45 protein-coding genes, 3 tRNA genes and 1 pseudogene are annotated in these 41660 nt (G+C 64.1%); 24 read left to right on the forward strand and 25 right to left on the reverse strand.

The features are described 5' to 3' along the window. Window positions 1-249: 249 nt before the first annotated feature. Together dxs and ACKODO_RS01605 are read right to left on the reverse strand one after the other, a co-directional pair. The gene (gene dxs, locus ACKODO_RS01600; protein WP_408981710.1) at window positions 250-2169 is read right to left on the reverse strand and encodes a 1-deoxy-D-xylulose-5-phosphate synthase; all 1920 of its coding nucleotides are present in this window, start codon (window positions 2167-2169) and stop codon (window positions 250-252) included. Window positions 2170-2225: 56 nt separating this feature from the next. Beyond that, complete coding sequence (locus ACKODO_RS01605; protein ID WP_408981711.1) at window positions 2226-2759, reverse strand: rhodanese-like domain-containing protein; 534 nt, start codon at window positions 2757-2759, stop codon at window positions 2226-2228. A 115-nt stretch (window positions 2760-2874) separates the two neighbouring features. Between ACKODO_RS01605 and ACKODO_RS01610 the strand changes: the two genes are divergently transcribed. Further along, a complete protein-coding gene (locus tag ACKODO_RS01610) occupies window positions 2875-3225 on the forward strand; it encodes a carboxymuconolactone decarboxylase family protein (protein WP_408981712.1) in 351 nt (116 codons plus the stop codon). Window positions 3226-3334: 109 nt separating this feature from the next. Here the strand turns inward: ACKODO_RS01610 and ACKODO_RS01615 are convergent, their stop codons facing one another. From ACKODO_RS01615 to ACKODO_RS01635, 5 genes are all read right to left on the reverse strand, one after another. After that, window positions 3335-3589, reverse strand: a complete 255-nt coding sequence (locus ACKODO_RS01615; protein ID WP_408981713.1) for an exodeoxyribonuclease VII small subunit — start codon at window positions 3587-3589, stop codon at window positions 3335-3337. Between the two features lie 263 nt (window positions 3590-3852). Next, window positions 3853-4836: an NUDIX hydrolase gene (locus tag ACKODO_RS01620; RefSeq protein ID WP_408981714.1), complete on the reverse strand. Its 984-nt coding sequence runs from the start codon at window positions 4834-4836 to the stop codon at window positions 3853-3855. Next, window positions 4837-5370, reverse strand: coding sequence for a tyrosine phosphatase family protein (locus tag ACKODO_RS01625; protein ID WP_408981715.1), 534 nt, complete (start codon window positions 5368-5370; stop codon window positions 4837-4839). It abuts the gene before it with no gap. Between the two features lie 2 nt (window positions 5371-5372). Beyond that, entirely contained in the window at window positions 5373-6008 is a 636-nt protein-coding gene (locus ACKODO_RS01630; protein WP_408981716.1) for a hydrolase, read from the reverse strand. 48 nt (window positions 6009-6056) lie between these two features. Continuing rightward, a complete protein-coding gene (locus ACKODO_RS01635; protein WP_408981717.1) occupies window positions 6057-6944 on the reverse strand; it encodes a YgfZ/GcvT domain-containing protein in 888 nt (295 codons plus the stop codon). 77 nt (window positions 6945-7021) lie between these two features. Here ACKODO_RS01635 and ACKODO_RS01640 point away from each other — a divergent pair, with 77 nt between their 5' ends. Genes ACKODO_RS01640 through ACKODO_RS01655 form a run of 4 tightly spaced genes read left to right on the forward strand, consistent with a single transcriptional unit; the run spans window position 7022 to window position 10339 of the window. Then, a complete protein-coding gene (locus ACKODO_RS01640; protein ID WP_408981718.1) occupies window positions 7022-8359 on the forward strand; it encodes a dihydroorotase in 1338 nt (445 codons plus the stop codon). A 32-nt stretch (window positions 8360-8391) separates the two neighbouring features. Next, window positions 8392-9315: an alpha/beta hydrolase family esterase gene (locus ACKODO_RS01645; RefSeq protein WP_408981719.1), complete on the forward strand. Its 924-nt coding sequence runs from the start codon at window positions 8392-8394 to the stop codon at window positions 9313-9315. Between the two features lie 2 nt (window positions 9316-9317). Beyond that, the gene (locus ACKODO_RS01650; RefSeq protein ID WP_408981720.1) at window positions 9318-10040 is read left to right on the forward strand and encodes an AzlC family ABC transporter permease; all 723 of its coding nucleotides are present in this window, start codon (window positions 9318-9320) and stop codon (window positions 10038-10040) included. Then, the gene (locus ACKODO_RS01655) at window positions 10037-10339 is read left to right on the forward strand and encodes an AzlD family protein (RefSeq protein ID WP_408981721.1); all 303 of its coding nucleotides are present in this window, start codon (window positions 10037-10039) and stop codon (window positions 10337-10339) included. The genes ACKODO_RS01650 and ACKODO_RS01655 overlap by 4 nt, the downstream gene beginning before the upstream one ends. Window positions 10340-10401: 62 nt before the next feature. Here the strand turns inward: ACKODO_RS01655 and ACKODO_RS01660 are convergent, their stop codons facing one another. The 5 genes from ACKODO_RS01660 to pdxH form a co-directional block, all read right to left on the reverse strand. Beyond that, window positions 10402-10644, reverse strand: a complete 243-nt coding sequence (locus tag ACKODO_RS01660; protein ID WP_408981754.1) for a hypothetical protein — start codon at window positions 10642-10644, stop codon at window positions 10402-10404. Between the two features lie 222 nt (window positions 10645-10866). Next, the gene (locus ACKODO_RS01665) at window positions 10867-11316 is read right to left on the reverse strand and encodes a TIGR02301 family protein (RefSeq protein ID WP_408981722.1); all 450 of its coding nucleotides are present in this window, start codon (window positions 11314-11316) and stop codon (window positions 10867-10869) included. Further along, window positions 11313-11747: an NUDIX hydrolase gene (locus ACKODO_RS01670; RefSeq protein WP_408981723.1), complete on the reverse strand. Its 435-nt coding sequence runs from the start codon at window positions 11745-11747 to the stop codon at window positions 11313-11315. The genes ACKODO_RS01665 and ACKODO_RS01670 overlap by 4 nt, the downstream gene beginning before the upstream one ends. Beyond that, entirely contained in the window at window positions 11740-12501 is a 762-nt protein-coding gene (locus ACKODO_RS01675; protein ID WP_408981724.1) for an SDR family NAD(P)-dependent oxidoreductase, read from the reverse strand. The genes ACKODO_RS01670 and ACKODO_RS01675 overlap by 8 nt, the downstream gene beginning before the upstream one ends. 20 nt (window positions 12502-12521) lie before the next feature. Further along, window positions 12522-13124, reverse strand: a complete 603-nt coding sequence (gene pdxH / locus ACKODO_RS01680; RefSeq protein WP_408981725.1) for a pyridoxamine 5'-phosphate oxidase — start codon at window positions 13122-13124, stop codon at window positions 12522-12524. 51 nt (window positions 13125-13175) lie between these two features. On the opposite strand from pdxH, the gene ACKODO_RS01685 reads away from it, so the two are divergent. The 9 genes from ACKODO_RS01685 to ribB all read left to right on the forward strand — a co-directional run bounded on the left by ACKODO_RS01685 (window position 13176) and on the right by ribB (window position 24080). Beyond that, window positions 13176-13787 carry a hypothetical protein gene (locus ACKODO_RS01685; RefSeq protein WP_408981726.1) on the forward strand — a complete coding sequence of 204 codons (612 nt, stop codon included), beginning with the start codon at window positions 13176-13178 and terminating at the stop codon, window positions 13785-13787. 94 nt (window positions 13788-13881) lie between these two features. After that, window positions 13882-14790 (forward strand): DnaJ C-terminal domain-containing protein, encoded by a 909-nt coding sequence (locus ACKODO_RS01690; RefSeq protein WP_408981727.1) that lies wholly within the window; start codon window positions 13882-13884, stop codon window positions 14788-14790. A gap of 152 nt (window positions 14791-14942) precedes the next feature. Further along, window positions 14943-15779 carry an enoyl-ACP reductase FabI gene (gene fabI, locus ACKODO_RS01695; RefSeq protein WP_408981728.1) on the forward strand — a complete coding sequence of 279 codons (837 nt, stop codon included), beginning with the start codon at window positions 14943-14945 and terminating at the stop codon, window positions 15777-15779. 8 nt (window positions 15780-15787) lie between these two features. Next, window positions 15788-16252 (forward strand): hypothetical protein, encoded by a 465-nt coding sequence (locus ACKODO_RS01700; RefSeq protein ID WP_408981729.1) that lies wholly within the window; start codon window positions 15788-15790, stop codon window positions 16250-16252. Window positions 16253-16269: 17 nt separating this feature from the next. After that, window positions 16270-16890 carry a histidine phosphatase family protein gene (locus ACKODO_RS01705; RefSeq protein WP_408981730.1) on the forward strand — a complete coding sequence of 207 codons (621 nt, stop codon included), beginning with the start codon at window positions 16270-16272 and terminating at the stop codon, window positions 16888-16890. 221 nt (window positions 16891-17111) lie between these two features. Continuing rightward, window positions 17112-21164, forward strand: coding sequence for a Pls/PosA family non-ribosomal peptide synthetase (locus ACKODO_RS01710; protein WP_408981731.1), 4053 nt, complete (start codon window positions 17112-17114; stop codon window positions 21162-21164). Between the two features lie 7 nt (window positions 21165-21171). After that, on the forward strand, window positions 21172-21564 hold the full coding sequence (locus ACKODO_RS01715; RefSeq protein ID WP_408981732.1) for a hypothetical protein: 393 nt from the start codon (window positions 21172-21174) through the stop codon (window positions 21562-21564). Window positions 21565-21606: 42 nt separating this feature from the next. Next, entirely contained in the window at window positions 21607-22692 is a 1086-nt protein-coding gene (gene aroC, locus ACKODO_RS01720; RefSeq protein WP_408981733.1) for a chorismate synthase, read from the forward strand. A 95-nt stretch (window positions 22693-22787) separates the two neighbouring features. Further along, entirely contained in the window at window positions 22788-24080 is a 1293-nt protein-coding gene (ribB, locus tag ACKODO_RS01725; protein WP_408981734.1) for a 3,4-dihydroxy-2-butanone-4-phosphate synthase, read from the forward strand. A 13-nt stretch (window positions 24081-24093) separates the two neighbouring features. On the opposite strand, the gene ACKODO_RS01730 is transcribed toward ribB, so the two are convergent. Then, window positions 24094-25023 (reverse strand): histone deacetylase family protein, encoded by a 930-nt coding sequence (locus tag ACKODO_RS01730; protein ID WP_408981735.1) that lies wholly within the window; start codon window positions 25021-25023, stop codon window positions 24094-24096. A 216-nt stretch (window positions 25024-25239) separates the two neighbouring features. Here ACKODO_RS01730 and ACKODO_RS01735 point away from each other — a divergent pair, with 216 nt between their 5' ends. Then, a complete protein-coding gene (locus ACKODO_RS01735; protein ID WP_408981736.1) occupies window positions 25240-25860 on the forward strand; it encodes a L,D-transpeptidase in 621 nt (206 codons plus the stop codon). 71 nt (window positions 25861-25931) lie between these two features. Here ACKODO_RS01735 and ACKODO_RS01740 read toward each other — a convergent pair whose 3' ends face one another. Further along, the gene (locus ACKODO_RS01740) at window positions 25932-26141 is read right to left on the reverse strand and encodes a hypothetical protein (protein WP_408981737.1); all 210 of its coding nucleotides are present in this window, start codon (window positions 26139-26141) and stop codon (window positions 25932-25934) included. A 140-nt stretch (window positions 26142-26281) separates the two neighbouring features. Beyond that, window positions 26282-26731 carry a MarR family winged helix-turn-helix transcriptional regulator gene (locus ACKODO_RS01745; RefSeq protein WP_408981738.1) on the reverse strand — a complete coding sequence of 150 codons (450 nt, stop codon included), beginning with the start codon at window positions 26729-26731 and terminating at the stop codon, window positions 26282-26284. 210 nt (window positions 26732-26941) lie between these two features. Between ACKODO_RS01745 and ACKODO_RS01750 the strand changes: the two genes are divergently transcribed. After that, window positions 26942-27712 carry a DUF1499 domain-containing protein gene (locus tag ACKODO_RS01750; protein ID WP_408981739.1) on the forward strand — a complete coding sequence of 257 codons (771 nt, stop codon included), beginning with the start codon at window positions 26942-26944 and terminating at the stop codon, window positions 27710-27712. A gap of 104 nt (window positions 27713-27816) precedes the next feature. Here ACKODO_RS01750 and ACKODO_RS01755 read toward each other — a convergent pair whose 3' ends face one another. Continuing rightward, window positions 27817-28722, reverse strand: a complete 906-nt coding sequence (locus ACKODO_RS01755) for an MBL fold metallo-hydrolase (protein ID WP_408981740.1) — start codon at window positions 28720-28722, stop codon at window positions 27817-27819. A 118-nt stretch (window positions 28723-28840) separates the two neighbouring features. Between ACKODO_RS01755 and ACKODO_RS01760 the strand changes: the two genes are divergently transcribed. Next, a complete protein-coding gene (locus ACKODO_RS01760) occupies window positions 28841-29431 on the forward strand; it encodes a biotin transporter BioY (RefSeq protein ID WP_408981741.1) in 591 nt (196 codons plus the stop codon). A 50-nt stretch (window positions 29432-29481) separates the two neighbouring features. Here ACKODO_RS01760 and folK read toward each other — a convergent pair whose 3' ends face one another. The 3 genes from folK to folP are packed head-to-tail and all read right to left on the reverse strand — an operon-like array spanning window position 29482 to window position 31183. Then, window positions 29482-29979 carry a 2-amino-4-hydroxy-6-hydroxymethyldihydropteridine diphosphokinase gene (folK, locus tag ACKODO_RS01765; RefSeq protein WP_408981742.1) on the reverse strand — a complete coding sequence of 166 codons (498 nt, stop codon included), beginning with the start codon at window positions 29977-29979 and terminating at the stop codon, window positions 29482-29484. Continuing rightward, window positions 29976-30356: a dihydroneopterin aldolase gene (folB, locus tag ACKODO_RS01770; protein ID WP_408981743.1), complete on the reverse strand. Its 381-nt coding sequence runs from the start codon at window positions 30354-30356 to the stop codon at window positions 29976-29978. Before folB ends, folK begins: the two co-directional genes overlap by 4 nt. Next, entirely contained in the window at window positions 30353-31183 is an 831-nt protein-coding gene (gene folP / locus ACKODO_RS01775) for a dihydropteroate synthase (protein WP_408981744.1), read from the reverse strand. The genes folB and folP overlap by 4 nt, the downstream gene beginning before the upstream one ends. A 158-nt stretch (window positions 31184-31341) precedes the next feature. Here folP and ACKODO_RS01780 point away from each other — a divergent pair, with 158 nt between their 5' ends. Next, window positions 31342-32541 (forward strand): AGE family epimerase/isomerase, encoded by a 1200-nt coding sequence (locus tag ACKODO_RS01780; RefSeq protein ID WP_408981745.1) that lies wholly within the window; start codon window positions 31342-31344, stop codon window positions 32539-32541. 43 nt (window positions 32542-32584) lie between these two features. On the opposite strand, the gene ACKODO_RS01785 is transcribed toward ACKODO_RS01780, so the two are convergent. Continuing rightward, window positions 32585-32661: transfer RNA gene (locus ACKODO_RS01785), tRNA-Pro, on the reverse strand. 207 nt (window positions 32662-32868) lie between these two features. On the opposite strand from ACKODO_RS01785, the gene ACKODO_RS01790 reads away from it, so the two are divergent. The 4 genes and pseudogenes from ACKODO_RS01790 to ACKODO_RS01805 form a co-directional block, all read left to right on the forward strand. Further along, window positions 32869-32943: transfer RNA gene (locus tag ACKODO_RS01790), tRNA-Gln, on the forward strand. Between the two features lie 244 nt (window positions 32944-33187). Beyond that, the gene (locus ACKODO_RS01795) at window positions 33188-33577 is read left to right on the forward strand and encodes a transposase (RefSeq protein ID WP_408981746.1); all 390 of its coding nucleotides are present in this window, start codon (window positions 33188-33190) and stop codon (window positions 33575-33577) included. Between the two features lie 494 nt (window positions 33578-34071). Beyond that, window positions 34072-35079, forward strand: a complete 1008-nt coding sequence (locus ACKODO_RS01800) for a sulfite oxidase (RefSeq protein WP_408981747.1) — start codon at window positions 34072-34074, stop codon at window positions 35077-35079. A 341-nt stretch (window positions 35080-35420) separates the two neighbouring features. Beyond that, window positions 35421-35658 (forward strand): annotated as a pseudogene (locus ACKODO_RS01805) (transposase); the annotation flags it as partial. A gap of 202 nt (window positions 35659-35860) precedes the next feature. On the opposite strand, the gene ACKODO_RS01810 reads toward ACKODO_RS01805, so the two are convergent. Next, window positions 35861-35934: transfer RNA gene (locus ACKODO_RS01810), tRNA-Gly, on the reverse strand. Between the two features lie 149 nt (window positions 35935-36083). Here ACKODO_RS01810 and ACKODO_RS01815 point away from each other — a divergent pair. Beyond that, entirely contained in the window at window positions 36084-36875 is a 792-nt protein-coding gene (locus tag ACKODO_RS01815; protein WP_408981748.1) for an ion transporter, read from the forward strand. 184 nt (window positions 36876-37059) lie between these two features. Here the strand turns inward: ACKODO_RS01815 and ACKODO_RS01820 are convergent, their stop codons facing one another. After that, window positions 37060-38205, reverse strand: a complete 1146-nt coding sequence (locus ACKODO_RS01820; protein WP_408981749.1) for a 2'-deoxycytidine 5'-triphosphate deaminase — start codon at window positions 38203-38205, stop codon at window positions 37060-37062. 133 nt (window positions 38206-38338) lie between these two features. Between ACKODO_RS01820 and apaG the strand changes: the two genes are divergently transcribed. Next, window positions 38339-38731 (forward strand): Co2+/Mg2+ efflux protein ApaG, encoded by a 393-nt coding sequence (apaG, locus tag ACKODO_RS01825; protein WP_408981750.1) that lies wholly within the window; start codon window positions 38339-38341, stop codon window positions 38729-38731. Between the two features lie 36 nt (window positions 38732-38767). Here apaG and ACKODO_RS01830 read toward each other — a convergent pair whose 3' ends face one another. From ACKODO_RS01830 to ACKODO_RS01840, 3 genes are all read right to left on the reverse strand, one after another. Further along, the gene (locus ACKODO_RS01830) at window positions 38768-39763 is read right to left on the reverse strand and encodes an Hsp33 family molecular chaperone (RefSeq protein ID WP_408981751.1); all 996 of its coding nucleotides are present in this window, start codon (window positions 39761-39763) and stop codon (window positions 38768-38770) included. Further along, on the reverse strand, window positions 39763-40704 hold the full coding sequence (gene argF / locus ACKODO_RS01835) for an ornithine carbamoyltransferase (protein ID WP_408981752.1): 942 nt from the start codon (window positions 40702-40704) through the stop codon (window positions 39763-39765). The genes ACKODO_RS01830 and argF overlap by 1 nt, the downstream gene beginning before the upstream one ends. A 59-nt stretch (window positions 40705-40763) precedes the next feature. Further along, window positions 40764-41660 (reverse strand): aspartate aminotransferase family protein (locus ACKODO_RS01840; protein WP_408981753.1); only part of this gene is annotated, 897 nt, incomplete at its 5' end.

Below are 41660 nucleotides of genomic sequence, written 5' to 3' on the forward strand. Positions count from 1 at the left end.
CGAATTGGCGAGCCCGCCCCCCCCGCGAAGGCCGGCACGCTCGACATCGGCGTCTCCCACCCCGCCTCGCCGGCCCGGAGGCGCACCGGGCCGGCTTCTTCAGGCCAGGGAAGCTGGCCTTCCGAGATGCGCCGGCGCGCGCGAAGCTCGCTCCCGGCCGTGATTCCTGAACGCCCGCTTTCCGGACGCCATTTTTGGCCACCGGATTTTTGGCCACCGGATTCTCGGTTAATCGTCGAAGCCGGATCTTCAGGCCCGGGCCGATTGGCGGCTCTGCTGGCGCGCGAGAACCTCGCGCACGGTCTTCACGATGCCCGCCGCATCAAGCCCGGCCTCGGCATATTGCCGCGCGGGTGTGTCATGATCCTGATAGCTGTCCGGAAGGGTCATTGTGCGCACGGCGAGCCCGCCATCGAGCAGCCCCTCTTCGGCGAGGGCGTGCAGCACCATGGCGCCGAAGCCGCCGCGCGAGCCTTCCTCGATGGTGATCAGCACCTCATGGGAGCCGGCGAGCCGGCGGATCAGATCCCTGTCCAGCGGCTTCGCAAAGCGCGCATCAGCCACAGAAGTGGAAAGCCCGAGCTTCTCAAGCTCTTCTGCTGCCTTCAGCGATTCGCCAAGGCGCGTCCCCAGCGAGAGGATCGCGATGCGATTGCCTTCACGGATGATGCGGCCCTTGCCGATGGGCAGGATTTCGCCGCGCTCGGGCATCTCGATGCCCACGCCCTCGCCGCGCGGATAGCGCAGGGCGGTGGGGCCATCATCATAGGCGGCGCAGGTGCGAACCATGTGCACGAGCTCGGCCTCGTCCGCCGCTGCCATCACCACCATGTTCGGCAGACAGCAGAGGTAGGCGAGATCGAAGGCCCCGGCATGGGTTGCGCCATCGGCACCCACGAGCCCCGCGCGATCCATCGCGAAGCGCACCGGCAGGTTCTGCAAGGCGACATCATGCACGAGTTGATCGTAGCCGCGCTGCAGGAAGGTGGAATAGATCGCGCAGAACGGCTTGTAGCCTTCCGTCGCCATGCCCGCAGCGAAAGTCACCGCATGCTGCTCCGCGATGCCGACATCGAAGGTGCGCTGCGGAAAGGCCTGCCCGAAGAGATCGAGGCCCGTGCCGGAGGGCATGGCGGCCGTGATCGCCACGATCTTGTCATCGGCCTCGGCCTCGCGCTTCAGGCTTTCCGCGAAAACCTTGGTATAGCTCGGCGCGTTCGAGGGCGGTTTCGCCTGCTTGCCCGTGATGATGTCGAATTTCTGCACGCCATGATACTTGTCGGCGCTGGCCTCGGCGGGCGCATAGCCCTTGCCCTTCTGCGTCACGACATGGATCAGCACCGGGCCGATATCCTGGTCTCGCACATTGGTCAGCACGGGCAGGAGATGATCGAGATTGTGCCCGTCGATCGGCCCGACATAGTAGAAGCCGAGTTCCTCGAACATCGTCCCGCCGGTCCAGAATCCGCGGCTGAATTCCTCGGTCTTCCGGGCCTTGTCGTAGAAGAATTTCGGCAGTTTCTTCGCAAGCTGCTTCGCCGTTTCGCGCAAGGAGCGATAGGCGCGGCCCGAAACCAGTCGCGCGAGATAGGCTGACATCGCCCCCACGGGCGGGGCGATCGACATGTCGTTGTCGTTGAGGATGACGATCAGACGCGAATGCAGCGCGCCCGCGTTGTTCATGGCCTCATAGGCCATGCCGGCAGACATCGCACCGTCGCCGATCACCGCGATGACATGGTTGTCGCGCCCCCCGAGATCCCGCGCGACCGCCATGCCGAGGCCGGCGGAAATCGAGGTGGAGGAATGCGCCGCGCCAAAGGGGTCGTATTCGCTCTCGCTGCGCCTGGTGAAGCCCGAGAGCCCTCCGCCCTGCCTCAGCGTGCGGATGCGATCACGCCGGCCCGTCAGGATCTTGTGCGGATAGGCCTGGTGGCCCACATCCCAGATCAACCGGTCATCCGGCGTGCTGAACACATAATGCAGCGCGACCGTGAGTTCGACCACGCCCAGCCCCGCGCCGAGATGGCCGCCGGTGACCGAGACGGCATCAATCATTTCCGCCCGCAATTCGTCGGCCACCTGCCGGAGGCCGGCGACCGGCATTCGCCGCAAATCGGCTGGAATTCCAATCTGGTCGAGAAGAGGCGTCGCCGGTCGCTGCGTCATCAGGCGGATATAGCCGGATCAGCAGCAAGGGCAACCGGCAATTGATCCGCAGCATTTCAGCCGGTCGGCGAAGGCGCCCCATTCCGCTGGTTCCAGGGCGCGCGAGCGAGCAGCAAGGCCATGCCGCAGAACCCCGTGAGCCCCGCCACCATCAGCCCGGCGCCAACAAAGGCGGAGAGCGCGATGAAATAGGGGTGCAACAGCAGGCTCAGGATCACGCCGGAAAGAACGAGAAACCCGGCAATCGCCAGGACCTGGCGCTCCAGCGGCAGAACCTGACGGGCACCCTCTGCAATCGCCCCGCCGGCCTGTTTCCAGGCGCCGATGCCACCCGCGAGCGAGTAGACCTCACGGCCTGGACCGGCGAGCCGCTCGCAGGCCATGCCGCTGCGGCGGCCCGAGGCGCAGACGAGCAGCAGCTTTTCGCCCTCGCTTGGCGCGATCTCGACACGATCGAGCATGCCAAGCGGGATCGAACGCGCGCCGACGATATGGGCGGAAGCAAACTCCGCCGGCTCGCGCACATCGACGATCCGGGCCGTGCCGGCTTTCGCCCAGGCAAGGGCGGTGGCGGCGTCGATCTCACGCATGTCCTTCTCCGTTTCTTGCGGCCTGGCTCTTCCAGCATCGGCCTTTACAAATTCGTTTTGTTGAATATGTAGGACCTCATTGCCATTCTGGCAAGAGCATGGGAGCGTCCCGACAATGAAAAACTATCCCGACATCACGCGTGATATCTCGGCTGGCCTGCGCGAACTGCGCAAGGATGTGCCTGACGCGCTGGCCGGTTTCTCGCAACTGACAAAGGAGGCGATGAAGGACGGTGCCCTTGACAAGAAAACGAAGGAATTCATAGCCATGGCCCTGGGCGTGGCGGCCCGCTGCGATGCTTGCCTCGGCTTCCATGCCGAAGCGCTGGTGAAGCTTGGCGCGACTCGGCAGGAACTGGCGGAGGTTCTGGCCGTCGCCGTGCAGATGGGTGGCGGACCTTCGCTGATGTATGCGGCGGATGCGATGACCGCGTTCCTGCAATTCGAGGCGCAGAAGGCGGCGTGAGGATCATGCGCCGGGCAGGGGGATGAATCCGGTCTTGCCCTGCACGCTATTGAACCGCCCGGCGGCCCAAGCGGCCTCGCATGAAAGCATCGGATGATTCGAGGCGCGCTCAGGCATCCAGCGGGGATGTGCCCGATGGCTTGCCATCCGGCCCGAACTGGATCTTCTCGATGCGCATCTCGGCTTCCCGCAGCAGCGTTTCGCATCGCTTCTTCAGGGCTTCGCCGCGCTCATAGAGGCCGATCGATTCCTCGAGGCTGACCTCGCCGCGCTCAAGCTGGCTGACGATGGTTTCGAGCTGGCGCATCGCCTCCTCGAAGGGCATCTGTGCGAGGGCGGCATCAGGGTTCGTGTCTTTGCTCATGGCCGCGAATGTAGGCGAGGGTAAACGGAAGGGGAACCCTGCCGCCTCGGTTTTCCCAAGCGGATGCGTCTAGAGCATTTTCAAGCGAAGTGGGCACCGGTTCGCGCAAAGAAAATGCGAAAAAGCAAAGAGAGAAGCATTTTCAAGCGAAGCATGCCCCCTCGAAGGCGGGGATGGGCACCGGTTCGCGTGAGGAAAATGCGATAATGCAAAGAGAAAGATAGAGCCTTCTCCGAGGTGATCCGATCAGAACGGAAAATGCTTCAGACGCGAGCGCCCACGCGCAAACCGGGAGCCGGGCGCTCCACCAGAACCTCGCGGCGGAAGCGGAAGAGGGCGGCGGGTCGCCCGCCCGTGGTGGTCTGCTCCCCCGTTGCTTCCACGAGGCCAGTCGATTCCACGAGACGACGGAAATTCTGCTTGTGCAGGTGGTTGCCGGAAATCGCCTCGACCTTCTGCTGGAGCGAGGTGAGGGTGAAGCGCTCGGGCAGCAATTCGAAGACCAGCGGGCGATATTTCAGCTTGCCCCTGAGACGGCCCAGGGCGGTCGCGAGAATGCGACGATGGTCGAACTGCATGGTGCGGCCAAGCCGCGGCCGGGCCGCCCACAGCGTTGCCGCCGCACGCCCGTCGCGCCGCGCTTCCTCGAGGAGCCCGGCCTCGTAGAGAAGCTCATAGCGTTCGAGCACCTTTTCCTCGTCGAACAGGCGGCCATCGAGCGCGAAGAGCATGGTTGCGCGGTCAAGCCGTGTCAGACCCCGCTTGCCCATGGGCTCGGCGGGGGTGGCAGCCCATTCGCCGAGTCGCGGTGCGATATCGCGGTCGATGATCGCGGGGCGACCGCCGCGCCAATCTTCCCAGGGGAAAAAGTCGTAGACGCCGTGCAAGGCGCCTGGCGGCACGCGCTCGCCATCCTGCCGCGTCAGCGCGAGATAGCCGATGGAGACGACATGCGGATTCTCGCTCACGGGGGCCGTGGCGAGGCGCTCCTCGGCCTGCCGCCCGCGATCGCCGAAGGTGTAGAGCTGTTCGACATAGCCAAGCGTGAGGCCCGCCTGCTCGCTCGCGAAGGCGCGCAAGCCCAGTTCCAGCGTGCGATGCACCATCGGCTCGAACGGGCCGGAAGGCAGGCCCGGGCTCCCTGCCACGTCGAAGGCGGAGGCATAGACCACGGGCATATCCCGCTCGATCATCAGGATGACGGCAGTGAGGTTGATCTCCAGCGCATTCCCCGCCGCTTGCAACATTCAGTCCACCCGCGGCGCGCTCGGCCCGATTTCGAGACTGAAGGGCACGCCTTCGTAGCAATCCTCGCCGCGACCGATGGCCTCGATGGCGCGGACCATGCGCCCGCCGCGGCCAAGCAACCGATCGCCGAGCCCCACGATGTGGATATTGGGCGTGGCCGTGGGCGAAACCTGCCGCAGGCGCATCGCCCATTCCTCCTCGCTCGTCTCGGGGCGCAGCACGCAGGCAGCGATGAAGGCCGAGGCGGTGGAACGGCTGACCCCCGCATAGCAATGGATGACGAGCGGGTTCTGCCGCTCCCAGCGCCGGATGAAGCCGATGATCTGCGTGACATGCACCTCGTTCGCCATCACCTCGCCCTCGGTGGGCCGCCAGATATCGGCGAAATCGAGCTTCAGATGGCGCGCCTCTTCCACGCCCGCAGGCGTTTCCACCTGCCCGATATTCTTGATGACCGTGAGCACGTCGCGCGCGCCGGTTTCGGCCACGGTGCGATGCAGGCGCTCCAGCGAGCAGACATGGATGCGGGGCATGGTCAGGCTCTCCGGTCAGGGGTGAGTTCGGTGAAGCGCGCGAGGAAACGGCTTTTCGCCTCTTCCGCATGCCACGGGGTGAGCAGGCTGTGGATAGGCGAGGCGAAGCGCGGCGGCACGCCGAAAATCGCGCCCGCTTCCTCATCCGAAAAACCGGCGAGGCGTGTCGCTTCCAGATAGGCCGCCGCCCGATCCGCCTTCTTGGCGAGGTCCTGCGCGATCTTGGTCATGGGCGCGGGCAGGTCGAAGCGGCGCATCACCGCTTCGAGGATGCGCGATTCGGTCTCGCGATAAGCCTCGCCGATGACGGATTTGAAGGGTGAGATGATGTCGCCGATCACATATTCCGCCGCATCATGCAGAAACACCGCGCGCCGCGTGGTCTGCGAGATGGAGGGCGCGAAATGCCCGGCAATCGCATCCACCAGCAAGGAATGCTGCGCGACCGAGTAGATCTGCGTGCCGAGCGTCTGGCCGTTCCAGCGCGCAACGCGCGCAAGTCCATGCGCGATATCCTCGATCTCGATATCGAGCGGAGAGGGATCAAGCAGGTTCAGACGACGGCCCGAAAGCATCCGCTGCCAGGCGCGCGGCGCGGCAGGTTTCGAGGAACGGCGGGGGCTCGCGGATCGGACCATCCTCCGGGTTATCGCGGGGGATGCCCCGCGTTTCAAGGGGCGACCGCCTCAGGGGATACCCGGGATGGCGAAGCGCACGAAACCGGGCTTCTCGAAGACGACCGGCACGCCGCCCGCCGTGAGGCTCTGGCCGGATGCCATCGCCTCTTCCAGGCGGTCGAGCCGCACCCTTGCGATGGCCCGGTCGCCATAGCATTCGCCGATCGTCCCGATCGCCCGGTCGCCGGCCATGACGGAGACGCCCCCGATCACGCCGAACCCATTGGTGAAACGCAGCGGCATGGCGCGCGTGCGCGCCGTTCCGCGATGCTCCATGCGGCTCACGACCTCCTGCCCGATGTAGCAGCCCTTCCGGAAATCGACCCCGGCGAGCTGGTCGAGCAGCACCTCATGCGGGAAGGCGTCGAGGGCAGGATAATCCTTGCCCATTTCCGGCACGCCGAGGCTGACGCGCCGCAGGTGGTAGGCTTCCGGCGAAGCCCTTTCGAAAGGCTGGCCGATGGCGGCGAGCATCGCTTCCGGCCCCACGAGCCGCAACCCCAGATCGGCATGGCGCGGATCGGCGAAGATGTAGACCTCATCGCTTGCGAAATCCGGCGCGTCGAGCAGCACGGCGACCGCCATTCCGGCCGGCGCATGGCCAAGGCTCACCTCGGCACGCAGCTTGTATTGCCCGAGCTTTTCCAGCAGCGCATCGGCGAAACCCGATGCCACATCCAGCAGGAACAGCCCTTCCGCATCGCCTTCCTCGCCGGCATTGGCGACGAGCATCTCGGCGATGATCTTCCCCTGCGGGGTGAGCAGCGCGGCCGGGCGCATCTGGCCGGGTTTCAGCGTCTCGATATTCGCGGTCAGCAGGTTATGGAGGAAATGCGCCGCATCCTTGCCAGCAACGATCAGCAATCTGCGCTCGGGCAACGGGATGAATTGCGACACGCGAGCCTCTCCGGCGCTTGTTTCAACCTTGATCGGCAGATAAGCAACCGGGGTCCGAACCGCAAGGGAGCCTCGCCATGCCGGAAACCTTCGATCTCGTTCTCAAGGGCGGCGAAGTGGTGAACCAGGATGGCAGCGGCCAGCGCGATCTCGCCATCCGCGACGGAAAAATCGCCGGCATCGGCCTGTTCTCGCCGGAGCAGGCCGCCGAGACGATCGACGCCACGGGCCTCACGATTCTCCCCGGCGTGATCGACACGCAGGTGCATTTCCGCGAGCCCGGCCTCACCCACAAGGAAGATCTCGAAACCGGCAGCCGCGCGGCCGTGATGGGCGGGGTGACGGCGGTGTTCGAGATGCCGAATACCAACCCCCTCACCACCTCGGCGGAAACGCTCGCCGCGAAGGTCGCGGCCGGGCATCACCGGATGCATTGCGATTTCGCCTTCTTCGTGGGTGGAACCGCGGAAAACGTGGACGATATTCCCACGCTTGAGCGCCTGCCGGGCGCGGCAGGCATCAAGGTCTTCATCGGCTCCTCCACCGGCAACCTTCTGGTGGAGGACGATCACAATCTCGAGCGCATCCTGAAGAAGCTCTCCCGCCGCGCCTCCTTCCATTGCGAGGATGAACCCCGCCTGCGCGAGCGCATGAACCTCCGCGTGCCGGGCGACCCGTCCTCGCATCCGGTCTGGCGCGACGCGATCACCGCGCTGAAAGCCACGGAACGTCTCGTCACGCTCGCCCGCAAGCATGGCAAGCGCGTGCATGTGCTGCATATCTCGACCGGCGAGGAGATCCGCTACCTCGCGCACCACAAGGATGTCGCGAGCGTGGAGGCGACGCCGCATCATCTCACGCTGGTCGCGCCGGATTGCTACCAGCGGCTCGGCACCTATGCGCAGATGAACCCGCCGGTGCGCGATGCCTCGCATCAGGCGATCATCTGGGAGGGCGTGCGCACCGGCGTGATCGACATCCTCGGCTCCGACCATGCCCCGCACACACACGAAGAGAAGCACCATGCCTATCCCGGTTCGCATTCCGGCATGACGGGCGTGCAGACGCTGGTCTGCACCATGCTCGACCATGTTTCGAAGGGGAAGCTTTCGCTGGAGCGTTTCGTGGACCTCACCTCGGCCGGACCGGCGCGGCTCTTCAACATCGCCGCGAAGGGGCGGATCGCGGAGGGCTACGACGCCGACCTCACAGTGGTCGATCTCAAGCGCCGGGAGACCATCCGCAACAACTGGATCGCCTCGCGCTGCGGCTGGACGCCCTATGACGGCGTGGAGGTGCAGGGCTGGGCCGTCGGCACCCTCATCCGCGGCAGCCGCGTGATGTGGGAGGGCGAACTCGTCACGCCTTCGCAAGGAGAGGCCGTGCGTTTCGGGGACGCGTTGAAAGCGAGATAACGCCCCGCAACGGACTCTGGGAAGGTGATACCATGGTCTTCCGGTTCTTTTTTGTAATGATGGCCGTTTTTGGCGGCGCGTTGCCGGCGGTCGCGGAGGAAACCAGAACAATCCTCCATCAGGGCACTGAACGGCTATACCTCGAATACATCCCCAACGATGGAAAAGTGGGGCCCCGCCCGACGCTGATCGACCTTCACGGTTTGCGGCCGCCTGAATGGAAGAACTCGATCTACCCGCAGCTCAAGGTGATGGCGGATCGCGAAGGTCTGCTCGTTCTCCGGCCGGAGGCCATCAATTTCCGCTGGAATTATGCCCAACCGGAGGCGATGCAGAGCGCCTCGGCGATGATCGGGGATCAAGTGGCGGATGATGTTGGGTTTCTCGTCGCCCTGATCGACGATCGGGTGGCGGTAGGCGCCGCCGATCCGACCCGGGTTTACGTCACCGGAGATTCTCGCGGCGGCTTCATGACCTTCGAACTGATGTGCAGGGCTGCAAACAAAATTGCGGCTGCCGGCCCTTTCATCGGGTCGATGACCGAAAAGCAAATGGAGCAGTGCAAGCCGGAGCGCCCGGTACCGATCATGGCCATCAACGGCACGAGCGATACGAATATCTTCTATGACGGCTGGATCAACAATGGGACGCGCCAAGTCTCTACACCGGAAGTGCTGGAATTCTGGCGCAGACAACATGGCTGTATCGGGCAAAAGGGCGATCGTATTCCCAGACGAGAAGGCAATATGGGGGATCGAACGAGTCTTTGGCTCATCGAGTGGACGGGCTGTCGCCGGGAAGGGGCGGTCAGGCTCTACCGCGTGAATGGCGGCGGGCACACCGTGCCGCAGTTGGAAGCACAGAACGCCGAGAGCGCGATCAAAATGGGCGACCAGAACCACGACATCAGTGCGTTGGAAGAATTCTGGAAATTTGCCTCGAAGTTTCAACGGTAGAAATGCCAGAAAACCCCATCACCTTCATGCGCGCCGGGTTCGGGCGCGGCTTCCGGCGTGGTATAGCCTTCGCGCTGGGGGTGTTCGCCTATGGCATGGCCTTCGGGCTCGTGGCCGATCAGGCGGGGTTTTCGCCCTTGCAGGCCTTCCTGTTCTCGCTTGTCGTTTATTCCGGCTCGGCGCAGATGGCGACGCTCTCGATCCTCGCGGCGGGAACCTCGCTCACGGCCTCCATCCTGTGGTCGGTTGTGGCGCTGATCCTTGTGATGAACGCGCGCTATGTCTTGTTCGGTGCCACGCTCCGGCCCTGGCTGGGGCAGCTTCGGCCGCTGAAAGCCTATTCGACTCTCTACATCCTTGGAGATGGCAACTGGCTGATGTCGCTCAATGCCTATGAGAATGGCGAGCGCGATGCGGGTTTCGTGCTCGGCTCTGGCATGAGCCCCTGTCTGGCCTGGCTCGCAGGCACGGTTGCGGGTTCAGTGCTGGGCGGCTATGCCCCCAATCCGCGCGTGCTTGGGCTTGATTTCATGCTGATCGCCTTCTCCGCCGCGATGATGATCGGCATGTTCAGGCAGAAAAGCGATTGGGGCGTGGTGGCCGTCGCGGTTGTCGCGGCTTTGGGTGTGGCTTGGCTTGGCTCGCCCGCCTGGGCACCGGTGATCGCGGGTATCGCCGGCGGCCTGGTCGCGTGGCTGCGCTTCAGCGAGAGTGAGACGACATGACCAATGTCGAGTTCTCCATCCTGCTGATGGCGATGGCGCTCGCCTCCTATGGTTGTCGCGTCGCCGGCTTCCTCGCGATGCGCTTCGTGAGGATCACGCCGCGTATCGAGGCAGCCCTGCGTGCGACGCCGCTTTCGGTGATGGCGGGCATTGTCGCGGTCGCGGCGATGCGCGGCGGACCCGCGGAATGGGTCGCATCCGCCTCGGTGGTCATTCTCATGAAGCTCACCGGGCAGGACGTGCTATCGGCACTCCTCGGCGTCGGTATCGTGGCGCTCGCGCGCTGGGCGGGGCTCTAGTTTTTCAGGCGCAAGGAATACTCACCGGCGCGGATGCGCCAGGAATGCCTCGACCCGGGCGTTCAGCTCTTCAGGCGCAAGGAATACTCGCCGGCGCGGATGCGCTCGGGCAGACGTTCGGCGAATTTGGAGACTGCATCCTCGCCATAGGTCGCCACCAGTTCAACGAAGGCTGCGAACAGGGCCGCATGGGCGAGGCAATCGCCGTCGATTCCATCATGGCGCCCCTCGGCGAAGGCTTCGTTGATATAGCCATAGGCCGCACGCCGTTGTTCGGCGAAATGCGCGTCACTGGCGGTTCCCATTGGCTTGGCGGTCTGCACGGGCTTATCCGGTCTTTCTGGCAAGCGATCTTGCGAGGCGGCTGCCGCGCAAATCCGGCCGCGACAGGAGGCCTCCCGCCCCGCTCCCGCCACCGTTGGTTTGACCCTAGCGACTCTCCGTTTTGAAAGCGAGAAAGGAGTTGCGAAAACGTTAACGGACTTTCCTGCCTTCTTGTAATTCAAAGGGATAGCCCTGTGGATGGATCAACCGCCATAACGTTGCTCGAGCGTCCGGGCGAGGCGCGATGCTTCGCGCACCAGCATGGAGCGCGCGGCCCGCGCGGCATCCGTGCATTGGCGATAGGTGGTCGAGAAGGTCGAGAAGCCGGCGTTGTAAGCACCCATCAGCCGCTCGCGGTTGCCTTGCGCCGCGCCTTCGCTCTCCACCAGCATCTCCATGCGCTTCTGCCAGGGGTTGGGGCGCTCGTCGGGCCGGCAGAGCGTGGTGAGGAAGGCGAGCGAGCCGAGCGTCTCCGAAAGTTCCAGCATCGGCTTTTCGTATTCGGCGGGCAGCGGCGGCCGGGCCGGTTCCTTGGGTGGCGCGGGGGGTGGCGCTGCGCGGCGCGGCGGCTGCGGCGCAGGCGATTGCTGCTGCGCAGCGGCCGGAAACGCCAGCGCCACGATCAGCAGGACGGTAAGGCCCCTGCGTCTCATGCGGCCTGCCCCGTCCCGCGCGTGATCAGCCGATGCGCCTTGCGCAGGATATCCGGCAGGCCGCGCGTCATCGGCAGGTCACCGGGATCCAGCGGATCGACCCAGAGCAGCGCTTCCGCTTCATGGGAAATCATCGCCTCGCCGCCGGTCCAGTGTCCGGCGAAGGCGCAAATCACCGCATGGGCCAAGAGCGCGCCATCCGGGCCGTGCTCGATATGCTCGACATGATCCACGAAGCCCGCAATCTCGGCCTTCAGGCCCACTTCCTCGTGCAATTCGCGCAGAACCGCTTCCGCCATGCGCTCGCCGGGCTCGATGCGTCCGCCCGGAAGCGAGAAGAGCCCGCGCGCCGGGGCTTTGCCGCGTTGCGCCAGCAGCACCTTCCCATCGCGAAACACCGCGATGGAGGCCGCCAGCACCGGCCTAGACATGCTGCCCGCCATTGATATGCAGTTCCGCGCCCGTCACGTAGGAAGAGGCTTCCGTGCAGAGGAAGTAGATCGCCTTCGCGACCTCCTCCGGCGTGCCAAGCCGACGAAGCGGCAGCGTTTCCACGATCTTCTCCGTGCCCGGCGAAAGGATCGAGGTGTCGATCTCGCCCGGCGAGATCGAGTTCACGCGGATGCCGTAGGGTCCGAAATCGGCGGCCATTTCGCGGGTCAGCGCCGCCAGTGCGGCTTTCGAGGTGGCATAGGCGGCACCGGCGAAGGGGTGGACATGCACGCCGGCGATCGAGGTGACATTCACCACCGCGCCCTTCGTGGCCTTGAGCTCATCGATCAGCCCGCGCGCGAGCATGATGGAGGCGAAAAAATTCACCTGGAACACCTGAATCCAATCGGCCAGCGGGGTCTGGAACGAGCCCATGCGCGCGCCGCCCGGGCCTTTGGGCGAGATGCCTGCATTGTTCACCAGCGCGTGCAGGCGCCCATCCGGCAGGCGAGACTTGATCTCGTTGATGGCGCGCAGGGTGTCTTCGGGGTTCGCAAGGTCAACCTGGATGTGGTCGTCCTGGCCGCCTTCCCAGGGGCAATTCTCGGGGAAGGGCTGGCGCGAGCAGGCCAGCACGCGCCAGCCGGCGGAGTTGAAGCGCTTCACCGTGGCATGGCCGATGCCGCGCGAGGCACCGGTGAGCAGAAGCGTGCGGCGTTCGCCGCCGCTGTTCGAACCGGATCGGTCCATCATCGTTCTGCTCCTTGGAAGGGTTACGGGTAGAGGCGTTCGGTTCTGAAGCCGGTATCCGTGCTTTCGCGCCGGAAGACCAGCCTATCATGCAAGCGGAAAGGCTTGTCCTGCCAGAATTCGATATAGAGCGGCGTCAACCGGAAGCCGGTCCAGTGCGGCGGGCGCGGAACCTCGCCAAGACCGAATCGCAGCGCTTCGCGGGCCACGGCCTTTTCCAGCGCGAACCGGTCCTCCAGCGGGCGCGATTGCTGCGAAGCCCAGGCGCCGATGCGGCTGTCCCGGGCACGGGAGACGAAATAGGCGTCCGCCTCGCCATCGCTGACACGGGCCAGGGGGCCGCGGAAGCGCACCTGCCTTTGCAGGGATTTCCAGTGGAACACCACCGCGGCTTGCGGGTTCTGCGCGATCTCGTTGCCCTTCTGGCTCTCGGTATTGGTGTAGAACACCACACCGGCGGGCGTGATCTCCTTCATCAGCACCATGCGCACATTGGGCAGGGCCTGGGCATCCACGGTCGCGAGCGCCATGGCGTTCGGATCGTTGATCTCCTTGGTCTTTGCCAGCGCAAACCATTCGTTGAACAGCGCGAAAGGCTCCGATGCGGCTTCGAGGTCACTGCTCATTAACGCTTTCCCACTCTAATGGCGACAAACGCGTGTATCGGGAGAAATCGCGTGGAGTCGCGTCCGGTTCGGGCCATTGACGGATACAGGAAGCCGACCGCATCGCGCAATCGCCGTGCGCGCGCCCAGCTTGCCTTTCTGTCTCTCGCGCTCGCGCTTTTGTCCGCCGGGTGCTCGCTCACGATGAACATTCCGGGCTTCGGCGGCGACGAGGAAGAGACCACGGCAGGCATTGCCCCGGCTCATGTCTCCGTTTTTGCAATTCCGCTCGATGAGGAAGACTGGCGGCGAGCCAATGCGGCGCTCTCCCTCGCGGTCGATCCGCAGGGGGCGGGTCTTCCGGTGAACTGGGACAATCCGGCGTCGAACAGGCACGGGCGCTTCGAACCATTGGGCGGCCTCGCTGTTGTCGGCAACACGGTCTGCCGGCCTTTCCGCGCGCTTGTCGTGCAGAAGCAGCATGAAAAAACCGCCTTGCGCGAGGTCGCGCATGAAGGCCAGGCCTGCCGGACCGGCCCTGGCGAATGGGCCATGCGCGATGTGAAGCCACTCGGGCAGGTGGCCGGCGTGAAAGAGGCCGATTTCTCGCTGCCGAAGGCGAGCCCGGCCATGTTTCAGGCCAACCCGGTGGCGGCGCCGCGCGCCGCCCCGCGTCGGGACTGAGCCGCCCACGCGCGTTGCACTATTGCGACAGGCGCGTGCTGACCCCATCTTGAACGGGAATGGTTCAACCCCCAATCTTGATCCCGGGAAGACGATGCCTGATCCCTATCAGACCCTCGGCGTGAAGCGCGATGCCTCGGCGGATGAGATCAAGCGCGCCTATCGCAAGCTCGCGAAAACCTATCACCCCGATCACAATCGCGGCGACGCCAAGGCTGCGACGCGGTTTGCGGAGGTCAACAACGCCTACGAGATCCTCGGCGACGAGACGAAGCGCCGGCAGTTCGATCGCGGCGAGATCGACGCGGACGGCAAGCCACGCGCCTTTTCCGATCTCGGCGGTGGCGGCGGCTTCCCCGGCGGCGGCGCGGGCGGCTTCAAGTTTGATTTCGGCGGCGGACCGGGCGGCAATCCACGCGATATCTTCTCGGATCTGTTCCGCCAGTTCGAGGGTGGCCCGCGTGATCCCTTTGCCGGGCAGGCGAAGGGCTCAGGGCGTCGCGGGCCTCCGCCGGGCGAGGATATCACGGTCGAAACCAGCGTGCCGCTGGAGCGGGTCGCGAGTGGTGGCGCGCATCGCGTGACGATGCCCGATGGCCGCACGCTGGAAATCAACGTGCCGAAGGGCGTGGCCAATGGCGCGACCATGCGCCTGCGCGGGCAGGGTCACCCCTCGCCCTTCGGGGCCGCGAATGGCGACGCGCTGGTGACCATCCGCTTCGCGAAGCATCCCACCTTCGGCATGGAGGGCAACGACCTGCGCGTCTCCGTGCCCGTGCCGATTCGCGATGCAGTCCTTGGCGGCAGCGTGCGTGTGCCGACGCTCACGGGCGAGGTGGAAGTAACCGTGCCAGCCTGGACCAGCGGCGGAAAGACCCTTCGTCTGCGCGGCAAGGGCCTGCCGCGCGGCGAGCAGACGGGCGATCTCCTGGTGACCCTCGAGATCGATCTCGGGCCCCATGATCCCGAGGTTGAGGGCTTTTTCCGAGGGCGGCCGGGCTGAGAATTCCCGTTCCCTCTTTCCGAGCCGCTTGCACCTTCCGCTGGAATGCTTAAAGGGAAGGCGCGCCAACGCGCCGTTTGTCGAAGCCGGGATGTCGCTTCCCTTCCTGACGGACGCGAGGATTGAACAACCGATTTTCAGGGTCAGACACGATGGCACAAGCAAGCGGGGGCGCCGAGAGCAACGGGCTGATGCGCGGCAGGCGCGGCCTCATCATGGGGCTCGCCAATAACCGCTCCATCGCCTGGGGCATTGCAAAGGCCTGCCATGCGGCGGGCGCGGAACTCGCCTTCACCTATCAGGGCGACGCGCTGAAGAAACGCGTGGAGCCCCTGGCGCAGGAACTCGGCGGGATCGTCGCGGGCCATTGCGACGTGACGGATACCGCTTCGATCGACGCGGTCTTCGCCGAAATCGAACGTGCCTGGGGCAGGCTGGATTTCGTTGTCCACGCCATCGCTTTTTCCGACAAGGACGAGTTGACGGGCCGATATGTCGACACATCCGAGGCGAATTTCACGAAATCCATGCTGATCTCGTGCTATTCGCTGACCGCGATCATCCAGCGCGCCGAGAAGCTGATGACCGATGGCGGCTCGATCGTCACGCTCACCTATTATGGCGCCGAGAAGTGGATGCCGCATTACAACGTGATGGGCGTGGCCAAGGCGGCTCTGGAAGCCAGCGTGCGCTATCTCGCGGCTGATCTCGGCCCGCGCAATATCCGCGTCAACGCGATCTCGGCCGGCCCGATCAAGACGCTGGCCGCGAGCGGCATCGGCGATTTCCGCTACATCCTGAAATGGAACGAGTACAACGCGCCGCTGCGCCGAACCGTGACCATCGAGGAAGTGGGTGATAGCGCGCTCTATCTGCTCTCAGATCTTGCACGCGGTGTCACGGGCGAGGTGATGCATGTTGATTCGGGCTATCATGTCGTCGGCATGAAGAACCCGGACGCGCCGGATCTCTCGCTCGACAAGGAATGAGGCCAACCGTGAAAGGCTTGCGCTCTTCCGCGCTGTGTTTCGCCGCCTTTCTCGGGGTCACGGGTGCCGCCGCGCAATCCATCACGCCCGTGCCGCGCCCGGCCGCACCGGCGGCTGCCGCTCACACCCCGGTGACGACACCCGTCGAGGTCACCCGCAAGGGCCGGCCCGGTTCCGATATCTTTCTCGGCGTCTATCTGACGCTCGATCGTGAGTGCAAGGTGGGGTCGACGCCGCGCGTCGAATTCTCCGGCGACCCGAGGAGCGGAAAACTGCGCACCCGTCCACACCCCATCAACCTGCGCGATGTTCCGGGCGCGCCGCGCCGCACCTGCATCGGCACCTCGCCGAACGGGCAAGCCGTGATCTTCCGCCCCGATCGCCGGTTCCGGGGTGAGGAAAAACTCGAATTCCGGGTCGTCTATCCGAATGGTGATGTGCGCGCCGTGACCGCGACCATAACGGTCGAATAAGGCACGGCTCTTCCGCCATGCCCGTTCTCTATTTTTTCCGGCACGGCGAGACGGACTGGAACGCCCAGGGGCGCCTTCAGGGCCAGACCGATATTCCGCTCAACGCGAGGGGGCGCCTGCAGGCGCGGGCTGTCGGCGATGCAATCCGCGCGGAGAAGCTTGACGGAGTGGACCGCGACTATCTGGCGGGCCTGCCCTTCATCGCGAGCCCGCTGGGCCGGACGCGCGAGACCATGGCCCTTCTGCGGGAAGGGTTGGGCCTTCCGCCCGAGGAGTTCGAGACGGATGATCGTCTCAAGGAGATCAGCTTCGGCCGCTGGGAGGGCAGCACCTGGCGCGAGATCGTCGAACGCGATGCGGGCGGCGCGCAGGCGCGCGACCGCGACAAATGGAATTTCGCTCCTCCCGGCGGCGAAAGCTATCAGATGGTGCATGATCGCGTGACCGAATGGCTCACGGCGCTGCGTGGCGATGCCTGTGTCGTGGCGCATGGCGGCGTGGCCCGTGTCCTCCTCGTGCTGCTGGCGGAATTCTCCCGGCACCATGCCGTCGGGGCCGATATCTGGCAGGGCAAGCTCCTGCGCATCGATGCCGGGCGCCACGATTGGCTGCCGGGCCCGGGCCACTGGGAGCCGTGAACGGGCGCGACGGCCCGTCTCCTCCTCGTTCAGGCCCGGTTCAGGGCATGCGCCCCACTTCCATGCCGAAAGCCGACGAAGCCCGGTTTCACCCATGTTTCGCCGCAAATTGAGCGTTTGACGTGCGCATCGAGCAGTGTCGATTGACGACGCGGGCCTTTTTCGCGTCTAACCACGATCGGGACAGCACAGCCGGGGACACTCGGTGGAGCGGGGTTGGAATGAACGGTACTGAGGCGGCTCTCAAGCCTTCGGGTTCGGTTGCGAATGCGGAGCCTGTTGCGCATGCCGGCCTCGCTGGCAGCGCATTTCTCGCCGGACCCGTCGATCCTGATCTCATTCGATCCGAGACACTCGCGGCCATCTTCCGCGCCAGTGCGGCGGAGCGCCCCGACAGGGTTCTTTACCTTTCCGGCGAGCGTCGGATCACTTATGGCGAAGCGGATCAGCTGACGGATCGCGCCGCGCGCCGCCTTACGGCGCTAGGTGCCGCGCCGGGCCGCGTGCTGGGCCTCTGGATGCCGCGCGGAATCGACCTCCTTCTCGCGCAGGTCGCCATCACCAAGACCGGCGCTGCCTTCCTACCCTTCGACTGGGACGCGCCGGTTGACCGCATCACGACCTGCCTCACGGATTGTGCCGCGATTGGCCTCGTGACCGACGAGACTGGGCTCAGCCGGGGGAAGGCGATCCCCGTGCCGCATCACAATGCCGGCTCCCTTCTCGCCGAGGGCGGAATGGAAGAGGCCGAGCCCGCCGAGGCAATGCCCGACCATGCAGCCTACATGATCTACACCTCGGGCTCGACCGGCATTCCCAAGGGCATCGTCATCACGCAGGCCAATATCTGCCACTTCCTGCGCGCGGGAAATGCGGTCTATCGCGTGACCGCCGATGACGTGGTGTTCCAGAGCGCTTCCGTCGCTTTCGATCTGTCCATGGAAGAGATCTGGGTGCCCTATCTCGCCGGTGCGACGCTCTATGTCGCGACTCCCGAAGTTCTGGCGGATATCGAGAATTTGCCGGCCCTTCTGACCGAGAAGAAGGTCAGCGTCATCGACACCGTGCCGACGCTTCTCTCCGTTCTGCCGGCCGATATCCCCGGCCTGCGGCTGATCCTGCTCGGCGGCGAGGCGCTGCCGCCCGCGCTTGTCGAGAAATGGACGAGGCCGGGCCGGCGCATCTTCAACACCTATGGCCCCACGGAAGCGACCGTGGTGGCCACCGTGGAAGAGGTGCAGCGCGGCAAGCCGGTAACCATCGGCCGCCCGATCCCCAATTACACGGCCTATATCGTCGACGAGAACATGAACCTGCTTGGCCCCGGGCAGGAGGGTGAACTGCTCATCGGCGGCCCGGGCGTCGCGCAGGGCTATCTCGCCCGGCCCGACCTGACGAACGAGAAGTTCATCGCGAACCCCTTTCGTGAGGGCGCATCCGATCCGATCCTCTATCGTTCCGGCGATGCGGTGAGCCTCAATACCGAGGGCAACATCGCCTTCCATGGCCGCATCGACGACCAGGTGAAGATTCGCGGCTTCCGCGTCGAGCTTGGCGAAATCGAGAGCGCGCTGGTGGATTCCGACGACGTTCTTCAGGCCGCCGTGGTGGTGCGCAATGATGGCGGCATGGAGCGCCTCGTGGCCTTCTGCGTGCCCGAACCCAAGGCGATCATCGCCGCGACCACGCTGCGCGAGGAACTGAAGCGCCGGCTTCCGCCCTACATGATCCCCGAGCGATTCGAGACCGTTCCCGAATTGCCGCGCCTCATCTCCGGCAAGACCGACCGCAAGGCGCTGAAGGCGATGCCGCTCAGCGAAGCGATCTTCGCCGCGAATGACGAGGAGCCGCCGCGCACGCACACGGAGGCCATGCTCCTGGCCGCCGCGAAGCGGGTCCTGCCCGGTCGCGCCATCACCTTCGAGGCGGATTTCTTCCTCGATCTCGGCGGCCATTCCCTGATCGCCGCGCAGTTCATCTCGATCGTGCGCGAGAACCCGAGCTTCACCGGCGTCACGCTGCAGGACATCTACCAGCACCGCACCCTTCGGAAGATCGGCGCGGAACTGGATGCCAGGTTCGGACATCTTCAGGGTCCGCCGCCGGATCTCTCCTTCGCGCCCCCGCCGCTCGCGCGCCGCATCGCCTGCGCGATCGCGCAAGGGCTGGCCATGCCGCTGATCCTCACGATCTCGACCCTGCAATGGCTGGGCGTGTTCCTGACCTACATGGTCATCCACGAGATGAATTTCTCGTTCTGGAACCAGGTGGGCATTCTCTGCGGGGCCTATGCCGGCATCAAGTTCGGCACACTCTTCCTCGTGGTGGCGCTGAAATGGGTTATCATGGGCCGCACGAAGCCGGGGCGCTATCCGCTCTGGGGCGCCTATTTCTTCCGCTGGTGGTTCGTGCAGCGCCTTTATGCGCTGGCGCATCCGAGCTATCTTGCGAACTCGCCGATCATGCGGCTCTACCTGCGCCTGCTGGGCGCGAAGGTGGGCTCCGGCGTGATGATCGCCCATGCGCAATTCGGCGCGGCCGATCTCGTGAAGATTGGCGCGGGCACTTCCATCGGGCACAAGGCGAACATCGCCAATGCCGAGGTGATGGCGGGTGAACTCATCATCGGCGAAGTGGCGATCGGCTCGGACAGCTATATCGGCAACCAGGTGATGGTGCCGGCCGGCTGCCGCATCGGGCATGATGCCCGTATCGAGGATATGTCGGCCATACCCGCCGGCGTCCAGATCAAGCCATTCGAGATCTGGGATGGCTCACCAGCGAGGAAAGTGGGCCTCATCGATCCCGCGACCCTTCCGGAGCGTTCGCTGCCGGGCCCGATCTGGCGGCATCTGCAATATTGGGTCTATGGTCTGCTGATCATCGCGGTCTCGGGCATCGGCCTCATGCCGCTTTTCCCGGCCTTCTTCGTCTATGACACGATCGAGGCGGTACTCATCAACACGGCGGATTGGGTGCAATGGTACCACGTGCTGCCCGTCGTGGCCTGGATCATGGGCGCGGCTCTGGTGGTTTTCACGATTGCCTTCGTCATCCTCGTACGCTGGACCCTGATGCCGCGCCGGCTGCAACCCGGCACCTATTCGCTGCATTCCTGGCTTTATCTGCGCCAGTGGATCGTCAATCTGTGCACGGAAGTGTCGCTCGACACCCTCTCCTCGCTCTATGCGACAGTTTACATGCGGGCCTGGTATCGCCTCATGGGCGCACGCATCGGCAAGGGCGCCGAGATTTCGACCAATATCGGCGCGCGCTACGACCTGCTGACCATTGGCTCGAAGAGCTTCATGGCCGATGAATGCTCGCTCGGAGACGAGGATATCCATCGCGGCTGGGTGACCTTCAAGAAGACGCTGATCGAGGATCGCGTTTTCGTCGGCAACAATGCGGTCATCGGCCATGGCACGCATCTGCGCGAGGGCACGCTGATCGGCGTGAAATCCAAGGCACCGGAGCATGGCGAGACCCAGCGCGACGAGACCTGGTTCGGCTCCCCGCCGATCAAGTTCCCCGTGCGCCAGAAATTCGAGGGTGTCGCCGCGAACTGGACCTATGAGCCGCCCTTCTCGATGAAGCTGTGGCGCGCAATGTTCGAGGCCATGCACACCACATTCCCGACCATGCTGTTCCTGACGCTTGGCTCCATCGCGATGTTCTTCTTTGTCTTTCCGGCGTTGGAGCGGCGTGAATATGGTGAGGCGGCTGGCTGGTTCGTTGCGGCCAGCGTGGTGATGCCGATCATCATGTTGGCCTGCGTTTGCGCCATCAAATGGGCGATGATGGGCGTCTACAAACCGCTGGCCCGGCCGATGTGGAGCTGGTGGGCCATGCGCACCGAGGCTGTCGCCGTGCTCTACTGGGGCCTTGGCGGCAGGGTGCTGCTTGAGCATCTGCGCGGCACGGCTTATCTGCCTTTCATGCTGCGCTTCTTTGGCTGCCGAATCGGCACGGGCGTCTACATGGACACGACCGATATCACCGAATTCGATTGCGTGACCATTGGCGATCACGTGGCCATGAACGATTTCTCCTGCCTCCAGACGCATCTCTACGAGGACCGCGTGATGAAGGTCGGCCGGATCGAACTCGGCGACGGCGTCACCATCGGTTCCTTCGCAACCGTGCTCTACGATACCAAGGTGGGCGATTTCGCGCAGTTGAACCCGCTCACCCTGGTAATGAAGGGCGAGCAGATTCCCGCAAACACCGTCTGGGGCGGCGCCCCGGCGGTGCCGATGAGTTTGGAGCATTGAGGATCACATGAAAAAATTGCTTTTGTCACTGGGTCTGTTGGTATTCTGGACTCCGATAGTTTTTGCGCAATCCCAGACAGTCAATGCAGAATCCGGGAAACCGGTGCAGGCATTGCAGATTTATTCTGTAGGGCCTGATTGCAAGTCGCTCAGTATCAGTAAACCGTACATTACGGAAGAGCCGAAACACGGCAAAGCCTATCTGAAAAGCCAAAATGTAGCCGTCGACCACCAGAGGTGTGGAAAAATTACAGTGCAGGCCACAGAGATCTACTATCGATCTAAGGCCGGTTACAAAGGCAGCGACAGCTTTGACCTTTCATTGGTCCGGGAGGCTGATCAAACCAGCAGCGGAGGGCGCGAGACGCAGATTTTCCGTTTCCCGGTCGAGGTCCGCTGAGGCCGTTTTACAGATCCGGGGTTTCCCGCTAAAGCCCGGCTCATGTCGCACAATTCTTTCGGGCACCTCTTCCGTTTCACCACCTTCGGCGAAAGCCACGGGCCGGCCATTGGCTGCGTAGTGGATGGCTGCCCGCCATTGATCCCGCTGACGGTCGAGGAGATCCAGCGCGATCTCGATCGCCGCAGGCCGGGGCAATCGAAGTTCACCACGCAGAGGCAGGAGCCGGATCAGGTGCGCATCCTCTCGGGCGTGTTCACCGAGGCCGATGGCATCCAGCGCACCACGGGCACCTCGATCGGCCTGCTGATCGACAATGTGGATCAACGCTCGAAGGATTACTCGGAAATCGCCGCGAGTTTCCGCCCTGGCCACGCCGATTTCACCTATGACGCAAAATACGGCATCCGAGATCCGCGCGGCGGCGGGCGCTCCTCGGCGCGCGAAACCGCGATGCGGGTCGCCGCCGGGGCGATTGCGCGCAAGGTTGTGCCGGGCTGCCGCGTGCGTGGCGCGCTGGTGCAGATGGGCCCACATAGAATCGACCGCCGGAACTGGAATTGGGAGGAGGTGGATCGCAACCCCTTCTTCTGCCCGGATGCCGAGGCCGCCGAATTCTTCGGCGAGTATCTCGATGGCATCCGCAAGAATGGCTCTTCCATCGGCGCGGTGCTGGAAATCGTGGCCGAGGGCGTGCCGGCGGGGCTCGGCGCGCCGATCTATGGCAAGCTCGACAGCGATATCGCCGCCGCTCTGATGTCCATCAACGCCGTGAAGGGCGTGGAGATCGGCGCCGGCTTCGGCGCGGCCGAGCTCACCGGCGAGGAAAACGCCGATGAAATCCGTATGGGGAATGACGGTCAGCCGATTTTCCTCGACAACCATGCGGGCGGCATTCTCGGCGGCATTTCCACCGGCCAGCCCATCGTCGTGCGCTTCGCGGTGAAGCCGACTTCCTCGATCCTCACCCCGCGCGCGACCATCGATCGTTTTGGCAACGAGACCGAAATTCGCACCAAGGGCCGCCACGACCCTTGCGTCGGCATTCGCGCCGTGCCGGTGGGCGAGGCGATGCTGGCGATCGTGCTGGCGGATCATTACCTGCGCCATCGCGGACAGGTCGGTTGATTCACCGACGGGAAATTTCAGTACCACTGAAGTTTTTGGGCTAGTTTGGCTCTTTTTTTATTGACGCCTGCAAAGACCAGGCGCAGTGAAACGCCATGAAACTCGAGATCTGGCTCAAGCGGACGGGCACCAGGCGCTCCGCCTTCGCGGAAGCGGTGGGCCTGTCGCCCGCGAGCATCACGGCCCTCTGCAAGGGTGGCACAAGCTGGATTTCGCGGGAAACAGCAGAGCGCATCGCGCGCGCCACCGGTGGCGCGGTGACTCCCAACGATTTTCTCGGGCTCGGCCCCACGGAACGGATGAACGACATGCCCGAAATCACAAACCGCGTCCTCGCCGCCATCCAAGCCTTCAAACGCGGCGAGATTGTCGTCGTCACCGATGACGATGATCGGGAAGGCGAGGGCGATCTCATCGTCGCCGCCTCGCTCTGCACGCCGGAGAAGATGGCCTTCATCGTGCGGCATACGAGCGGCATCGTCTGCACGCCCCTGCCGATTGCCGAAGCAAGGCGCCTGCGGCTCGACCCGATGGTCGCGGTGAATGACAGCGCGCATACCACCGCCTTCACGGTCTCCATCGATTACCGCGAAGGGCTGACCACGGGCATCTCGGCGGATGAGCGCACGGCGACCGTGCGCGCGCTGACAAACGGCAATGTGCAGGCCGGGGATTTCGTCCGTCCCGGCCACATTTTTCCGCTGATCGCACGCGATGGCGGGGTGCTGATGCGCTCGGGCCACACGGAAGCCGCGGTCGATCTCTGCCGGCTCGCGGGGCTGCCGCCGGTGGGTGTGATCTCCGAACTCGTGAATGATGACGGCACGGTGACCAAGGGCCAGCAGGTCACGGATTTCGCAACCAGGCACAAACTCGCGCGGCTCACGATCGCCGATCTCATCGCCTATCGGCAGGCGCGGGAGAAGCTCGTGGAGCGGGTGAACACTTTTCCCGTGGAAACCGCCATCGGCACGCTCACGGGCCATGCCTTCACGACGCCCTTCGACGAGGTGCAGCATCTGGCGCTGGTCTATGGCGATATCGGCGATGGCAAGGCCGTGGTGACGCGGCTCCATCGCGCCAATGCGATCACCGATGTGTTCGGCGGCGGCAAGGGCATCGAAGCCGCGCTTCATCGCTTCAGGAAGGAAGGGCGCGGCGTGCTCGTCTACCTGCGCGATGGCACGGCGGGCGTGCCCAAGGCGACGCTCCGGCCACAGAATTCCGATCAGCAGCGTGCGCAGGCCTGGCGCGAGGTAGGGCTTGGCGCTCAGATCCTGCGTGATCTCGGCGTGCAGTCGATCCGCAATCTCTCAACCAGCGGCAACCGCGCCTTCGTGGGCCTGAACGCCTTCGGCATCGAGATCGCAGGCACGGAGACGCTTTGACGCGCGAGGCCAATCAGGCCTTCATCAGTTCCCGCATATGGGCGGCGACGGAGGATGAAAGCCCTTCGAGATCATAGCCCCCCTCGAGCAGGCTGACGATCTTCCCGCCGCAGACGCGGTCCGCGATCTCCATCACGCGCCGCGTCGCCCAGCCGAAATCCTCGGCTTCGAGCCTGAGATTGGCCAGCGGATCGCGACGATGCGCATCGAAGCCGGCGGAGATGAGGATCACCTCCGGTTGATGCGCCTCGAGGCGGGGGAACACCTTTGCCTCGTAGATCGCGCGGAACATCGCGCCATCGGTACCCGCGGCCAGCGGCACATTATGGATCATCCCGTGGCTGCCCGTCTCGTTCTCGGCCCCGGAACCGGGATAGAGCGGCATCTCATGCGACGAGATGAAAAGAATGTCCTTCTCGTCCCAGAAGATATCCTGCGTGCCGTTGCCGTGATGCACATCCCAGTCGAGGATCGCGACGCGCTTCACGCCATGCGCCTTCCGGGCGTGGCGCGCGGCGATGGCGATTGTGTTGAAAAAGCAGAAGCCCATGGGCGTTGCCTTCTCGGCGTGATGGCCCGGCGGGCGGCTCGCGACGAAGGCATTGGCGAAGATGCCTTTCAACACCTCATCGACTGCGCGGCAGGCCGAGCCCATCGCGGCCAGCACGGCCGGCATCGTGCCGGGCGACATGGAGGTGTCGCCATCGAGGAAACGAAATCCTTCCGCGGGAGCACTCGCGGCAATGATGCGAACATATTCATCGGGATGCGCCAGCGTCGCCTGATCGAGTGGCGCGGTGATGGCGGCCTCGCGCCGCAGCGTGGCGAATTCGGGGCTGTCCAGAACACGCTCGATCGCACGCAGCCGTTCCGGCCGCTCCGGATGTCCGGCGGGGATGGCATGGCCCTGAAAAACCGAATCAGTCATCACAAGGGTTGTCATGGTGCGATGATCCGCTGCAATGGTGCCGGATGGAACAGGCGATGGTCGCCTTTCGCCCCCCGCCGGGACATTGGCGGCTGTTGTAGCGTAACCTTCGCGTTATGAGAAATCATGCGATGCAGCATGCGGGGAAACATTGTGTCTTTCCCGCACTCGTCGGAAGAAGCCCGGGTCATTAATCAAAACGCAACCATGATCAATCATTCTTCCGAAACGATGTCCTCATTGCCTCTCGCCATGAAAGCATGTGTTGCGGCTTGCATTGCCCTCGCGACCGCTGCGTGCAACACCTACGCCTCCTTCCCCGATCCGAGCCTCTCGAAGCGCGATGTTGAATTGCTGGCGCTCGCGCCGCAGAGCTTTGCGCGAGAACTCGATCCGATGCGGGCACGCATTCGCATGCCGAATTCGACGGGTGAAAAGACACCAGGCACGATCATTGTCGATAACGAGGCCCGCTTCCTGTATTTCGTCGAGGACCCGAATACGGTCCTGCGCTATGAGATCTCACCAGGCATGGAATCGCATCAGTGGCGCGGCACCGCCACCATCGGCCGCAAGGTCGAGTGGCCCTCCTGGACCCCGGGGAACGAAGCGCGCCGCATGGCGCCGGGCCTGCCCTCCACCGTGCCAGGCGGCCCGAACAATCCGCTGGGGGCGCGCGGACTTTACCTTTATGACGAACGCGGTCGCGACACGGAATATCGCATCCACGGCACGAACGAGCCGGAGATGATCGGTCAGCCGGTCTCGCTGGGCTGCATCCGCATGCACAATATCGACGTGATTGATCTCTATGCCCGCGTGCAGATCGGCTCGAAAGTCATCGTGCGCTGAGCAGCAGGCTGGGACAGAAACGAACAAGGCGGCCTTTTTGGCCGCCTTTTTTGTTTCCTGCCCGATGGTTGTCAGTCGCTCCATCCGGTCTGCGCGATCTGCTTCGTGCGCTCGCGGGCCCGACGGCGCTCGGCCACGCGACTCGCAGCGGCGGCAAGGGCAGGCAAGCGGATCGCGCGGTAATGCGTGGCAATGTGGCCGGCAACGGCAAGGCGCTCGCGGGTGAGGGGGATCGTTTCACGGTTTCGAAGGCTTTCCGCGAAAAGCGAGGCCGGGGGCATGCTGTTTCCTCTTGGCAATGGAGACCGGGTGGACCCGGAATGACGCCAGTAATCGCGGTGCATCGTGATTGGCGTTGGGCGCGATTGTGGAAAACCCGCGGCAAAGCGTTAAGATAGGTTAAGATTTCTGATGCGATGACTCAGCCCTTGGCTTCGAGACTCTTGAAAGTGTCGCGCCAGCGCGAGAACGTCTGGTCGAGCAACTCCAGATCGCTGGCGGGCAGACGGCCAATCGTTTCCTGGATGAAGCGTTTCTGCACATCCATGCCTTCCGCCGCGAGGCGACGGCCCTCGGAAGTGAGATGCAGGGCGTGGGAGCGCCGATCACCCGGGATCGGTTTGCGATCCACAAGTCCAGCCTCGACCAGCCGATCCACAAGGCCCGAGACATTGCCCTTCGTGACATAGAGCCGCTCGGCGAGGTCACGCTGCGTGATGCCCTCATCCTCCGTCAATGTCGAAAGCAGGTCGAACTGGGCCACGGAAAGTCCAATGGAGCGCAAGCGCCCGGACATCGCGGAATGCCCACGCTGATGCAACCGCAAGAAGCGGAACCAGATGCGGGCCGGAGTCACGCTGCGTTCATCCATCATATGTTTCCCTTGGAGCGGCTCGTGCGTCTTTTCAAGTGTTTATCGCGCGGCCGGCCTTTCCATTCGGCTCAAGCCATGGCAGGAAAAACGCAAGAAACCGGCTGATTTGCAGGAAGCTGCCATGCCGCCCTTTGCCTACTCGCACGCCTGCCACGCAGCAATTCGTTGCGAAAAATCGTGCGTTGGCCAGCTTTTCGCAGGGTAACGATGGCAACGCGGCTTTCCTTCGCACGTCCATCCCGTTTCATGATCTGGGCCGAGCACCTGGCCTTCGTGGCAGTTCCGCTGGCGCTTCTGGCAATTCTTCTTGCGCGATCCGGCCAGGTTGATCCGGGGCGGGCGCTGGTGCTCATCGGCCTCGCGGCTTTTCTGGCCATGCTCGCGCTGGCGGTGGCCGGGGTCGGCGCCATCGATATGTGGCGGAACGGGAGAACGGGCCTGTTCCGGCTGTTTCGAACCGTCATTCTCGCCCTGTCCGTTCTTGGCGGGCCGGCTTTTCTGGCGATCGAGTCCAGGCGCCTTCCACTTCTGAACGACATCACGACCGACCTCGATGATCCGCCGGAATTCTCGCGCTCCTCGGTGGCGCTTCAAGCCCGGAAGGGGCATGTTCCGCCCGTCCGCGACCCGCGCGAGCGCGAGCGCCAGCGCCCCGCCTATCCGGATATCCGGCCGCTGGTGCTGGATATGGAGGCCGATCAGGCTTTCCGGCTGGTTCTCGAGGCGGTGCAGAGGCTGCGCTGGCGCATCATCGAGCAATCGGCGCCGGGTGGCCGCTCGGGACAGGGGCGTATCGAGGCGATTGCCGAGACGACCCTGCTGCGCTTTCAGGACGACATCACGATCCGCTTGCGCCCCTCCCCGGCCGGAACACGCGTGGATATCCGCTCCGCGAGCCGCATCGGCCGGCATGATTTCGGCGCGAATGCCCAGCGCATCCGCCGTCTCGCGGAGGAAATCCTCGCCTCGCGCGATTAGAGCCTTTTCCGATCCATCGGATGCCGGTTGGTCGAAGAAAATGCGTGAAACAACAAGAAATCAGAACGGACGGTCTGAGCCATTCAGATCGGAATCCGCTCCGGTCAGGCTCGCCGGAACACGGCATCCATGGCGAGTTCCGGCTCGGCCGTGATGAGCCCTCGCGCGAAGAGATCCTCGAGATGCGCGAAGGTGGAGAGCCCGGCTGCGCCCTTCAGTTCCGGGCGCAGGCCGGGATAGTTCTCCTCGACCAGCTTCTGCACCCTGCGCGGCCCGTCCGAAAGGCGATCCAGGATCTGTGATTCGCGCTGCTTCCGGTGGCTCAGGATCGCGCGGCTGAAGCGCCGCGGATCGGCCACGCCGCCGCCATGGCCGGGAAGGTAGAGCGCATCCTCCTCGCGCCCCGCAAGCTTTTCCAGCGAGGCCATGTAATCGGCCATCGAGCCATCGGGCGGCGCGACGATGGAGGTGGACCAGCCCATCACATGGTCGCCCGAGAAGACGATTCCCGTGCCTGAAAGCGCGAAGCTCACGTGGTTCGCGGTATGGCCTGGGGTATGGATCGCCTCGAAAGCGTGTTCGCCCACGAGGATGCGCGCGCCATCCGCGCTTTCGACCTCCGGCCGGTGATCGAAATCTGCCGAGGCATCCAGCGGGTTCACCTCGCCGAGGCGCAAGGGGCGGGCCGGCGCATGCGGAGCGCAGCCATGGATGGGCGCGCCGGTGCGTTCGGCGAGAGGACGCGCGAGCGGGGAATGGTCGCGATGGGTATGCGTCACGAGAATCGCGGCCACGCGCGCTTCGCCGATCGCCGCGAGGAGCCGCGCGAAATGCGCGCCATCCTCCGGTCCGGGATCGATGATCGCGAGGTCCGACGTGCCCACGAGATAGGTGCAGGTGCCCGTGAAGGTGAACGGCCCGGCATTCCCCGCCACGAGCCGGCGAATGCCGGGCGCGACTTCTTCCAGCCGGGCTGTTTCAGGCGGGGCGAGGTTGAAGGGAACATCCATGGGCCAGCCTCTTCACCAACTTGTCTTCGCCGGTATACCGGCCTATAGACCACTAGGCGCCGGCGCAACCTTTTCCCTTTGAAGCCGGTTCCGGGACCGAGAGCGAAAGAGGACGTCCATGCAGAACAGCGCCACCCTGATCGATACCGTTTTCGCCGGCAAAGGCAGCCGCTCGCTGCTGCGGGATGCCGCGATTGCGCTGGCTGCGACGGGCCTTCTGACGCTTTCGGCCAAGGTGCAGGTGCCGTTCTACCCGGTTCCCATGACCATGCAATCGCTGGTCGTGCTGGTGATCGGCGCAGCCTTCGGCTGGCGCCTCGGCGTGGCCACCGTGATGCTCTACCTGCTGGAAGGCCTCGCCGGGCTTCCCGTTTTCGCCAACACGCCGGAAAAGGGCGTGGGCCTTGCCTACATGATGGGCCCGACCGGCGGTTATCTCATCGGTTTCGTGGCGGCTGCCTTCGTGACCGGCTTCCTCGCCGAGCGCGGCTGGACCAAGAGCGTGCTCGGTTCGCTCGCGGCAATGGCCATCGGCCATGCCGTGATCTTCCTGTTCGGTTTCGCCTGGCTCGCGGTGCTCATGGGTGCCGGCAAGGCCTATCTTTTCGGTGTCGCGCCCTTCTATGCGGCGACGCTGTTCAAGACCCTGCTCGGCGCGGCGCTTCTGCCGGCGGCTTGGCGCGTGGTGGAATACCTGCGCCGCGCCTGATTTTCAGGGACATGCAAGGAATGGGAGGCCGGGAGAAGTCCCGGCCTTTTTCATGCAAGATCACCGACCGGCTTGATGCCGCTGCGATCGAGCCGCGCGAGAAGGTCGGCACCCGTCTTTCCATCGAGCGTGAAATCCGGCGCGATTTCCAGAAGCGGCACCAGCACGAAGGCGCGGTCGGCGATGGCCGGATGCGGGATCGTGAGATGCGGCTCGGCGATGTGCTCGTCGCCATAGGTCAGCACATCGATGTCGATACGCCGTGGTCCCCAGCGCTCGAGGCGCACGCGGCCCATGGCCCGCTCGATCTCCAGGCAGGTCTCCAGCAGTGCACGGGGCCCGAGAATCGTGCGCACGGTGAGCGCAGCATTGGCAAAGGACGGCTGGTCGGTCTTGCCCCAGGGCTGCGTCTCGTAGATGCGCGAACGGGCAAGCAGACTGATCTCCGGCACGGCCGCGATGCGCCGCGTCGCCTCGCGCAAGGCCTCGAACCGATCCGCGAGATTGGCGCCAAGCGCGAGATGGGCGAGGACGCGCGCCTGGCTCACCGCGCGCGCCTCCGGTGGATCGTCACCTCGATGGTTTCGAACAGCGCGGCGATGGCTGCCCCAGGCTTCTCCACGGTGACCGCAACTGCCTCGATCAGCGGCTGCTGCGCGAGGATAGTCGCGGCGATGCGTTCGCCCAAAGCCTCGATGATCTGAAAGCGCTCGCCCACCGCGATCTCCTGCACCATGCTCACCAGATCGGCATAGGACACGCCCTTCGCAAGGTCATCCCCCTGGCCGGCCGGCGCGAGATCGAGCCAGCATTCGAGGCTGATGTTGAAGCGCTGGCCGAGCCGCGCTTCCTCCTCGTAAAGACCATGATAGGCGAAGACGGCGATCTTCTTCACCACGATCCGGTCGCCTGTCTGCGGGCTCATGCGGCGTTCTCCGGGCAAAGGGCTGCGCGCACGGTGAGCGCGTCGATATGCGGGCCGATATCGTGGACGCGCAGGATATCCGCACCGAGGCCTACCCCAAGCATTGCGGCGGCCAGCGAACCCGCAAGGCGTTCGGTCACCGGACGATTCGTGATGAACCCGAGAAAGGATTTGCGCGAAACGCCGAGCAACACCGGCCGGCCCATGGCCCTGAGGCGCGGAATCGCGCGGAACGCATCGAGGTTCTGGTCAAGCGTCTTGCCGAAGCCGATGCCGGGATCAAGCGCGATGCGATTCGCGGGAATGCCGGCCTTTCGGGCAAGCTCGAGGGAGCGCTCGAAAAAGCGCTCCATGTCATCCGCAATATCGATGTTCTCGTCCTTGATGAGCCGGTTATGCATGATCACCAGCCCGGCACCGGCTTCGGCGACCACCGACGCCATGGCAGGGTCATGCTGCAGGCCCCACACATCATTGACGATGACAGCTCCTGCCGCGAGCGCGGCCTTCGCTGTTTCGGCCTTGTAGGTATCGATGGAGATCGGCGTGGTAAAATGCCGGTCCTGCAAGGCCATCAGCACCGGCACCACACGCGCAATCTCCTCCCGAGGGGAAATCGGCTGGGCACCGGGGCGGGTCGATTCGCCGCCGACATCGAGGATATCCGCGCCGTCCTGCACCATCTCCTCTGCATGGCGGATCGCTGCTCCACTTTGCGCGAAGAAGCCGCCATCGGAAAATGAATCCGGTGTCACGTTCAGGATCCCCATCACCAGAACGCGACCTTCGGGCCGGCGCGGCCATGGCGGGGCGAGGGGGGTGGGCATGGAATGAAGCCTCGGCAAGTCACGCGAACCGGAAAAGAGCCCGAGGGCATAGACCACGAGGCCCCCGCTGACAATCGTCCGTCGCGCAACGCGGGCATGGCGAGATTGCGCCCCGGCATGCTATTCTGCGATTTCAGGTTTCCGATCCCCGCCGGCGCATGCCCGAGACCCCGTCCGCTCCCGTTTCCAAGCTTCGCGCTCGCCCTTCGGCGACCCTGCATCGCGGCCGTGCGCCCAGTGCGGTCGTCCGCGAATTCACGGGCTGGATCAAGCGCGAGAGCCTGCCATTCTGGAGCATCAAGGGGTGGGACGAAAAGCACGGCGGCTTTCATGAGCGGTTTGATTTCACGGCCAGCCCGGATGTTTCGGCCCCGCGCCGCACGCGCGTGCAATGGCGGCAGATCTATGTGCTGGCGCATGCGAGCATGCTGGGCTGGACCGATGGCCTCAACCTCGCCCTCAAGGGGCTGGAGTGTCTCCTGAATCGAGCCTGGTCGCCGGATGGGAACCCCGGCTTCGTTGAGGTTCTCGATCCCGACGGCTCGGTGCTGAGCGCAAGACGGGATTCGTATGACCACGCCTTTGCCCTGCTGGCCTTGGGCTGGCTTTCGCGCGCTTCGGGCGATGCGCAGGTGCGGACGTTGCTCGATGTCGTGCTGGCTTTCGTGCGCGAGGAACTGACAGACCCGAAGGGCTTCCTGCTCGAATCGCTGCCGCCTGCCTTGCCGCGCCGTCAGAACCCGCACATGCACATGTTCGAGGCCATGCTGGCGCTGGCGGAGACCGTGGGCCATCCCGACGCACTGAAGGAAGCCGCACGCTATCGCCGGATGCTCGAACGGACCTTCATCGACCGCAAGTCCCGGCTGCTGCTCGAGTTCTTCGGCGATGACTGGAAGGCGGTCGAGGAGAATGGCGCATCCATCGTCGAGCCGGGACATATGGCGGAATGGGCCTGGTTGCTGCGTAAGCACGACCAGATGATCAGCCAGCCGCCAACGCCGCTGGCGACGCATTTCCTAGGCGCCGCCCTCAGTGCAGCCGAACCGGTCCACGGCTTTCTCATCGACGAGATCGATACCCTGAGCCAGCCGCGCAAGCTCACGCGCCGGCTCTGGCCGCAGACCGAGCTCATCAAGGCCTGGCTCGCGCAGGCCGAGACCGGTGCGGCCCGTGCGGACGAAGCCGCCGAGCATTTGATCAAACAGATGCTGAAGACCTACCTCGCCGGCCCCTTTGCGGGAGGCTGGATCGATCAGTTCGGTGCGCGGGGGGAGGTGGCGACCGCCCTCGTGCCCGCCTCATCTCTCTACCATGTCTTCGTTGCGGCGGCGGAAGCCGATCGAATACTGGGCTAGCGCCTGCGCCGCCCGATCTCGCCTGCGAGGGAGGAAATCCGCGTGGTCGGAGTGGCAGGATTCGAACCTGCGACCCCCTCGTCCCGAACGAGGTGCGCTACCAGACTGCGCTACACTCCGCGACCGACGCGAGGCCGGTTCCTTACAGCCCTGATGCCGGCCTTGCAAGTCTCACGCGAGCCGCTTCTTCAACTCTCTGCGCTCCTTGCCATTCCCGGTTGGGGTGTGACGAAGAAGACGCAATTTTCAACCAAGATCGGTTGAAGCGAGGACAGGGAGGCGCTAGAGGCTTGTTCCGAGCGGTGGTCGATTCAGATCGAGCCGTTTTGGGGCGTCGCCAAGTGGTAAGGCAGCGGATTTTGATTCCGCCATTCCCAGGTTCGAATCCTGGCGCCCCAGCCAGATTTTTTTCGGGTCAAGAAATCAATAAGACAAGATATATAAATCGAATTACATTATGCTTGGCAGCCCAACGGCACACCACAGCGCTACCCGCCATCCAGCACAGCATGAACAAAGCTTGTAAATACGTCACATCGAAGCTTAGTGGACATCACTTTACGATTCATCTCCTCTTCGATCTACGCTCAGGACCTGTTGATTTGCAGGCAAGTGTGATTCAGAGTGTTTTTTCAGGGAGCCCCTGATGGATGGTCTGTTCCTGCTGAGTGAGCGCCAAATGGCCCGGATCGCTCCGTTTTTCCCTCTGTCGCACGGCGCGCCTCGGGTCGATGACCGACGCGTTGTGAGCGGCATCGTCTACGTGATCAAGCACGGCCTGCAGTGGAAGGATGTGCCCAAGGGATACGGTCCCCACAAGACGCTCTTCAACTGTGCTTCGCACAATCCCGGCGGGATCATACGCTGGAGCCGGATGGGGGTGTTCGACCGCATCTTTGCAGGTCTCGCGGCTGAAGGACCAAAGCCGGAGCGCATCATGATCGACGCCAAGCACCCGAAGGCGCATCCCACGGCGGGGAGCCTGCTCAAAAAGGGGCTCTTTCCCGATGTATCGGGCGCGCCTAGGGCCGGCTGAACTCCAAACTCCGCGCCATGTGTGACGGCTACGGCAAGCCTCTCGTAATGCTGCTCACCGAAGGCCAGATGAGCGACCACAAGGGCGCGGCGCTCATCCTGGGGCGCATCGCAACCCGCTACGACCGCTCCGCCCACGCGATCTTCTCCACAATCTGCTTTGCGGCGGCAATCGTCTTCGGGTTGTGATCCATCAGTCCTGAGCCTGGAAATGGTCCACTCATCGGCTGATCGCCCCGTCGGCAAACCGGCAGCAGGCGGAACTGCATCACATCATCCGTCGCAATCTGATCACGAATCCGGAACCTGACGTCAATGGCCCTGATGGCGGATACCCTGATGGCGGATACATGCGGATAGATGGGGCCAAGAAACCGCTTGGCCCGGAAGAAGGCATGGGTTCAACTGGCTGCCTCGCATTCGTAAAGGAGGTCGATCCTGACTCTTCTGCGCAGACATGACCATCAGGCCACCAATGCCGAGAGCCCGCTTTCCTTGCTTGATCCACCGATCACGCCGGTCGGACAGCTTTTTATTCGCAACAATGGTCATCTCCCGGATGGGCCGTTCGACGCGGAAACGTGGCCGTTATCGGTCACGGGATTGGTGCGCGAGCCCTTGAGCCTGACGGTCATGGAACTGGAACGCCGCTTCCCGGTTGTGTCTATCACCACGGTCATCGAATGCGCCGGGAATGGCCGCTCGCTGAATGCCTACCCCAGGGAAGGCATTCCCTGGGGGCTTGGTGCGGTGGGCTGTGTAACCTTCACAGGCGTCCGGCTTGCGGATGTCCTGCGCGCGGCAGGCATTTCCGAAGGTGCCAGCCATATCCGGCATCATGGGGCGGATCAGGCGATCAACCGGCGCGGCGCAGCCTTTTCGCGCGGATTGCCGCTGGAAAAGGCCTTGCAGCCGGAATGCCTGCTGGCCTTCGCGATGAATGGCGAACCGCTGACGCCAGATCATGGGGCGCCGTTGCGGATCGTCGCACCGGGCTATCCCGGTTCAGCCTGGCAGAAATGGCTGACAGGCATCGAGGTGCTCGACCATGTCCATGAGGGTCCGGGCATGTCCGGGCTGGATTATCGGGTGCCGATCGATCCGCTCTGCCCCGGTGATCCGATTGACCCCGCGCGCTTCGAGATCATTCGGGAAATGCCGGTCCGCGCCATCGTGACCAGCCATGAAAATGGCGATGTTGTTCAGGGCGGCCAAGCAACAAGGATCGAAGGCTGGGCCTGGGCCCACGGGACTCCGATCGCCGAAGTCGCGATCTCGATGGATCAGGGCGCGCATTGGCAGCCGGCGTCGCTGACCGCGCCGGAAGGCTCCTATTCGTGGACCCGTTTCTCACTTCCGCTGGTTGTTCCTGTGACCGGAGAACTGGCGCTTGTCATTCGCGCAACGGATGCGAATGGGCGTCAGCAACCGCTCGAGCCGCGCTGGAATCCGCGAGGTTATTGCAACAACATGTGCCAGCGGCTTCGACTGGCTGTTATCTGACGCGGCGAGAGCATTTTCCCATCCATTGGATACCGGTTGGTCAAAGAAAATGCGATCAAACAATCAGGAATGAGAGCGGACGGCCTCTTTCAATCAGCTCGGACTCCGCTCCAGTTGATCATTCCGCTCGTGCCGAATGCCGTCCATCCGCGCAACTGGCAGAACGGGAGCTGAACCGAGGAGGGGGACGTGCCAGGTGGCGGTGTAGCTCGATAGAGCCATCATCCCGGCGGCGCGCCGTTAAGAGCGCTGTGGCAGGCGGGCTGATGCCGGTGGCCATTGATCGGCCTTCGGGAGAGTGTCGGGTTTGCGACAGCCAACCTTGATGCCGAGGACGACCAATCACCGACGCGAGGATGAACCTGCGCACGCTCATGGAGAAGACACCTGACGCCGATATCCTGCGCGGGATGATCATCTTCGCCGCCGCGCGGCTGATGGAGCTGGAGGAGGAGTGTTGACCGGCGCAGCCCATGGCGGGAAGAGCGCGCTGCGCCTCGCCCAGCCCAACGGTGACGTGACCGGGATTGGAAAGCGAGGGCCGGCACAGTCGAACTGCGCATTCCCAAGCTGAGGAAGGACACGATCTCGACCGCAAAAGCGCAGTGATCATTCCATGCGCCGCTCTCATGGCGCGGACAAGAGAGGGTAAGCCGGAGTTTGAACAGCGAGCCATGAAACGCGTCCATGATCACCAGAATTATTGCCGTCTTGGCTACCATGGCGGAACCGCTATGACCAAACAAGAAATTTTTGCGAAAACAGAGGCTTATGGGAAACATGGAGCGGGTAGCGGGAATCGAACCCGCGCGTTCAGCTTGGGAAGCTGACAGGCTACCATTACATCATACCCGCGCTCAGCTCCCTAATAGGCCGGGAGCGCATTGGATTTCAAGACCTGCGGCGCTTCCGTTTTCGCGGGGGAAACCGCTGGTAGCTGTCTCGACAGTGCCGGATCGCGGCCTTAACTCTCGGGCAAAAGCCCAGCTAGCGAGCGATTCGCCATGAACCTGCTGAAAACTCTCGTCGATCATCCGCTGACCGAGCGCGTCGTAGTGGTGCTCATCGTGCTCAACGCGATCACTCTCGGGCTGGAGACCAGTTCGACCGTGATGGAAGATTATGGTCGGCTTTTGCACATGCTCGACACGATCTTCCTCTGGATCTTCGTGGCAGAACTTGCCGCGCGCTTTGCCGTGCGGCGCGGGGCCTTCTTCCGCGACCCCTGGAACGTCTTCGATGCGATCGTCGTCGGCATCGCGCTGCTGCCGGCCACCGGCGCGCTCTCGGTGCTGCGCTCCTTGCGCGTTCTGCGGCTGCTGCGCCTCGTCACCGCCATCCCGTCGCTGAAGCGGGTGGTGAGCGGCCTCATTGGGGCCATCCCCGGAATGGGGTCGATCATCCTGCTGACGGCGCTGGTTTATTACGTCTATGCCGTGATGGGCACGAAGCTCTTCGGAGCCACCTCGCCGGAGCAGTTCGGGTCGCTCGGGGCCACGACCTACACCCTCTTCCAGATCATGACCTTCGATGACTGGTCGGGTGGCGTCGCCAAGCCCCTGCTCGAAAAGCACGGCTACGCGATGGTCTATATCGTGACGTTCATCCTGCTCTCGGCCTTCATGATGCTCAATCTCTTCATCGGGGTCGTGGTCAGCGCCCTCGATGACGAGAAAACAGCCGCTGATCCGCGCACGCTTCTGCATGATCCGCGCGAGATGGCGCGGGTGGCGGAAGAACTGCGCGCACTCCGGGCGGAGATCGCCGAATTGCGGCGGGAGAGGTCCGGGAGCTAAAGCATTTTCGCCCTGATCAGATCCAGATCGGATGCTTTATCTCTTTGTTTGATCGCATTTTCTTTGCGCGAACCGGAAACCACCCCCGCCTTCGCAGGGGCATGCTTCGCTTGAAAATGCTCGCTCTCTTTCTTTTTTCGCATTTTCTTTGCGCGAACCGGAAACCACTTCGCTTGAAAATGCTCTAGTCGATGAAATGCTTCGAGAGCTTCAGGCCTTGCGCCTGGTAGTTCGAGGCCTTCTCGCGGCCATAGAGAGCGCGCGGCAAGTCGGCCATGCGCTCATAGATCAGCCGTCCGACCACCTGCCCGTCCTCCAGGATGAACGGCACATCGCGTGAGCGCACTTCCAGCACACCGCGCGCGCCCGCCCCGCCTGCCTCGGCATGGCCGAAACCGGGATCGAAAAAGCCCGCATAATGCACGCGAAACTCGCCCACCTGCGCATCGAACGGCACCATTTCCGCCGCGTGATCCGGCGGGACATGCACGGCCTCCTTCGAGGCGAGAATGTAGAACTCGTTGGGGTCGAGGATGAGTTCGCGGCGCCCGGAGAGATGGATCGGCTCCCAGAATTCCGCCTTGCGATAGGCGCCAGGCTTGTCGACATCCACGAGCCCCGTATGCCGCTTGCCGCGATAGCCCACGAGACCATTCACATCGAAGCCGGAGAGGTCGACCGAGAGCGCCACGCCATCCTGGATCAGCGCGGTATCCTGATCAACCAGCCGCGCGCGCTGGTGAAGGGCCAGCAGCGCCCGATCATCCACCCGCGCGTCACCACGCCGGAAGCGGATCTGCGACAGGCGCGAGCCCGTGCGGACAAGAACCGGGAAAGTGCGCGGCGAGATCTCCGCGAAGACCGGGCCAGCATAACCCGCTGCGATGGCATCGAAAGCGGCGGCATGGTCGACGATCACGCGCGTGAAGACATCAAGGCGGCCGGTGGAACTCTTGGGGTTTGCGCTGGCGGACACCTTCTCGGGCAAGGCCAGCGTCTCCAGCACCTCGGCAATATAGACGCAGCCTGTTTCCAGCACTGCGCCGGCCGTCAGGTCGATCTCATGGAGCGCATAATGGGCGATGCGTTCGGCCACAGAGCCATTCGCGCCCGGCAGGAAGCTCGCGCGAATGCGCCAGGCCCTTCTGCCCAGCCGAAGATCGAGGCTCGCGGGCTGGATCTGTCCCTCGGCCAGCGGAATGGCGGACCGGATCGCGCCCTCGGCGAGAAGCGCCTCGATCATCCCGTCGGAATAAATACCGGGCCGATACGCTGCGGCCGGAACCGCGTTGCCCGCCGAAGCCTGCGCCGCCAAGGGCTCCTCCTCCATCAAGGCCTCAACGGCTAGAGGATGCGCGCCTGCGCGGCAATCCGAGGGCGGGATTGTCCACGGAATTCATTGACCTTCGCGGCGGCTGGCCCCATCCTGCAGCCTCTCCCGCATCGAGAGGAGTGCTCACGCGGTGTATCGCGCCGTTACCGAAGGCATCGAGGTTATCGTCCACCCGGCATTCGAGCCGGAGCGGTCGAACCCGGAGGAAGGCAGTTTTTTCTGGTCCTACGCCATCCGCATCCGCAATCTCGGCGAGGTTACGGTGCAGTTGCGCGCGCGCCACTGGGAGATCACCGACGCCAATGGCCGCGTGGAGCATGTCCGCGGTCCGGGCGTGGTGGGGGAACAGCCGATCCTGAAACCGGGCGAAAGCTTCAATTATTCGTCCGGCTGCCCGCTCACCACCAGCCAGGGCATGATGGTCGGCCGCTACGAAATGGTGGCGAGCGATGGTCGCCGGCTGATGGTCGAGATCCCCGCCTTCTCGCTGGACATGCCGGATTCCCGGCGAGTCATGCATTAGGAAGCGAGCGGCATGCATTTTTCCCGGTCGCATTTCTCAACGCGAACCGGCTTCCACCTCGCTTGAAAATGCTCCGAGCCGGTATTTGCGCGAGCAGAATTCGCAGGTGATGCCGATCTGCCCATCATCCTCGCGCATATCCGCGAGATCCTCGGCCGAGAATTGCGCGAGCATCTGGCGGATCTTCGCCTCCGAACAGCGGCACTGGTCGGCGATCGCCAGCGGGTTCTGGACGGTCACGCCGCGCTCGTTGAAGAGGCGATAGAGCAGCCGGTCGAGGCCGAGCGCGGGGTCCACGAGTTCGAGATCCTCGGTGGTTTCCACCAGGCTGCGCGCCTCCACCCAGGCATCATCCTCCGCCACCTCGTGCTTCGGCGTGCCGGCCGGCGCATCGCCGGGATCGAGATCGGCCACGCGCATCCGCTCCGGTGCCTGCGGCAGGAACTGGGCGAGAATGCCGCCCGCGCGCCAGCGCTGGCGACGGGTGCCGGCGATCATCACCTGCTCCTCGGCCACCGCGAGGCGGACAACGGAGGGTATCTGCTCGGATTGCCGGAAATACTGCATCGCCGCCGCTTCAAGCCCCTGCCCATCCAGGCCGACAATGCCCTGATAGCGTGATTGTAGCGCCGTCTGCTCAATGGTGAAGCCGAGATAGCCCGGCCCGAGCAATTGCCCATCGCGGGCATTTGCCGGCAGCTTCTCCACCGCTTCCGCATCGAAACGCGCATAGGCGCGCATATCGGCGGGCGTGGAGAAATCCACGACAAGCATGGAAACCGGGCCTTCGCTCTTTGTCTGCAACTGGAAGCGGCCGTCGAGTTTCAGCGAAGAGCCCATCAAGGCCGTCAGCGCGATGGCTTGCGCGAGAAGGCGCTCCACCTTCGGCGGGTAGGCATGGCGCGCGAGGATTTCATCGAGCACCTTGCCCAAGCGCACCGAGCGGCCGCGCGTATCCAGCGCATCCACCCGGAAGGGCAGGACGATGTCATCCGAGCCAAGCGGCAAGGAGAAGGGCTGGCCCTCTCCCATCAGCCGAGGCTCGCGCCGTAGCACCAGGCGAGCACGCTCTTCTGCGCATGCAGGCGGTTCTCGGCCTCGTCGAACACCACGGATTGCGGCCCGTCGATCACCTCGTTGGTGACTTCCTCGCCGCGTTTCGCCGGCAGGCAATGCATGAAGACCGCCTCCGGCGCCTCTGCCATCAGGCGGCTGTTCACCTGATAGGGCTTCAGCAGGTTATGGCGGCGGCCGCCATCGGTATCGCCCAGCGACACCCAGCTATCGGTGACAACGCAATCCGCGCCCTTCACCGCCTCGGCGGGATCGCGCAGGAGCGCGAGTTTGGCACCATTGGCCCTGCCCCATTCGATCAGGTCATCCGGCGGGGAAAGCTCGGCCGGGGTTGCGATCCGCATCGAAAAACCGAGCCGCGCCGCAGCGTGAATCCACGAGCGCAGCACGTTGTTCATGTCGCCCGTCCAGGCGATCATGCGCCCAGCAATCGGCCCGCGATGCTCCTCGAAGGTCAGCACATCCGCCAAAACCTGGCAGGGATGCGAGGTTTTCGTGAGCCCGTTGATCACGGGCACGGTCGCATGTTCCGCGAGTTCCTTCAGCTGGGCGTGGCTGAGAATGCGGATCATGATGCCATCAACATAGCGCGAGAGCACGCGGGCGGTATCGGCGATGGTCTCGCGCTCGCCGAGTTCGATCTCCTTGCCCGTGACCATGATGGACTGCCCGCCGAGTTCACGGATGCCGACATCGAAGCTCATGCGCGTGCGCAAGGAGGGCTGCTCGAAGATCATCGCGATCTTCCGGCCCTTGAGGATCTTGTCACTGTCACGCGGGTTGCGGCGGCGGGCCTTCAGGGCTTTCGCCTGCCCCACAAGCGCGCGGATGGTGCTCGGATCGAGATCGGAAAGATCAATGAAATGCCGGAAGCCGGAAGGAAGCTTGGTTTGTGTCATGGGATCACGAGAAAGGGGGATCGGCCCCCGCATGATGACGGAGGCCCGGACGCCAGCCCTCAGGCCGCGTTGCTGGATTTCTGCGCGAAGGTGGTGGCCGCGCGCTCGATGGCCTCGGTCGCGTATCGCACTTCCTCCTCACCGATGATGAGCGGCGGAAGCAGGCGCACCACGTTGTCGCCCGCGCCCACGGTCAGGAGGCCCTCGTTGCGCAAGGCCGCCACGAATTCCGTGTTCGGCACCTGCATCTTGAGGCCCATCAGCAGGCCGGAGCCGCGCACCTCGGCGATCACGCCGGGGAAACGATCCTTCAACTCCGCGAGGCGCTGCGAGAGACGCAGCGACATATGCTGCACATTCTCGAGGAACCCAGGCGCGGTGACGACATCGAGCACCGCATTGCCCACGGCCATGGCGAGCGGGTTGCCGCCATAGGTGGAGCCATGCGTGCCGGCGACCATGCCCTTGCCTGCTTCCCGCGTGGCGAGGCAGGCGCCCATCGGGAAGCCGCCGCCGATGCCCTTCGCGACAGCCATGATGTCGGGCGTGATGCCCGACCATTCATGCGCGAAGAGCTTGCCCGAACGGCCGACCCCGCTCTGCACTTCATCCAGCACGAGCAGGATGCCGTGCTTGTCGCAGAGTTCGCGCAAGCCCCGCATGCATTGCGGCGGCACGGGGCGCACACCGCCCTCGCCCTGCACCGGCTCGATCAGAATGCCGGCGGTCTCGGGGCCGATGGCGGCTTCAAGCGCCTTGTGATCCCCGAATGCCGCCTGATCGAAGCCCTCGACCGGCGGGCCGAAGCCTTCGAGATATTTCTTCTGCCCGCCCGCCGCGATGGTCGCGAGCGTGCGGCCATGGAAGGCACCCTCGAAGGTGATGAGCCGATAGCGCTCGGGGTTTCCGTTCGCCGCATGGTATTTCCGCGCCATCTTGATCGCGCATTCCAGCGC

The organism is Rhabdaerophilum sp. (assembly GCF_046092605.1).
Lineage (GTDB): Bacteria > Pseudomonadota > Alphaproteobacteria > Rhizobiales > Beijerinckiaceae > Rhabdaerophilum.

Coding starts and splice junctions, on each gene's coding strand:
- dxs (WP_408981710.1), bottom strand. CDS start 2,169: ATGACGCAGCGACCGGCGACGCCTCTTCTCGACCAGATTGGAATTCCA.
- ACKODO_RS01605 (WP_408981711.1), bottom strand. CDS start 2,759: ATGCGTGAGATCGACGCCGCCACCGCCCTTGCCTGGGCGAAAGCCGGC.
- ACKODO_RS01610 (WP_408981712.1), top strand. CDS start 2,875: ATGAAAAACTATCCCGACATCACGCGTGATATCTCGGCTGGCCTGCGC.
- ACKODO_RS01615 (WP_408981713.1), bottom strand. CDS start 3,589: ATGAGCAAAGACACGAACCCTGATGCCGCCCTCGCACAGATGCCCTTC.
- ACKODO_RS01620 (WP_408981714.1), bottom strand. CDS start 4,836: ATGTTGCAAGCGGCGGGGAATGCGCTGGAGATCAACCTCACTGCCGTC.
- ACKODO_RS01625 (WP_408981715.1), bottom strand. CDS start 5,370: ATGCCCCGCATCCATGTCTGCTCGCTGGAGCGCCTGCATCGCACCGTG.
- ACKODO_RS01630 (WP_408981716.1), bottom strand. CDS start 6,008: ATGGTCCGATCCGCGAGCCCCCGCCGTTCCTCGAAACCTGCCGCGCCG.
- ACKODO_RS01640 (WP_408981718.1), top strand. CDS start 7,022: ATGCCGGAAACCTTCGATCTCGTTCTCAAGGGCGGCGAAGTGGTGAAC.
- ACKODO_RS01645 (WP_408981719.1), top strand. CDS start 8,392: ATGGTCTTCCGGTTCTTTTTTGTAATGATGGCCGTTTTTGGCGGCGCG.
- ACKODO_RS01650 (WP_408981720.1), top strand. CDS start 9,318: ATGCCAGAAAACCCCATCACCTTCATGCGCGCCGGGTTCGGGCGCGGC.
- ACKODO_RS01655 (WP_408981721.1), top strand. CDS start 10,037: ATGACCAATGTCGAGTTCTCCATCCTGCTGATGGCGATGGCGCTCGCC.
- ACKODO_RS01660 (WP_408981754.1), bottom strand. CDS start 10,644: ATGGGAACCGCCAGTGACGCGCATTTCGCCGAACAACGGCGTGCGGCC.
- ACKODO_RS01665 (WP_408981722.1), bottom strand. CDS start 11,316: ATGAGACGCAGGGGCCTTACCGTCCTGCTGATCGTGGCGCTGGCGTTT.
- ACKODO_RS01670 (WP_408981723.1), bottom strand. CDS start 11,747: ATGTCTAGGCCGGTGCTGGCGGCCTCCATCGCGGTGTTTCGCGATGGG.
- ACKODO_RS01675 (WP_408981724.1), bottom strand. CDS start 12,501: ATGATGGACCGATCCGGTTCGAACAGCGGCGGCGAACGCCGCACGCTT.
- pdxH (WP_408981725.1), bottom strand. CDS start 13,124: ATGAGCAGTGACCTCGAAGCCGCATCGGAGCCTTTCGCGCTGTTCAAC.
- ACKODO_RS01690 (WP_408981727.1), top strand. CDS start 13,882: ATGCCTGATCCCTATCAGACCCTCGGCGTGAAGCGCGATGCCTCGGCG.
- fabI (WP_408981728.1), top strand. CDS start 14,943: ATGGCACAAGCAAGCGGGGGCGCCGAGAGCAACGGGCTGATGCGCGGC.
- ACKODO_RS01705 (WP_408981730.1), top strand. CDS start 16,270: ATGCCCGTTCTCTATTTTTTCCGGCACGGCGAGACGGACTGGAACGCC.
- ACKODO_RS01710 (WP_408981731.1), top strand. CDS start 17,112: ATGAACGGTACTGAGGCGGCTCTCAAGCCTTCGGGTTCGGTTGCGAAT.
- ACKODO_RS01715 (WP_408981732.1), top strand. CDS start 21,172: ATGAAAAAATTGCTTTTGTCACTGGGTCTGTTGGTATTCTGGACTCCG.
- aroC (WP_408981733.1), top strand. CDS start 21,607: ATGTCGCACAATTCTTTCGGGCACCTCTTCCGTTTCACCACCTTCGGC.
- ribB (WP_408981734.1), top strand. CDS start 22,788: ATGAAACTCGAGATCTGGCTCAAGCGGACGGGCACCAGGCGCTCCGCC.
- ACKODO_RS01730 (WP_408981735.1), bottom strand. CDS start 25,023: ATGACAACCCTTGTGATGACTGATTCGGTTTTTCAGGGCCATGCCATC.
- ACKODO_RS01735 (WP_408981736.1), top strand. CDS start 25,240: ATGTCCTCATTGCCTCTCGCCATGAAAGCATGTGTTGCGGCTTGCATT.
- ACKODO_RS01740 (WP_408981737.1), bottom strand. CDS start 26,141: ATGCCCCCGGCCTCGCTTTTCGCGGAAAGCCTTCGAAACCGTGAAACG.
- ACKODO_RS01745 (WP_408981738.1), bottom strand. CDS start 26,731: ATGGATGAACGCAGCGTGACTCCGGCCCGCATCTGGTTCCGCTTCTTG.
- ACKODO_RS01750 (WP_408981739.1), top strand. CDS start 26,942: ATGGCAACGCGGCTTTCCTTCGCACGTCCATCCCGTTTCATGATCTGG.
- ACKODO_RS01755 (WP_408981740.1), bottom strand. CDS start 28,722: ATGGATGTTCCCTTCAACCTCGCCCCGCCTGAAACAGCCCGGCTGGAA.
- ACKODO_RS01760 (WP_408981741.1), top strand. CDS start 28,841: ATGCAGAACAGCGCCACCCTGATCGATACCGTTTTCGCCGGCAAAGGC.
- folB (WP_408981743.1), bottom strand. CDS start 30,356: ATGAGCCCGCAGACAGGCGACCGGATCGTGGTGAAGAAGATCGCCGTC.
- folP (WP_408981744.1), bottom strand. CDS start 31,183: ATGCCCACCCCCCTCGCCCCGCCATGGCCGCGCCGGCCCGAAGGTCGC.
- ACKODO_RS01780 (WP_408981745.1), top strand. CDS start 31,342: ATGCCCGAGACCCCGTCCGCTCCCGTTTCCAAGCTTCGCGCTCGCCCT.
- ACKODO_RS01795 (WP_408981746.1), top strand. CDS start 33,188: ATGGATGGTCTGTTCCTGCTGAGTGAGCGCCAAATGGCCCGGATCGCT.
- ACKODO_RS01815 (WP_408981748.1), top strand. CDS start 36,084: ATGAACCTGCTGAAAACTCTCGTCGATCATCCGCTGACCGAGCGCGTC.
- ACKODO_RS01820 (WP_408981749.1), bottom strand. CDS start 38,205: ATGGAGGAGGAGCCCTTGGCGGCGCAGGCTTCGGCGGGCAACGCGGTT.
- ACKODO_RS01830 (WP_408981751.1), bottom strand. CDS start 39,763: ATGGGAGAGGGCCAGCCCTTCTCCTTGCCGCTTGGCTCGGATGACATC.
- argF (WP_408981752.1), bottom strand. CDS start 40,704: ATGACACAAACCAAGCTTCCTTCCGGCTTCCGGCATTTCATTGATCTT.